The sequence below is a fragment of the Erwinia amylovora genome (assembly GCF_017161565.1).
GTDB lineage: Bacteria > Pseudomonadota > Gammaproteobacteria > Enterobacterales > Enterobacteriaceae > Erwinia > Erwinia amylovora.
The window spans coordinates 1434084-1491754 of the sequence record NZ_CP066796.1 but is presented as its reverse complement, the minus strand read 5'-3'; the positions used below and the strand labels follow the sequence as shown (position 1 = coordinate 1491754).

At 53.8% G+C, this 57671-nt stretch carries 47 protein-coding genes and 2 tRNA genes (1 of these 49 only partly in view); 25 read left to right on the top strand and 24 right to left on the bottom strand.

The genetic code is table 11. From position 1 onward, the window contains the following. Nucleotides 1-428 precede the first annotated feature (428 nt). Nucleotides 429-1823, top strand: a complete 1395-nt coding sequence (gene cycA / locus JGC47_RS06915; protein ID WP_004157019.1) for a D-serine/D-alanine/glycine transporter — start codon at nt 429-431, stop codon at nt 1821-1823. Nucleotides 1824-1896: 73 nt separating this feature from the next. Here the strand turns inward: cycA and JGC47_RS06910 are convergent, their stop codons facing one another. From JGC47_RS06910 to JGC47_RS06900, 3 genes are all read right to left on the bottom strand, one after another. Then, nucleotides 1897-2877, bottom strand: a complete 981-nt coding sequence (locus JGC47_RS06910; RefSeq protein WP_004157016.1) for a metal-dependent hydrolase — start codon at nt 2875-2877, stop codon at nt 1897-1899. A 24-nt stretch (nt 2878-2901) separates the two neighbouring features. Next, nucleotides 2902-3567 (bottom strand): HTH-type transcriptional regulator RutR, encoded by a 666-nt coding sequence (gene rutR / locus JGC47_RS06905; protein WP_033477104.1) that lies wholly within the window; start codon nt 3565-3567, stop codon nt 2902-2904. A 427-nt stretch (nt 3568-3994) separates the two neighbouring features. Further along, nucleotides 3995-4906 carry a DMT family transporter gene (locus JGC47_RS06900; RefSeq protein WP_004157014.1) on the bottom strand — a complete coding sequence of 304 codons (912 nt, stop codon included), beginning with the start codon at nt 4904-4906 and terminating at the stop codon, nt 3995-3997. 381 nt (nt 4907-5287) lie between these two features. On the opposite strand from JGC47_RS06900, the gene JGC47_RS06895 reads away from it, so the two are divergent. Beyond that, entirely contained in the window at nt 5288-5518 is a 231-nt protein-coding gene (locus tag JGC47_RS06895; protein ID WP_004157012.1) for a YccJ family protein, read from the top strand. 148 nt (nt 5519-5666) lie between these two features. Continuing rightward, nucleotides 5667-7040, top strand: coding sequence for an NAD-dependent succinate-semialdehyde dehydrogenase (locus JGC47_RS06890; RefSeq protein WP_004157010.1), 1374 nt, complete (start codon nt 5667-5669; stop codon nt 7038-7040). Between the two features lie 98 nt (nt 7041-7138). Here JGC47_RS06890 and agp read toward each other — a convergent pair whose 3' ends face one another. From agp to JGC47_RS06870, 4 genes are all read right to left on the bottom strand, one after another. Further along, entirely contained in the window at nt 7139-8977 is a 1839-nt protein-coding gene (agp, locus tag JGC47_RS06885) for a bifunctional glucose-1-phosphatase/inositol phosphatase (protein WP_013035978.1), read from the bottom strand. Nucleotides 8978-9352: 375 nt separating this feature from the next. Beyond that, nucleotides 9353-9440, bottom strand: a tRNA-Ser gene (locus JGC47_RS06880). Nucleotides 9441-9681: 241 nt separating this feature from the next. Beyond that, nucleotides 9682-9769 (bottom strand) — tRNA-Ser (locus JGC47_RS06875). 28 nt (nt 9770-9797) lie between these two features. Then, nucleotides 9798-9974: a hypothetical protein gene (locus tag JGC47_RS06870; protein ID WP_004157007.1), complete on the bottom strand. Its 177-nt coding sequence runs from the start codon at nt 9972-9974 to the stop codon at nt 9798-9800. Between the two features lie 23 nt (nt 9975-9997). Here JGC47_RS06870 and yccA point away from each other — a divergent pair, with 23 nt between their 5' ends. Both yccA and JGC47_RS06860 read left to right on the top strand, forming a co-directional pair. Next, entirely contained in the window at nt 9998-10654 is a 657-nt protein-coding gene (yccA, locus tag JGC47_RS06865; protein WP_004157006.1) for an FtsH protease modulator YccA, read from the top strand. A 100-nt stretch (nt 10655-10754) separates the two neighbouring features. Further along, nucleotides 10755-11081 (top strand): TusE/DsrC/DsvC family sulfur relay protein, encoded by a 327-nt coding sequence (locus JGC47_RS06860; protein ID WP_004157004.1) that lies wholly within the window; start codon nt 10755-10757, stop codon nt 11079-11081. A gap of 3 nt (nt 11082-11084) precedes the next feature. Here JGC47_RS06860 and yccX read toward each other — a convergent pair whose 3' ends face one another. After that, a complete protein-coding gene (gene yccX, locus JGC47_RS06855) occupies nt 11085-11363 on the bottom strand; it encodes an acylphosphatase (protein WP_013035977.1) in 279 nt (92 codons plus the stop codon). A gap of 89 nt (nt 11364-11452) precedes the next feature. Here yccX and rlmI point away from each other — a divergent pair, with 89 nt between their 5' ends. The 4 genes from rlmI (at nt 11453) to JGC47_RS06835 (ending at nt 14827) form a co-directional block, all read left to right on the top strand. Further along, entirely contained in the window at nt 11453-12643 is a 1191-nt protein-coding gene (rlmI, locus tag JGC47_RS06850; protein WP_004157003.1) for a 23S rRNA (cytosine(1962)-C(5))-methyltransferase RlmI, read from the top strand. Between the two features lie 62 nt (nt 12644-12705). After that, nucleotides 12706-13023, top strand: a complete 318-nt coding sequence (hspQ, locus tag JGC47_RS06845) for a heat shock protein HspQ (RefSeq protein ID WP_004156999.1) — start codon at nt 12706-12708, stop codon at nt 13021-13023. A gap of 628 nt (nt 13024-13651) precedes the next feature. Then, nucleotides 13652-14290, top strand: coding sequence for a YccT family protein (locus JGC47_RS06840; protein WP_004156996.1), 639 nt, complete (start codon nt 13652-13654; stop codon nt 14288-14290). A gap of 78 nt (nt 14291-14368) precedes the next feature. After that, nucleotides 14369-14827: a methylglyoxal synthase gene (locus tag JGC47_RS06835; protein WP_004156995.1), complete on the top strand. Its 459-nt coding sequence runs from the start codon at nt 14369-14371 to the stop codon at nt 14825-14827. Nucleotides 14828-14847: 20 nt separating this feature from the next. Here JGC47_RS06835 and helD read toward each other — a convergent pair whose 3' ends face one another. After that, nucleotides 14848-16902 carry a DNA helicase IV gene (gene helD / locus JGC47_RS06830; RefSeq protein WP_004156994.1) on the bottom strand — a complete coding sequence of 685 codons (2055 nt, stop codon included), beginning with the start codon at nt 16900-16902 and terminating at the stop codon, nt 14848-14850. A gap of 134 nt (nt 16903-17036) precedes the next feature. Between helD and JGC47_RS06825 the strand changes: the two genes are divergently transcribed. Both JGC47_RS06825 and yccS read left to right on the top strand, forming a co-directional pair. Next, entirely contained in the window at nt 17037-17483 is a 447-nt protein-coding gene (locus tag JGC47_RS06825; protein WP_004156993.1) for a YccF domain-containing protein, read from the top strand. Nucleotides 17484-17492: 9 nt separating this feature from the next. After that, nucleotides 17493-19631, top strand: coding sequence for a YccS family putative transporter (gene yccS, locus JGC47_RS06820; protein ID WP_004156990.1), 2139 nt, complete (start codon nt 17493-17495; stop codon nt 19629-19631). On the opposite strand, the gene JGC47_RS06815 is transcribed toward yccS, so the two are convergent. Continuing rightward, entirely contained in the window at nt 19628-20257 is a 630-nt protein-coding gene (locus tag JGC47_RS06815; protein ID WP_004156989.1) for a TfoX/Sxy family DNA transformation protein, read from the bottom strand. The two genes, yccS and JGC47_RS06815, sit on opposite strands and share 4 nt — an antisense overlap. A gap of 591 nt (nt 20258-20848) precedes the next feature. Here JGC47_RS06815 and sulA point away from each other — a divergent pair. Continuing rightward, a complete protein-coding gene (gene sulA, locus JGC47_RS06810; protein WP_004156988.1) occupies nt 20849-21355 on the top strand; it encodes an SOS-induced cell division inhibitor SulA in 507 nt (168 codons plus the stop codon). Nucleotides 21356-21704: 349 nt separating this feature from the next. After that, nucleotides 21705-22772, top strand: a complete 1068-nt coding sequence (ompA, locus tag JGC47_RS06805) for a porin OmpA (RefSeq protein ID WP_004156983.1) — start codon at nt 21705-21707, stop codon at nt 22770-22772. A gap of 89 nt (nt 22773-22861) precedes the next feature. Here the strand turns inward: ompA and matP are convergent, their stop codons facing one another. Further along, the gene (gene matP / locus JGC47_RS06800) at nt 22862-23314 is read right to left on the bottom strand and encodes a macrodomain Ter protein MatP (protein ID WP_004156982.1); all 453 of its coding nucleotides are present in this window, start codon (nt 23312-23314) and stop codon (nt 22862-22864) included. A 112-nt stretch (nt 23315-23426) separates the two neighbouring features. Here matP and JGC47_RS06795 point away from each other — a divergent pair, with 112 nt between their 5' ends. Together JGC47_RS06795 and fabA are read left to right on the top strand one after the other, a co-directional pair. Then, a complete protein-coding gene (locus tag JGC47_RS06795; RefSeq protein WP_004156981.1) occupies nt 23427-25262 on the top strand; it encodes an AAA family ATPase in 1836 nt (611 codons plus the stop codon). Nucleotides 25263-25331: 69 nt separating this feature from the next. Next, nucleotides 25332-25850 carry a bifunctional 3-hydroxydecanoyl-ACP dehydratase/trans-2-decenoyl-ACP isomerase gene (gene fabA, locus JGC47_RS06790; protein ID WP_004156980.1) on the top strand — a complete coding sequence of 173 codons (519 nt, stop codon included), beginning with the start codon at nt 25332-25334 and terminating at the stop codon, nt 25848-25850. Nucleotides 25851-25925: 75 nt separating this feature from the next. Here the strand turns inward: fabA and rmf are convergent, their stop codons facing one another. The 6 genes from rmf to rlmKL form a co-directional block, all read right to left on the bottom strand. Next, nucleotides 25926-26093, bottom strand: a complete 168-nt coding sequence (rmf, locus tag JGC47_RS06785) for a ribosome modulation factor (RefSeq protein ID WP_004156979.1) — start codon at nt 26091-26093, stop codon at nt 25926-25928. Between the two features lie 276 nt (nt 26094-26369). Beyond that, a complete protein-coding gene (gene pqiC / locus JGC47_RS06780) occupies nt 26370-26930 on the bottom strand; it encodes a membrane integrity-associated transporter subunit PqiC (RefSeq protein WP_004156978.1) in 561 nt (186 codons plus the stop codon). Next, the gene (gene pqiB, locus JGC47_RS06775) at nt 26930-28570 is read right to left on the bottom strand and encodes an intermembrane transport protein PqiB (protein WP_004156977.1); all 1641 of its coding nucleotides are present in this window, start codon (nt 28568-28570) and stop codon (nt 26930-26932) included. Before pqiB ends, pqiC begins: the two co-directional genes overlap by 1 nt. Beyond that, nucleotides 28557-29831, bottom strand: a complete 1275-nt coding sequence (gene pqiA, locus JGC47_RS06770; protein ID WP_004156975.1) for a membrane integrity-associated transporter subunit PqiA — start codon at nt 29829-29831, stop codon at nt 28557-28559. Before pqiA ends, pqiB begins: the two co-directional genes overlap by 14 nt. 18 nt (nt 29832-29849) lie before the next feature. Then, complete coding sequence (locus JGC47_RS06765; protein WP_004156974.1) at nt 29850-31763, bottom strand: ABC transporter ATP-binding protein; 1914 nt, start codon at nt 31761-31763, stop codon at nt 29850-29852. 6 nt (nt 31764-31769) lie between these two features. Continuing rightward, entirely contained in the window at nt 31770-33887 is a 2118-nt protein-coding gene (gene rlmKL, locus JGC47_RS06760; protein ID WP_004156973.1) for a bifunctional 23S rRNA (guanine(2069)-N(7))-methyltransferase RlmK/23S rRNA (guanine(2445)-N(2))-methyltransferase RlmL, read from the bottom strand. Between the two features lie 133 nt (nt 33888-34020). Here rlmKL and JGC47_RS06755 point away from each other — a divergent pair, with 133 nt between their 5' ends. Then, nucleotides 34021-35130 carry a YcbX family protein gene (locus JGC47_RS06755; RefSeq protein WP_004156971.1) on the top strand — a complete coding sequence of 370 codons (1110 nt, stop codon included), beginning with the start codon at nt 34021-34023 and terminating at the stop codon, nt 35128-35130. A 15-nt stretch (nt 35131-35145) separates the two neighbouring features. Here the strand turns inward: JGC47_RS06755 and JGC47_RS06750 are convergent, their stop codons facing one another. Together JGC47_RS06750 and pyrD are read right to left on the bottom strand one after the other, a co-directional pair. Next, a complete protein-coding gene (locus JGC47_RS06750) occupies nt 35146-35691 on the bottom strand; it encodes a cell division protein ZapC (RefSeq protein ID WP_004156968.1) in 546 nt (181 codons plus the stop codon). A 184-nt stretch (nt 35692-35875) separates the two neighbouring features. Then, nucleotides 35876-36886 carry a quinone-dependent dihydroorotate dehydrogenase gene (gene pyrD, locus JGC47_RS06745; protein WP_004156966.1) on the bottom strand — a complete coding sequence of 337 codons (1011 nt, stop codon included), beginning with the start codon at nt 36884-36886 and terminating at the stop codon, nt 35876-35878. 254 nt (nt 36887-37140) lie between these two features. Between pyrD and ssuE the strand changes: the two genes are divergently transcribed. The 5 genes from ssuE to ssuB are packed head-to-tail and all read left to right on the top strand — an operon-like array spanning nt 37141 to nt 41413. Further along, a complete protein-coding gene (gene ssuE / locus JGC47_RS06740; RefSeq protein WP_004156963.1) occupies nt 37141-37692 on the top strand; it encodes an NADPH-dependent FMN reductase in 552 nt (183 codons plus the stop codon). Nucleotides 37693-37706: 14 nt separating this feature from the next. Continuing rightward, nucleotides 37707-38666 (top strand): sulfonate ABC transporter substrate-binding protein, encoded by a 960-nt coding sequence (locus JGC47_RS06735; RefSeq protein WP_004156962.1) that lies wholly within the window; start codon nt 37707-37709, stop codon nt 38664-38666. A 14-nt stretch (nt 38667-38680) separates the two neighbouring features. Then, nucleotides 38681-39826 carry an FMNH2-dependent alkanesulfonate monooxygenase gene (gene ssuD / locus JGC47_RS06730; RefSeq protein WP_004156957.1) on the top strand — a complete coding sequence of 382 codons (1146 nt, stop codon included), beginning with the start codon at nt 38681-38683 and terminating at the stop codon, nt 39824-39826. Between the two features lie 10 nt (nt 39827-39836). Continuing rightward, entirely contained in the window at nt 39837-40628 is a 792-nt protein-coding gene (ssuC, locus tag JGC47_RS06725; RefSeq protein ID WP_004156956.1) for an aliphatic sulfonate ABC transporter permease SsuC, read from the top strand. Then, a complete protein-coding gene (gene ssuB / locus JGC47_RS06720) occupies nt 40625-41413 on the top strand; it encodes an aliphatic sulfonates ABC transporter ATP-binding protein (protein ID WP_004156955.1) in 789 nt (262 codons plus the stop codon). Before ssuC ends, ssuB begins: the two co-directional genes overlap by 4 nt. 57 nt (nt 41414-41470) lie before the next feature. On the opposite strand, the gene pepN is transcribed toward ssuB, so the two are convergent. After that, a complete protein-coding gene (gene pepN, locus JGC47_RS06715) occupies nt 41471-44086 on the bottom strand; it encodes an aminopeptidase N (RefSeq protein WP_004156954.1) in 2616 nt (871 codons plus the stop codon). Between the two features lie 247 nt (nt 44087-44333). On the opposite strand from pepN, the gene pncB reads away from it, so the two are divergent. The 4 genes from pncB (at nt 44334) to JGC47_RS06695 (ending at nt 49948) form a co-directional block, all read left to right on the top strand. Continuing rightward, nucleotides 44334-45554, top strand: a complete 1221-nt coding sequence (pncB, locus tag JGC47_RS06710; RefSeq protein ID WP_004156952.1) for a nicotinate phosphoribosyltransferase — start codon at nt 44334-44336, stop codon at nt 45552-45554. 166 nt (nt 45555-45720) lie between these two features. After that, nucleotides 45721-47121, top strand: coding sequence for an asparagine--tRNA ligase (asnS, locus tag JGC47_RS06705; protein ID WP_004156951.1), 1401 nt, complete (start codon nt 45721-45723; stop codon nt 47119-47121). 301 nt (nt 47122-47422) lie between these two features. Then, a complete protein-coding gene (ompC, locus tag JGC47_RS06700; RefSeq protein ID WP_004156948.1) occupies nt 47423-48526 on the top strand; it encodes a porin OmpC in 1104 nt (367 codons plus the stop codon). A 231-nt stretch (nt 48527-48757) separates the two neighbouring features. Then, nucleotides 48758-49948: an amino acid aminotransferase gene (locus JGC47_RS06695; protein ID WP_004156945.1), complete on the top strand. Its 1191-nt coding sequence runs from the start codon at nt 48758-48760 to the stop codon at nt 49946-49948. Nucleotides 49949-50044: 96 nt separating this feature from the next. On the opposite strand, the gene JGC47_RS06690 is transcribed toward JGC47_RS06695, so the two are convergent. The 4 genes from JGC47_RS06690 to mukB all read right to left on the bottom strand — a co-directional run. After that, a complete protein-coding gene (locus tag JGC47_RS06690; protein ID WP_004156943.1) occupies nt 50045-50674 on the bottom strand; it encodes an MBL fold metallo-hydrolase in 630 nt (209 codons plus the stop codon). A 43-nt stretch (nt 50675-50717) separates the two neighbouring features. Next, a complete protein-coding gene (gene mepK / locus JGC47_RS06685) occupies nt 50718-51266 on the bottom strand; it encodes a peptidoglycan L,D-endopeptidase MepK (protein ID WP_004156941.1) in 549 nt (182 codons plus the stop codon). Between the two features lie 178 nt (nt 51267-51444). After that, a complete protein-coding gene (gene ldtD, locus JGC47_RS06680) occupies nt 51445-53292 on the bottom strand; it encodes a L,D-transpeptidase (protein WP_004156940.1) in 1848 nt (615 codons plus the stop codon). 175 nt (nt 53293-53467) lie between these two features. Next, nucleotides 53468-57671, bottom strand: partial view of a chromosome partition protein MukB gene (gene mukB, locus JGC47_RS06675; protein ID WP_004156939.1) — the 3' portion only. The gene runs 245 nt beyond the window's last position; the window shows 4204 of its 4449 coding nt (coding positions 246-4449); its start codon lies beyond the right edge, outside the window; it ends in the stop codon at nt 53468-53470.

Here is a 57671-nt window from a genome sequence, read left to right as displayed (position 1 = left end):
CCAGCTGGTGACTCTTTTTGCCTGCTGTAAGTTTAGCGGAATCGACAGCATTACTACAGCTTCACAAGCAGGTTTACGCCAACATCAGCAACAAAAAGTTCAGTTGAAGGTTACTTTTATTCAAATTTTGTCACCGTTTGGCTTAGGGATGATGGATCAGGCGTATCGCACAGGTTTCCTGACGATTGCCAATGAACGTTGCTCTCAGGAGTCATCTTTTCTTTTGTCACCCGGCGCCCGGTACCGCTTTGGCACGATCCGGTGGCGCGTTTTTAACCAGCCAATACGCCCTGTTAACAGTTTAGCCTCAATTTTGCTTTATAGCGGGAAGTTTTGCGTTAAGCTCTTGAACGCACAACGCTGACATCTTCTGATACGTTAAAAGCCAACAGAGCTTTATTTTCAATAAAACTGGACAGGAAACCCCAATGGTTGATCAAATAAAAGAGCCTATCTCCTGTGTAGAAGCACCCGACACGCTCCGGCGCAATCTGCACAATCGTCATATCCAGCTAATCGCCATCGGTGGCGCAATTGGCACTGGCCTGTTTATGGGTTCTGGCAAAACCATCAGCCTTGCCGGGCCGTCGATCATATTTGTTTACATGATCATCGGCTTTATGCTGTTCTTTGTCATGCGGGCAATGGGTGAACTGCTGCTATCCAATCTTGAGTACAAGTCCTTTAGCGACTTTGCCGCCGATCTGCTGGGGCCGTGGGCTGGTTACTTCACTGGCTGGACCTACTGGTTCTGCTGGGTGGTTACCGGTATTGCCGATGTTGTTGCCATCAGTTCCTATTTTCAACTCTGGTTGCCCAATTTCTCCATATGGATGAGCGCCCTTCTCTGCATTTTCGTGTTCTTGTCTCTGAACATAGCCACAGTAAAGCTGTTTGGCGAAATGGAGTTCTGGTTTGCAATCATTAAAATTGTCGCCATTGTGGCGCTGATCGTCTGTGGCATCGTGCTGGTGGCATTGCACTACCCTTCCCCGGGCGGCAGCCACGCTGCACTGAGCAATATCTGGGATCATGGTGGTTTGTTCCCTAAAGGCTTGAGTGGATTTTTTGCTGGTTTCCAGATTGCGGTATTCGCCTTTGTTGGCATCGAACTGGTTGGCACGGCGGCAGCGGAAACTCATAACCCAAAAACCGTGCTGCCGCGTGCGATTAATGCTATCCCATTGCGCATTATCATGTTCTATGTTCTGGCGCTAATAGTGATTATGGCCGTCACTCCATGGGATCACGTGGTAGCCGATCGCAGCCCGTTTGTAGAAATGTTTGTGCTGATTGGCTTGCCGGCAGCCGCTAGCATTGTCAACTTCGTGGTGCTGACGTCCGCAGCCTCGTCGGCAAATAGCGGCATCTTCTCTACCAGCCGTATGCTTTACGGCCTGTCACAGCAGGGTGTGGCACATCGCAGTTTTGGTATCCTTTCGAGTCGCGCAGCACCTACCATCGGTCTGCTTTTCTCCTGCCTGTGTCTGCTGGGAGGTGTCGCGCTAATTTATCTGATCCCGAACGTCATGACGGTGTTTACGCTGGTCACCACCGTATCAGCCATTTTGTTTATGTTTGTCTGGACCATTATCCTTTGCTCATATCTGGCATATCGCAAGAAGCATCCGCAGCTTCACGCTAAGTCGGATTATAAAATGCCGCTGGGTAAATTTATGTGCTGGGTATGCCTGGCATTCTTTGCCTTTGTATTGGTTCTGCTGACGCTGGAAGACGATACTCGCCACGCGCTGATGGTAACGCCACTGTGGTTTGTGATGCTGGCAGTGGGTTGGTTCTTGCGCAAGCGTAAAGCGGGGTAACCTGACAACGGACCAGCGCCAGGCAAAAGGCGGTAAAACCAAAAACCGCCTTATGCCACAGACGTCCATAGCTTTAAAATCGTGACCACAATTTATCCAGCGCCTTTCTTAACGGCAGGCGCTCAAAACCCACCCGCTCAGGTATTGCCGGAGTATCATCCAGCGGTTCGGGACCGAGATCGAAGGAAAATGGGTAGGCCGCTTCCTCCCCTATTCGCAAATCGGTGATTTCAACCCGGTTATTCACCCTTTTTATCGCAAAGAAACCACGGCTAAACCACGCTACGCGTTGTACGTACTGATTAGCACTGTACTGTTGATATAACTCCCATCCTCTGGCATGCGTACGTAATACCAGCGGCTTTAACGGGTTGAGTAATGAATAGAATCCTTCGAGATAGCTTTCAGGTGTCATCACCACAATGCGCCATTGCAGCGTGTTAAACGCGGTTGGGGTAACCAGTAATTGTCGTACGTCTCCATGATGCAGCAGCAGCTGGCGATGTGCGACCTGGATGACCCACGTTTGCGCCGCCATACTCCAGGCAAGGTACAGACAACTAAAAATCAGGCCAAATGAGTTACAGCGCCATCCGCTTCTGTTGCGCCATAACAGCGCGGCAACCAGGCCGACCAACAGCGGCAGAGTGTACAGCGGGTCTGTAACAGACATACAGCCAATGGCAAATGGGCGATCGGTAAAAGGAAGCGCCAGCTGCGTACCATATACCGTGGTGAGATCAAGCAAAGGATGGGTCATCAGCGCCAGCCAAACGGCTGTCCACCAGCGGGCGAACTCCGGTGGCTGACGGAATATGCGCCAGAGCAAACATGCCAGCAAAGGTGATATCAGTGTCAGCCAAAGCAGGGAATGGCTATCAGTCCGGTGCTGAGTCATATTGCGAATGGCATCACCCCGGTCGATAAACATGTCCAGATCGGGTAGCGTACCGCACACCACGCCAACTAATGCCGCCTGCCACACCTGCATCCTGCGCCCTAACAGGGCGACAGTGACTGCTGCGCCCAGTATTAACTGTGAAACGAAATCCATTGTCGCTCCCGGGAATCGGTCTGTTTAGCGTACGCGTATGCCCTCAACCACCATGCGCTGGACGTTTTCCACCGTCTGATTAAAGAAGTGTTCGTCCATAAGGGTCTGCCCGGTTATTGCCTGTACCTGGGTGGCAAAATCCGCATAGTGCTGGGTGGTGGCCCACAGCATAAAGATCAGATGTTGTGGCTGCACCGCCGACAGTTCGCCCTGTAACATCCAGGCTTCTATAACCGCTGTTTTTTCCTCCACAAGATCACGCAGTCCACCTGCCAGCTCTGCTTTTAACAGCGGCGCACCCTGCAGCATTTCCAGACAGAACAGCCTGGATGCCTGCGGATAGTCTCGCGATACTTCTAGCTTAAGGCGGATATAGTTGCGAATAGCATCAAGCGGCGGCTGGTCGGGGCGCAGCGCGCGCAGCGGGGTGAGCCAGACATCGAGCAAATCTTTCAAAACCGCAATATAGAGTTCTTCTTTTGACGGGAAATAATAGAGAAGATTAGTTTTTGAGACACCTGCGCGTTCAGCTACCTTATCCAGGGTAGTGCCATGAATGCCATACTGTGAGAAAAATTCCAGCGCGGCCGCCAGTATCGCCGAACGTTTCGCGGCTACCGCGCGCGAACGGCGCGTAGAGGCTTTTGCAGGTAAATGATTGACAGAATTCACCTTGACTCCATAATTCATCTGCGGTTGAGGGGTAACAGCCAATCGCACCAGACATACCCGTACACTTTATCTGCGCTACGCCACCCGTTAATTAAGCAGGCGCCACTGGCCGTAGTTCTGTTCGGGAGCAATAACGTAGATATTGATTTCCAAAACTCACAATCGGCTGTTTTATAATACTCTTTTTACAGTGGTATAGTCTTCGCGATTATATTATTTATATGAATAATAGCGTCATCAGGATATAGCTGAATCCTCAACGGCAGCGAAATTCGTTTTTTCACTTACCCAGAGGGCGTGATAATAAGAGTGGGCGGTACAGGTCGTTCAGCAATAATGGCTAATTAATCTCTGATAATGCCCTGCACCAGCCAGTGAGCCAAAACAGGCCTTAAATCCTGTGAATAACACATCATACTGAAAGCCACTCTTGCCGCGCTGGTGCTTAAGAAGCGGAAGCCCCCAACTTATCCTTATTTTTACGCTTGATTTTTAGTTCACCCACGAGCACTCCCAGTACGATCAGAGCGCCTCCCAGCAGAGCAATTCCCGGCAGTCGCTCCCCGGCTATGCGTCCAACTATCCCTGCCCAGACAGGCTCGCCGGCATAAATCACCGTAGCGCGCGTGGGCGAAACGCTGCACTGCGCCCAGTTCATCGTTACCTGGATCAGTGCGCTGGCAATACCCAGCCCGACGGCGCTGTACAGCAGATCAGGACTGAAAGGCGGCACCGATTCGCCGTTGGGCGCCATGACGATAAATCCGAATAATGAAGCCATCGCCAGCTGGATAATCGTCACACGCTGCACGTTGACCTTACCTGCACAGGCAGCAATCAGTATGATCTCTGCCGCGATCGCCAGGGTGCTGAGCAAAGTGGCCATCTCACCCTGGCTAAACGACATCGACCCGCTCCCCGGGCTTGCCACCAGCAGCAGGCCACAAAAAGCCATTGATACACCAATCCATGACATCAGGCCCGGCATACGCCCCAGAAAGATCCATTGCAACAGCGGCACCAATGGCACATAAAGCGCAGTAATAAACGCCGATTTACTGCCGGAAATAGTTTGCATGCCATAAGCCTGCAGACCATAGCCACCGCCGATTGCCAGCCCTATTAATGTACCCGCTTTGATTTCTTGCCAGGTGATCCCACGCAGAACCCGCCATGATATCAGCGCCAAAAGAACTGCCGCTGTCGCAAAGCGCACCCCGATAAACCAGAATGGCCCGCTAACGGTCATAGCATGATTAACGACCAGGAAAGTACCGCCCCAAAGCACAGTAATGAGGATTAACACCATTTCTTGCGGATTCACGACAAATTTATATCGCGATAAAAAAGTTAACATCGGCGTACTCTTAAAAAAATTTGGCGTAAGTTTGCGTGATTAATGCCGCTGGGGCAAGAACGAGAGGTGCTGCCCTGTTGCCCGATCTGAATCAATATTGAGTGATGGGGCGGACAGCGAGAGCCGCACGGCGGCGGCTTCCACGCGCTGAGTTGACCGCCTGCTGTTAAGCGCAATGTCTTTGAAGGCGTGGCGCGTGTCGGCAACATTTTGCCTCTGCTAAAGCGCGGGTTGGAATCGATCCTTAGCGGCTGTTTATCGCAACGTGCGGTAATTATTTCGTTTGAGCAAATATCCAGCGGCTGGCGGGCAGACCGCGCGCTATCTTCTATACTGAAAAGTCAGGTTCAAAACGGATAACATCAACTACCGGAGACCGTTATGGCAACGCAACAATCTAAAGCTCATCGCGTTGGGGAATGGGCAAACGTGCGCAGTACCTCAACAGAAATTGCCGAAGCGATTTTTGAAGTCGCTAATTACGATGAAAAGCTTGCTGAGAGTATCTGGGAACAACAGGGTAGTGATGAAGTCCTGTTACGTGCTTTTGATAAAACCGACCGGGACGTGCTGACCTGGGACAATAAAGTGGTTGAACGCAAAAACGTCTGACTCCTCGCCGGGCGTAGAGATCCGCCCGTCGCTCCCACCTTCAGATCGGTGCGATAAACAGTCCTGCTGCCGATCTGTCTGATACGTTAAATCCCCTCTTTTTTACTGATAGCCAGAATCAGGCTAATGACTCATCAAGGAGTGCGTTATGTCTTCTCAGACAATCAACCCCGCCAATAATAAGCTACTCAAATCCTGGCCAGAACACAGTGAAAGTCAGGTCGAACAGGCATTGGCCACGGCTGATGCGTTATACCATTCAAACTGGTCAAAAGGTGCTATTCAGCCCCGCATGCAGGTGCTGAAAAAAATGGCCGACCTGATAGACGGCCGTGTTGAAGAGCTGGCGAAGGTTGCCAGCGTGGAAATGGGTAAACTGATTGCGCAAAGCCGAAGTGAAGTCGGGCTTTGTGCGCAAATCGCGCGTTACTATGCCGAGAATGCCGAGCGTTTCCTTGCCCCAACCCGTTATCCCAGCGAGCTGGGTGAAGCCTGGGTTGAGCATCATCCGATAGGCGTGCTGGTTGCCGTGGAGCCCTGGAACTTTCCGTATTATCAGCTGATGCGCGTACTGGCCCCCAACCTTGCGGCCGGTAACCCGGTCCTGGTAAAACATGCCAGCAATGTTCCCCACTGCGCCACCTTGTTTGAGCAACTGGTCACTGAGGCCGGCGCCCCACAAGGCACCTGGACAAACCTGTTTGTGAGTAGCGAACAGATCTCAACTCTTATCGCCGATGATCGTGTCCAGGGCGCGGCTTTGACCGGTTCCGAGCCTGCAGGTAGCGCCGTTGCGCAGCAAGCCGGCAAATATCTGAAGAAAACGACCCTTGAGCTGGGCGGCAACGATGTTTTTGTGGTGCTGGATGACGCTGACCTGGATAAAGCCGTTGCGGCGGGCGCTGAAGCGCGTCTGAGTAACTGCGGACAAGTTTGTACCGCAGCTAAACGCTTTCTGGTGCATGAAAAGGTTGCCGATCAATTCCTCAAGAAATTCACCGCTGCTTTTGAGGCGGTAAAGATCGGCGACCCGCTTGATGAATCCACCACGCTTGGCCCCCTCTCTTCCGCCGAGGCACGCGAGGGGCTGGATAAGCAGGTACAGCAGGCCATTGCTAAAGGTGCAAAACGGGTGCTGGGCGGTGCCCCGGTTGCTGGAGAAGGGTGTTTTTATCAGCCAACCATCCTCACCGACATCAAGCGCAGCAATCCGGCCTATTTCGAAGAGTTCTTTGGCCCGGTAGCTCAGGTTTATGTCGTAAAAGATGATGATGAAGTCGTGCAGCTGGCCAATGATTCTCATTATGGTTTAGGCGGTTCTGTGTTTACCCGAGACATTGCGCGTGGTAAGGCGCTGGCATCACGAATTGAAACCGGCATGGTCTACATCAATTCTGCCACTAATACTTCGGCTGAACTGCCGTTTGGCGGGGTTAAGCGTTCCGGTTTTGGTCGCGAGCTATCTGACCTGGGGATCAAGGAGTTTGTTAACCAGAAACTGGTGGTGGTAAGTAAGGACTGAACGACCCGGGCGCCGCGCGTAACGGCGCGCCCGGGTAACGGTTTATCTCAGGCTTCAAGTCGGGGCGGGTCGTGCGCAGTCTCGCCCCCTTATACTGGTCACTGTGCCGACGTCGCCGCGCTGACATCGGCTGCGCTGTCTGCCTGCTGCTTCTCCGCTTTCCCTTTATCAGCTTCGGCTTTATCTTGTGCAGCCCGCCCTGGCAATGCCGTCCCGGCAGCGGCTTTTTCGAGAGCGGCTTTCTCTGCGGCAGTCTTTTCTGCTTCGGCTTTATCTTGCGGCCGCTGTCTTGGCACTACCGTCCCTGCTGCGGCTCTTTCCAGTGCGGTTTTCGCGGCGGCAGCTTTGTCTGTAGCGGCTTTCTCTACAGCGGCTTTATCAGCAGCCGCTTTTTCGGCCGCGGCTTTCTCTAAAGCGGCTTTATCAGCAGCCGCTTTTTCGGCCGCGGCTTTCTCTGCAGCGGCTTTATCAGCTGCCTCCTTTTCTGCGGTAGCCTTCTCTGCGGCAGCCTGGGCTTCAGCAGCGTTTTCTGCAGCGGCTTTATCGGCAATGGCTTTCTCAGTGGCGACTCTGTCTTCAGCAGCCTTTGCAGCCAGCGCTTTATTGACCGCTGTGTCACTATCGGCTGAATTGGTATCATGGCCAGATGCAGCAGGTTCTGCACGCGCAGATTCAGACACCTGAAGCGGCGTTCCCTGCAATGACTCATTGAGCACCCGAGTGAACCGCTCCCACGAGCAGAAACCGTTGGCATCGGTCGGGCAACCCGCCATATGCAGCGTGACGCGCTGCGGCGGATTACTCAGGGATAGCGGCTGTTCATCGCGCAGTTGCCAGGAGGTTTGATATACATATTCCACTTTGACCAGTTCCCGGTCATTTTTCTTGTCATGCCAACGCTGGAACTGCACCATACCGCCAATTGGCGTCTGCTCATTCTGTCCTGGCAGCTTGTAAGGTTTAAAATCTAACGCACCAAGCAGTGAGGCGATATTCGAATCATGGCCAACCATCAGCGTCACTTTTGGCGCAGTTGCTTTATCCTGGTCGACCAGAACGCTGCGGATGTAATCCACTAGCGGAGCAGCAACTTCACGCGCCACCACGGGCGAAGCGAACAGCGTATCCTGATAGCCATTTTTGATCGCCGCCAGCTCTTGCCACTGGTCGGGCGTTTTGACCAGTCCCCAGGCGACCTGCTCCACCGGCAAGCCTTGGTAATATTGCAGGGTGAATGCGTCCACCAGCGCATTTCCCACCTTCAGAGGGCCTGAAACGCCGGGTTCTTTGCCATTATCTGCCGTGAAGATATTTTGATTGTCACTTGTCAGGTCACACGACTTTTTACCGCTACACGCCGGGGAGTTTTTATAGTTGATGATTTTCTCCAGGCGCTGAAAGGCGGGCTTAAGCGCCAGTTTTTCGCTCTTGCTGTTGATAGCGGTCAACGCCTGTTTGTTGAACTCTTCGCTGCCGTTAGTGATCGCCGGACTGAATATCGGGTCCATGCTACCCATGGCGTCCTGATGCGAAACGGAAATATCGCATCCCGGGAAAGCGCCGGTGATAAAGAACTGTGCGGTAGCAACGGTGCGCTGCAGGCTGTTGGCATAGGCGTGGATGGCGTCAGAACCTGGGCATTCACCCTGTTTCGTTAACCCCTGCTGCTCCAGCCACTCGCGGGTATAACGCCCCATATAGACTTCCAGCACGCCGCCCTTGGTGGTCAGCTGCCCTCCTGGTACATCCCATTTTGGCCAGGCTTTTTGAGTCGCCTGATCCAGCAAGCTGCCATTATCCGCTAATGGCGCTCGCAGATTGTGGCGGCTCATCATCAGCACTTGTTCCAGCTGATAATCACTTTCCGCTGCACGGGCAGAAATGCCTGAAAATGCAGAGAAAACTGCCAACGCGCAAAGACTGAACTTTTTAATCATGTGTGTGTGTTCCATTGATGCGAAGGAAAGAATCTGCTGGCCAGCAAAGCTTGACGCCCGGACAGCCACCCGCAGCTTAATGCCGACCGGGGTTAGCCGCCTCTCCAGAGATAAGACCAGAGGCTCATATCAATCATAAATTAATGAGAATATAGCAGATTCTAAACCGGCGGTTGAGTGGCTTAAAAGGGATAAAAGCAACAAGATGTTTTAAACCCGCTTCTTTTAGCATCAGCGATAAATGTCGGTAGACAGCGTTTAAGCGGCGGGGAATGCGCGTCGTAAGCGCTGTTTTGTTCGCAGCACCAGCAGCGTTGATCCTTAGAAGGGCAAAAGCAAACCCCCAAGCTTTTGCAAGCTCAGGGGCAAATTTGATGGTGGAGGAGTAGAGATTCGAACTCTAGAACGGTTTCCCGTCGCCGGTTTTCAAGACCGGTGCCTTCAGCCACTCGGCCACTCCTCCACAGGGTTACCCGTTAACGGCGTGCTTTCCGCTAACTGACGGGGCGCAGTATAGGGGATGTTTTTGCCTTTGCCAACACTAATTTTAGCTACTTTGTTGATTTTATGAGCATTTGCATCTGAGTGGCAAAAAAATCAGCCCTGGCGAAGGCCGGGATAGTTTTGGACCAGTCCGGGCGGCGGAACGGTTTATTCCGCATAAAGCAAAACGGGCCAGCTTTACGCTGACCCGTTAAATTTGATGGTGGAGGAGTAGAGATTCGAACTCTAGAACGGTTTCCCGTCGCCGGTTTTCAAGACCGGTGCCTTCAGCCACTCGGCCACTCCTCCACGATGGGCGGCACTATAAACATCCGCGCTATGCTTGTAAAGCAGCTTTTGTTTCAGTCGCGCAAATAAAAGCCATTTGGCCCGCATGTGCTGCTTTTATCACCAGACTGATGATAAAAGCAGCAGCAGTGCGCGTAAAGAAGGGTAAAGCGTCTTCCCCCGCCTGGTTGCTCTCCTTATGCTCGCTGGCAGACTTTTCCCTCATTTCGTCATCCTGAGAGGTGCTTTATGGATCACATCGTTTCCTCCACGCGCGCCAGTTCATTACTAAGCACGCACAAAGTTCTGCGTAATACCTATTTCCTTCTCGGCCTGACGCTGGCATTTTCCGCGGTGACCGCCACACTAAGCACCCTTTTTGCCTTACCGGCTCCGGGTTTTATTCTGATGCTGGCCGGTTTTTATGGCCTGATGTTTTTAACCTACCGTCTGGCCAATAGCCCGGGCGGTATTCTCGCGGCATTTGCCTTCACCGGCTTCCTTGGCTACTGTCTCGGCCCGGTTCTGAACAGTTTCCTTTCTGCCGGAATGGGCGACGTCATCGGCCTGGCGTTAGGCGGTACTGCCCTCGTTTTCTTCTGCTGCTCGGCTTATGTTCTGACAACCCGCAAGGATATGTCTTTCCTGTCCGGCATGTTGATGGCTGGCTTTGTCGTCTTGCTCATCGCCGTGGTAGCCAACCTGTTCCTGAATATTCCCGCCCTGCATATGGCGATTAGCGTGCTGTTCGTGCTGTTCTCCACCGGAGCAATCCTGTGGGAAACCAGCAATATCATCCACGGCGGCGAAACCAACTATATTCGTGCCACCGTCAGTCTGTACGTATCAATTTATAACCTGTTCGTCAGCCTTCTTAGCCTGCTGGGGATGTCGCGCAGCAGCTAAACCTAATCCGCTGTCACTCTGGCCCCGTCATTGCGGGGCTTTATTTTTGCTGGAGCAAAAAGGTAAACTTGGCGCGGGCCAACAAGGGTGAGGCAAGAAAGTGCGGTTTAATGGCAAAGAAATAGCGCGCGATGCGCAAGGCTACCTGAAGTCGATCACGGACTGGAGCGAGGATCTGGCGCGGGAACTGGCGGCAGAGGAAAAAATTGAACTGAGTGAAGCTCACTGGGAAGTGGTGCACTTTGTCCGCGCGTTCTATCTGGAGTTTAATACTTCCCCTGCGGTGCGAATGTTGGTCAAAGCGATGGCACAGAAGTATGGTGAAGACAAAGGCAACAGCCGCTACCTTTTCCGCCTCTTTCCCAAAGGCCCGGCTAAACAGGCGACGAAAATTGCCGGGTTGCCAAAACCGGCTAAGTGTCTGTAGGTATTAACCCGTGATGAATCCTTGAGGTAAATCAATGGGATGCCAGGGTTCAGCCAACACTTTATCTACACGGGCACTGCGGGGACCTCCGGCTTTTAGCCACGCCAGCAGCGCCTCAACCCGCGGTGCCTCGCCACAGGCGACGATCTCTACGCTGCCATCATCCCTGTTTTTGGCGTAACCACACAGATCGTTTTTTTGTGCCTCTACCCGGGTGCTGTAACGAAACCCAACGCCCTGCACCCTGCCATGGACCCCTACGCGGATACAGATGATTGTCATTTCCCCCTCCACTGACCAACACTGATTGCTTTTTACCGAATGGCACCGGACAATATCGCCTGATTCTCTGACACTAAGCATAGCAAAATATGACTGTTCGTTTAATTCTTGCCAAAGGGCGTGAAAAGTCCTTACTTCGTCGTCATCCGTGGGTATTCTCCGGTGCCGTAGCCCGTATGGAGGGTAAAGCCCAGCCAGGAGAAACGATTGATGTCTGTGACAGCCAGGGTAAATGGCTGGCGCGGGCTGCATGGTCACCATCGTCCCAGATACGCGCACGCGTCTGGAGTTGGCAGCAGGATGAGTCGATTGATATCGACTTTTTCGTACGCCGACTCAATACCGCACAGCAGCTGCGCGACTGGCTGGCGCAGCGCGATAATCTCGATAGCTACCGCCTGATCGCCGGTGAATCTGACGGATTACCGGGGATCACCATCGACCGTTTCTACCATTTTCTTGTGCTGCAACTGTTATCCGCCGGTGCCGAGTACCAGCGCGCTGCGCTGATTACTGCGCTGCAACGCTGCTACCCGGAATGCGCAATCTACGACCGGTCCGATGTCAGCGTGCGTAAGAAAGAGGGGCTGGAGCTTACACAAGGCGTGGTGCTCGGCGATGCGCCGCCAGCGCTGCTTACTATCACCGAGCACGGTATGAAACTGCTGGTGGATATTCAGACCGGGCACAAAACGGGCTATTATCTCGACCAGCGCGACAGCCGTCTGGCAACCCGGCGCTACGCTGAGGGCCGCCGCGTGCTGAACTGCTTTTCCTATACCGGCGGCTTTGCCGTTTCTGCCCTGATGGGCAACTGTACCGAAGTGATCAGTGTTGATACGTCGCAAACGGCGCTGGACGTGGCGCGTCAAAACGTTGAGTTAAACGGGCTGAACGTTAGCAAAGCTCAGTTTCTGCGCGATGACGTTTTCAAGCTGCTGCGACGCTATCGTGACGAAGGCGAGAAGTTCGATCTTATTATCATGGACCCGCCAAAATTCGTTGAAAACAAAAATCAGCTAATGGGAGCGTGCCGGGGATATAAAGATATTAATATGCTGGCCATGCAGCTGCTTAACCCGGGCGGGATGCTAATGACTTTCTCATGCTCCGGCCTGATGGCAACCGATCTGTTTCAGAAAATCCTTGCGGATGCGGCCACGGATGCCCAGCGTGACGTGCAGTTCATCGAACAGTTTCGCCAGGCCGCCGATCACCCGGTGATCAGCAGCTACCCCGAAGGAATGTATCTGAAAGGTTTTGCCTGCCGCGTCATCTGACTTGAAAATTTTGCTGCCGCCTCCATATAGTGAGTAAATGCAATGTTCCTCAGGAGGTTATGATGATTGCCAGCAAATTTGGTCTTGGACAGCAGGTGCGCCATCAGTTACTCGGTTTTCTTGGTGTCATCGTTGATGTCGATCCGGAATATTCATTAGATGAGATGGATACAGATGATATTGCCGCCAGTGAAGCGTTACGTAGCGCCCCCTGGTATCATGTTGTTATGGAAAATGATGACGGGCAGACGATTCAAACTTACCTGGCCGAAGCTCAGTTATCCTGGGAAGTTCCCGGCGATCACCCGGAACAACCGTCTATGGATGAACTTGCAGCCTCCGTCCGCCGACAGTTACAGGCACCTCGCCTGAGAAACTGATTAAACCCCGCCCTGCGCGGGGTTTTTACCGCCTTTTGTCAGCCCCGGTCGCGGGATCTCGATTTTGGACAGCGATCCATCGCCGCCTGTCATCCCGACTCTTTTACCAGCGCCGCCGCCAGCGCGTTTATCACCGCGACCTGCCGCCATAACGTTTTGCCCTCAATCGCTGTCGTATCCTGCGCCACTTACCGGGTCGTCACCGGTTAACGAAACGCCGACCCTGGCAACGTGCACGGAAATATCCGCCAGTGCGGCATTAACTGCCAGTCCCTGTCGCTTTTGCCCGGCCGCCTGAGCACTAACCGGTATAACCTGATTCCCCGATGCAACAGGAATGGCATTACGCCATAGCCCGGTGGGGCCGGAATATCACTGACCCCTTGCCAGTCAATCGGTATTTGTTGCCAGCAGAATTTCAGCGATCGCCTGGTCACTGATTTTAGCTTTTTTATTAATCCCCTTATCTGCGCTAATTTTGGGTCTTATATCGCGAATAAAAATATAACAAATTTGCATCTCGCGATATTTAGCACAAATAAATATGTTTAAATGTTAATATGCTGCCATACTGAAAGACTTTGATACACTCGTATCTCATATATCGCCGTTCCACTCTGGAGTAACAATGAAGCTGCATATGGCCATCACCGGGTTACTGGCATTGCTGGTGGCTGCAAATTTACAGGCGACAACGTTGAAATTGTCTGCAGATATTGACCTTCTGGTTTTGGACGGACGCAAAATTTCGGGTTCGTTACTCAAAGGGGCAGACGGGCTGGAGCTGGAGCGTGGTGAGCATCAGTTATTGTTTCGAGTGGAAAAAACGGTTAACAATTACCCGGGCGCCCCCGTGAGCTGGACATCCGCTCCCCAGGTCGCCACCTTTGCTGCCGGCACAACATCCGTGTATATCAAGCTGCCGGTACTGCAAACCCTGCGCGAGGCTAAACGTTTCGATCATATGCCGCAGTTTACCCTGAACGATGAGCATGGCGCAGAGGTTGTGACAAAACGTGACCATTTAAGGCTAAAAGAGCACGACAGTTGTGAGCAGGCGATGCGGATATATAATCTGGCGAACAAAGTGGCATCAGTACCCCGCTTTGCCACGCCTTTACCTGTCGGCGCGCAGACTGGCCGCCTGCCTGATATGGCCAGCAGTTTCCAGCCTGCACAACCGGTGCTGCGCAAATGGTTTCTTCAGGTCGATAGCGCCACGCGCCAACATCTTATTATGCTGATGGATGCCCTGCATACCAGTTGATAGCCGTTTAGTTCAGCAGCGACACTCACCACTCTGATTGCTTATTTATTTCCCCCGCCAGCCAACCAGGATAACTGAATGGACCAGACTACCCGCACCATCCAGGCGCAAAAGCATATTGCGCTGGTGGCTCACGACCACTGTAAAAGCTCTCTGATGCAGTGGGTTGGTGTTCATAAAGAGAAGTTACAGCATCATACGTTATACGCCACCGGCACTACCGGCAATCTGGTTCAGCGAGCCACCGGGCTGCCCGTTACCGCCATGCTGAGTGGCCCGATGGGCGGTGACCAGCAGGTGGGCGCGCTCATTTCAGAAGGGCGCATTGACCTGCTCATTTTCTTTTGGGACCCGCTCAACGCCGTACCGCACGATCCGGATGTCAAAGCGCTTCTGCGCCTCGCCACCGTGTGGAACATTCCGGTCGCGACCAATCGCGCCACCGCCGACTTTATCATCCATTCACCGCTATTTGCCCGGCAGCTTGAGATCCAGATCCCGGATTATCAGCGCTACCTGCAACAACGGCTAGAATAATCCCGGGCGTGCAGAGCCTGTCAGGGTTTGCGCAGTGCCGGCACGCCCTGCCTGCTTAATTCATCAACAAATACCGAAGGCGCATTACGCTGGTAGAGTAACCACACCTGCTGCCGGGCACGAGTCATCGCGACGTAGGCCAGCCTGCGCTCTTCTGCGTGCGGGAAGTCTTCAGGAACCGGTAACAGCGCAGCTTCCATTACGGACTCTCTTGCCGCAGCGGGGAAGCCGTCTTTACCCTCCGACAGCCCCAGCACAACCACATAATCAGCCTGTTGCCCCTTACTGGCATGGATTGTCATAAAATCAATATGAAGATTCGGCCAGCGCGTTGCCGCTTTATCCAGCACGTCCGGGCGCAGATGGTGATAACGAGCCAGCAGCAAAATTCGTTCAGTAGGTTTGGCGTACCCACTGATTTTATTCAGCAGCGGCTCCAGCTGCTCTTCGGGCAGCAGCGAGATCGCTTTTTTGTTGCCCTTGCTCAGGCTATTGAGCGGCTTTTTCAGCTGAAAGGGATTGCTTTGTACAAATTTATTGGCCACTTCGCCAATACGTTGATTAAATCGGTAGGTGGTATCCAGCACGCAACGATCGCCGGCACCAAAGTAGTGGTGGAAAGCGGTGGTTAACGTCATTTCAGCACCGCTGAATCGATAGATTGCCTGCCAGTCATCGCCCACCGCAAACAGCGAGGTTTGCGTATTTTGTCGACGTAACGCGGCAAGAAGTGCCGCACGCTGTGGCGAGATATCCTGAAACTCATCGACCAGAATGTGCTTCCACGGGCTGATAAAGCGCCCCTTATCAAGAAGGTTTACCGCCTGATGAATAAGCCCGGCGAAATCGACAGCGCCCTCTTCTTTCAGCGCGCCTTTCCAGGCCTTTATTAAGGGAGCCATTAATTTTACGCGCTTAATAAAAAGTAACCGTACCTCTTCCGGGGCTGTTTCAATCATCGCCGCCTGAGCCCCGCCGTGCATGCGCATCAGTCCCAGCCAGCTTTCCAGCCGGACAGCAAGCCGCCGCGCCAGGCGCTCGTCCTGCCAGAAACGCCCGTCGGACAGATCCCATTTAAGTTCATCAGTCAGCCACTGACGCCAACCATTGGCCTGGGCTTTTTTCTCATCACATTGCTGGCGCCAGGCGTTAATGAGCAGCGACTGCCGCTTGTCAGTATCGGTTTCCAGCCTGCTGATAGTTGGAGACTTATTGCTGCCCTGGCGAATGATATGCAGCGCCAGCGCATGAAACGTGCGCGCCTGCAAGTCCTCCGCCCCCAGACGCGCCCGAATGCGGTCGTCCATCTCTTCCGCTGCCTGACGGCCAAAGGCCAGCAGCAGGATCTGCCCGGCGCTGGCCTGCCTGCGCATCATCAACCAGCCTGCACGCGCTACCAGCACCGAAGTTTTCCCACTGCCTGCCCCTGCCAACACCAGCACCGCGTCTTCACCGTTGACCACTGAGCGCGCCTGCGAGGCATTAAGCGGGGACGTCTCTACCTGATTAAAGAAACCGGCATACTGCTCCAGCATACGCTCCGTCCAGTCGTCGTTACGCTGTTTGCGCTGGCATTCCCCCTCGTTAAGCCACTTCTGGCAGAAGTGGTAAGTGCTGCGGCAGTTGTCAAATTCCTCCAGCCGCTCAACCGGCAGCGGGATCGATGCGAAGGCTTGATGTATGGCCTGCTGCCAGCCAGTTATGTCGCTGCGCGTCAGCCACTTGTCCTGACGTTCCGCCTGTTGAATCTGGTGCTGCTGCGCGGCGAGCACCGTGGCGGAAACGTCACTCATTTCCCTGCTCCACTGCTGCCATAACTGGTTAAGATGATGATAGAAGCGTTGAGTCTCACTCCATTCGGTGCCGTGCAGTCGCACGACCTTACCGTCCGGCAGCGTGAACTCCAGCTCGCCCCAAACCAGTCCGCGTTTGCATTTTATCGCCAACAGCTGATTGAAAGGGATCACATATTCATGCTTTTCACCGCTGACCTCGACGCCCGCGGTTAGCAGCCGCACCCGGTTATAAGGGTGTTGCGCCAGATGTTTACCCAACGATGTTGCTTTAAGTTCCATTCAGTTGCCCTGGCCGCGTTTATTTAAATCATCCAACAGTTTAACTGGCTGGAGTATACCTCTCCAGCACCTGAACGCGGTACAATCAATGCATTGTCGCTAAATAACCATTGATTACAGAGAGGTAACCTGCCATGCGTACGGTATTGAATGTTCTGAATTTTGTGCTGGGTGGTTTCCTTACTACCCTCTCCTGGCTGATAGCAACGGTGGTCAGTATTATCTGCATTTTCACGCTGCCACTGACGCGTTCATGTTGGGAAATCACCAAACTGTCGCTGCTGCCTTATGGCAATGAAGCGATACACGTTGATGAGTTAAATCCCGCCAGCAAAAGTGCGCTACTGAACTCGGGTGGTACACTGCTGAATATACTCTGGCTGCTGTTTTTTGGCTGGTGGTTGTGCGTAATGCACATCATGGCGGGTATCGCACAGTGCCTGACCATTATTGGTATTCCGGTGGGGATAGCCAATTTCAAAATTGCCACTATTGCTCTGTGGCCGGTGGGCCGTCGGGTGGTTTCAGTCGAAGTGGCTCGGGCAGCACGAGAAGCTAATGCCCGTGCCCGCTTCCGCTAAGAGAGCAATATGTTCATGGTGATCGACAACTTGCGCCGCCGCGCTTACAACAGTGCCTGGCTATACCCTATTCGAATTACCCTGGCACTGGCCGGAACCGCTTTTCTACCCTGGTGGCTGGATCAGGTAATCTGGACCATTCCGCTGACGCTGGGCGCAGTGGCAGCAGCGCTGACCGATCTTGACGACCGTCTGAGTGGCAGATTGCGCAACCTCATCATCACGCTGATCTGTTTTTGTATTGCTTCCGTTTCGGTCGAACTGTTATTCCCCTATCCCTGGCTGTTTATTATTGGCCTTGCTATGTCTGGTTGGGGATTTATTTTGCTGGGGGCCCTGGGCCCGCGCTATGCGACCATCGCCTTCGGGGCGCTACTGATCGCTATCTATACCATGCTGGGGATTGATCTGTTTCCACAGTGGTATGTGCAACCTGCCCTGCTGCTATTGGGCGCGGTCTGGTACAACCTGCTGACGCTGGCAGGGCATCTGTTGTTTCCCATTCGCCCGTTGCAGGAGAGCATCTCGCGCTGCTTTTACCTGTTGGCCGGTTACCTTGAAGCTAAGGCCAGCCTGTTTGACCCCGACCTTGGAGACGACGATCGTCAGACGCTGGTCGATATGGCAATGGCTAACAGCCAGCTGGTGATGCAGCTGAATCAGGCTAAAGCTTCAATTCAGTCGCGGCTGCGCGGTGACCGCGGGCAACGGGGCACGCGGCGCACCCTGCATTACTATTTCGTCGCGCAAGACATCCATGAACGCGCCAGCTCATCCCATGTCCAGTATCACGCGCTGCGTGAAGCATGGGGGGACAGCGATATCCTGTTCCGCTTTCAGCGCCTGTTGACGCTCCAGGCTCAGGCATGCCAGCAGCTTTCGCGCACTATCCTGCTGCGTGAGCCCTGGCATCACAATCCCCATTTTGATCGGGTCTTTGCCCGTCTTTACGCCGCCATGCAGCGTCTGGCAAGCCAACAGCCCGGCAGCAGCGAAGTTAAAGCGATGAACTACCTGCTTAACAATCTAAAAGCGATTGATGCCCAGCTGGCAACCATAGAATCTGAACAAATTCTGGCTGAAGGGAGCGCACAGCATAATCATACGCTTTCAAGCGAAGGTCTGACTGGCTGGAGCGATATTCGCTTACGTCTGAGCCGTCATCTCAGCCCGGAGTCGCCGTTGTTTCGTCATGCGGTTCGCCTTTCGCTTTTATTGTGTACCGGGTACGGCCTGATCCAAATTATCGATCTTAATCACGGGTATTGGATATTGTTGACCAGTTTGTTTGTCTGCCAGCCAAACTATAACGCCACGCGTCGTCGCCTGGCGCTACGCATTATCGGCACGCTGGCGGGGATAGTGCTTGGGTTGCCGCTATTATGGCTGGTGCCTTCAACTGAGGGGCAACTCATACTGATCGTCGTCTCCGGGGTGCTTTTCTTTGTTTTCCGCCATGTCCAGTATGCTCATGCAACAACGTTTATCACCCTGCTGGTATTATTTTGTTTTAACCTGTTGGGTGAAGGCTTTGAAGTAGCGATACCGCGTATTGTTGACACGCTTATCGGCTGCGGCATCGCCTGGCTGGCTGTGGCCTTTATCTGGCCTGACTGGCATTTTCGTCGGCTTCCTGCCGTGGCCGGACATTCGTTATATGCAAACTGCCGTTATCTGGACGCGATTATGTTGCAGTACCAGCAAGGCAAGGATAATGGTCTGGATTATCGTATTGCACGGCGCGATGCCCACAATGGCGATGCTGAACTGGCCTCAGTAGTGTCTAACTTGTCAGTTGAAAATAAAGCGGGCCTCGCCCTCCGTGAAACGGCTTTCAGGCTGTTATGCCTCAATCATTCATTTCTCAGCTATATTTCTGCCCTGGGAGCACACCGTGAAAAGCTGGAAAATGCCGCCCTGCTCCAGCTGATGGATGACACCGTAAGCTACGTTAATGATGTTCTGCATACTGAAACAGTGGACGCGAACAAGACGAAACAGATGATGGACAGCCTGGCCGCGCGTATTCAGCAAAGCGAGACTGATACGGAAACGAAAGAGCCACTGGTGTTGCAGCAGCTGGGCCTGCTGGTGGCTCTTTTACCGGAGATTGCAAAGCTAAAAAACGATCTCTCACTGCGCGGCTAATTTCCTGAATGCTGCTTATTTGCTTCCCACTGCGCATGTTGGTGAAACCAGCTGCGCAGCTCTTCTTTCACCGCCAGCGGCAGCGCTTCGTAATGCCGTCCGACTATGGCACCTTGCAGTGCCAGAAGTACGGTTAGCCCCAAATTTTTGTTACATGCGTGAAGTCGGAGCCAGCTGCGCTTCGCACCCTGCTGTACCAACATTTCAATACTGGAAATACCGACCTGACGCAGAAGCATCTCCATACGAATGCCCATATTGGGTAAATCCTTGAGTCTGCGGTTGTTTTGCCGGTCCTCCTGCTGCCTGCGCGCGCCCAGCAGACAGAGCTGCGAGAATGCCAGCAGCAGGTCATTGTCGGACCATAGCGCCCGGTCAACACGATAATAGTTCAGCTCTACCGGCACGCCGCGCTTGTTCAGGCTTAGGGCTTCCATCCTGCGCTCGGTTATGTAGGGCTGCACCTGCTCACAGGCGCGCAAATACAATTCCCCCTCTGCCACCACCGCAAAAACAGTTTTCTCCACTGACAGGCAATATCCGCCAAACTGTGTACGTGACTTGACTTCACCAAGCCCGGCCAACCGCTGTTTAGCCTCTTCCGTCTTACGCCTTGAACAATCCATGATCTCTCCCTGTATCGAATAGAAAATGCGTATATCCCTCTCCAATTTGCGTTTTAGAAAGTATGCAATCTTCATTACGGGTTCAATCAATAAATCGCCTCCGGCTGGTTTACATTGTGATTTTGCGAGACGTTACGAAAAAACGTCTGGCAACAGTGAAATGCGCTGGTAACTGCCGAATTTTGTACAGAGCGCCACCGTTTACTTCTGCCATGCAGGGCTGTAGAAAAATTGTAGGTACGCGCGTTTATGACATCCGCCTTAAGGCTAAACGGTGATGATTAGCAATACCTTGCTTTGGGATCGCATACGGCGTGGACGGTGATATTTAATAATACATCTGAAGTTGTTTATAGCGATGTCGCGCATACACAGAGGTAAGGCAAATGATGTCCGCATGGGTTTGTTAATCCAGCACTATCGATTATTGCTCACCGCGTGAACAAGATAGCGCCGCCTTAACAGGCACAGGGGACAATGGATCGACTGAATCAACCCGGTTTGGCGCTTTAAAACCTGAGATTAAGGTTGATCTTTACTCAACCGCACTATACTGTATATCCATACAGTCAACTGGTGAGCGAAGACCTTATGCGTACTCATTTCATTAAAAATCAATCCGTCAAATGCAATCAGCACGTTTCAACATCGGTGATCCCTACATCGGTCTGTGCCAACGGCCTGATCAGCGAACTAATTTATAATGAGGATCACCCTGGTATGACGCAGTTATTGCTGCTGCCGCTGTTGCAGCAACTGGGTACGCAATCTCGCTGGCAATTATGGCTAACGTCACAACAGAAACTCAGTCGCGACTGGTTACTGCGTTCCGGGCTTCCTTTGGACAAAGTGATGCAGTCACCCTATTGCGGTGCCATTACTACCGTAGAGGCGATGATCCGAGCCTTACAAACGGGGAACTATAGTGTTGTTTTGGGCTGGCTGGCGGAAGAAATATCTGAGACTGAGCGTAAGCGTTTGCAGCAAGCAGCTAAGTCTGGCCAGGCGTTGGGGCTGATTATGAGATCGGAATGCAATGATTCGCCGTCAGTCGGACCTTTAAATGGCTTAAGAATTCAATCAAGTTTGTATCATTAAGTAAAAACGAAAGTTTTCTAATAAATTTTTTTCAACAAACCTCTACCGTGTGACGGATTTAGTCAGGGCGCGGCGGGACAATGGTTTAGCTGTTATTCGTGACCCTTTTTTTAGCAAAAAATTCACTCTTAAATGTTAAAATTTGTGTATGAAGCCCTTTTTTTTTGCTGAGCATCATCACATCGTACTTGTAAGTTTGCTGGTACGTTGTAGACTTTAGCTCGCCAGGGTGCTCAATAACCTCCATTTTTTGGAAGAGTCATAATCGAGCTCAACAACCCGGCGAAGGATTAAACCAAAGAGCTAATTTTAAGCTCATTGCCTATTTGGATGATAACGAGGCGCAAAAATGAAAAAGACAGCTATCGCAATTGCAGTGGCACTGGCTGGCTTCGCTACCGTAGCGCAGGCCGCCCCTAAAGATGACACCTGGTACACCGGTGGTAAGCTGGGCTGGTCTCAGTACCATGATACTGGTTACTACGGTAACGGTTACGAAAACAACGATGGCCCAACTCACGAAAGCCAACTGGGTGCTGGTGCATTCCTTGGCTATCAGGCTAACCAGTACCTTGGTTTCGAGCTGGGCTATGACTGGCTGGGCCGTATGCCTAACAAAGGCGACGTCACCAACGGTGCCTTCAAAGCTCAGGGCATTCAGATGGCAGCCAAGTTAAGCTACCCAATAGCTGACGATCTGGACGTGTACACCCGTCTGGGTGGTATGGTATGGCGCGCTGACGCAACTCAGACTAACCCAACCTATGGTCGCATCAGCAACCACGATACCGGTGTTTCTCCACTGGCAGCCGTTGGTGTTGAATATGCAGTGACCAAAAACTGGGCAACCCGTCTGGACTACCAGTGGGTTAACAACATTGGTGATGCAGGTACCGTTGGTGCGCGTCCTGACAACTCTATGCTGAGCGTTGGTGTTTCCTACCGTTTCGGCCAGGATGAAGCAGCGCCAGTTGTTGCTCCAGCGCCAGCTCCGGCTCCAGTTGTAGAAACCAAGCGTTTCACCCTGAAGTCTGACGTGCTGTTCACTTTCAACAAATCTACTCTGAAACCAGAAGGTCAGCAGGCTCTGGATCAGCTGTATACTCAGTTGAGCAATCTGGATCCTAAAGATGGTTCTGTTGTTGTACTGGGCTACACTGACCGTATCGGTTCAGAGCAGTACAACCAGAAACTGTCTGAGAAACGTGCTCAGTCTGTAGTGGACTACCTCGTCTCTAAAGGCATCCCTTCTAACAAGATCTCTGCACGTGGCGAGGGTAAATCTAACCCTGTTACTGGCAACACCTGTGACAGCGTGAAAGGCCGTAAAGCCCTGATCGACTGCCTGGCGCCAGACCGTCGCGTAGAGATTCAGGTTAAAGGCATCAAAGACGTTGTGACCCAGCCACAGGCTTAAGTCGCTTCGTTTTGAAAAAACCCCGCAGCGGCGGGGTTTTTTTTTGTTTGAATAAGTGCACTAAAGGGCAAGGCCAGGCCGTTTTCGCTTCAGGGTTTACCGAGGATTGCCTGCAAATCTTGCTTCAGCGAAGACATTTGACTGGCATATTGCTCTTTGCGCTCGGCATCTTCTATTAACTGCACGATGGTTTCAGATAACGTACTGTCCCGACGTTGAGCCAGCGCGGCCAGACGTTGCCACACCAGATATTCCAGATCTATCGACTTCTTGCGGGTATGCTGATGTTCTGCGTTGAAATGACGCTTACGCCGTGCACGGATAGTCTGTTTCATCCGGTTTTCCAGCGCCGGACTCATATGCAGGGTTATCCACTGCAACACATCAATCGGCCGGTTCTCCATTTGCAACAGTTCGTCGACGGCTTCCTGCGCCGCGCTTGATTCGATATAGCGCGTAATCAATTCACCTTCACGATGTTTTTTGACCAGGTATTTCCATTTCCACCCGCTTTCAAGATTTTCCAGCTGTTGATATTTCATCGGGATCTCATGCTGACTATATAACCGTTTAAGAATAACAGTTTTTTTTCATGTGGCCTCAAAGAAAACAGAGTCAGGCTCAGGATTATGACATCAGCCCGCAGCAAAGCACATGTCTTCGGTGCTTAACGGGACTGAATCAAGTATAATGCCGCTTTTATTCTTTTCAGAAAAAACGATAACTTTGACCAACTACCGATTAGAGTGGCGCGCCCTACAGCCCAATACCGAACGCTTCCAGCACCTGTCTTTGCAAAACCAGGCCACCGACGCCGCTTGCTTTGACGCCGTTCAGCCAAGGCTGTGTAATGGCCTGAATCTGTTACTGCAAACCCGGGCAAAAGTGCCGTTAATGCTGGTCAAAAGTCCCGAAAGCGCTGTCTACCTGACGTTACTGCAGAATATGTTGTCTTCGATGGCAGAGAGTAATGAAGACGCTTCGCCGACGATCTGGGGTGGACGTTATGAAGTCTCGTCACGCCAGGTCAGCTTTCATAAGGCGCAAGCAGTCAGTGATAATTTCGCCAGCGAAGGGGGCATCTGTCAGGCTGACTGGATCGAACCCGAGCAGCTTTTTGGTTGCGTGCGCGTCCATCAGTCCACCATTTCCCTGACGCCTGGCGTCATTCACCGCGTCAACGGCGGCGTACTGATCCTGTCTCTGCGTACCCTGCTTGCACAGCCGTTAATGTGGCTGCGTCTGAAACGGATCCTCGTCAATCAACGATATGACTGGCTTTCCCAGGACGAAACCCGTCCTCTTCCGCTGGATATTCCATCAATGCCTGTGCAGTTCCGCCTGGTACTTATCGGTGAGCGCGATGCTCTGGCCGACTTCCAGGATATGGAGCCTGAGCTGGCCAGCATGTCACTATACAGTGAGTTCGAGGATAATATTCAACTGGCAGATGATGAAGATTTCAATCATTGGCTGATGTGGGTACAAAGCGTTGCAGAAAGTCTTGATTGCCCTGCTCCTGCCGCTGATTTGTGGCCGGTTTTGATCCGTGAAGCTGCACGTTACACCGGCGACCAGGATACGCTCCCGCTGGACCCGGAGTGGTTAGGACGTCAGCTTCAGGAGGCCGCGCTGTACAGTAACGGCGTTACCCTGAATGCGGAAAACCTGCAGGATGCCCTGAACACCCGCGAATGGCGGGAGGGCTTCCTGGCCGAACGGATGCGCGATGAAATCCTGCAGGAACAAATTCTGATCGAAACTGAAGGCGAGATGATTGGTCAGATTAATGCCCTGTCAGTGATGGAGTTTCCCGGGCATCCGCGTGCGTTTGGTGAACCATCGCGCATCAGCTGCGTGGTGCACGTTGGCGATGGCGAGTTCACTGACGTGGAGCGTAAGGCCGAGCTTGGCGGCAATATTCATGCTAAAGGCATGATGATCATGCAGTCCTGGCTGATCGCAGAGCTGGAGCTTGAGCAGCAGCTGCCGTTTTCAGCATCACTGGTATTTGAACAGTCCTATTCAGAAGTCGATGGCGACAGCGCTTCGCTTGCTGAACTCTGTGCACTTATCAGCGCCCTTGCGCTACAACCAATTAACCAGCAGATTGCGGTGACAGGTTCCGTCGACCAGTTCGGTCGCGTGCAGCCCGTAGGCGGAGTGAATGAAAAAATTGAAGGTTTTTTCCACATCTGCAATCAACGTACGCTTAGCGGCAATCAGGGTGTCATCATCCCTGCCGCCAACATTCGTCATCTTTCGCTACAGCAGGAAGTGGTTGATGCTGTGCGTGAGGGTAAATTCCATCTGTGGGCGGTATCAAGTGTTGATGAAGCCCTGCCGTTGTTGACCGGCAAAGAATGGGATAAGGAGCAGGGTCCCTGCCTGCTCCAGTCTATACAGGAGCGCATCGCACAAATTACCTTGCAGGATGCCCGGCACCGTCCGTGGCCCCAGCGCTGGTTTAACTGGTTCAATCGAAGTTGATCGGACTTGTTCTGCTTACAACTGTAAGCTCAGATGCAAAAAATTACTTAAATAAGGCATAGTTAGAATATGGTTGATAAACGCGATTCCTATACAAAAGAAGACCTGATTGCTTCAGGTCGCAGTGAACTTTTTGGCGCAGGTGGCCCGCCATTGCCATCTGGTAATATGTTGATGATGGACCGCGTGGTTAAAATGACCGAAGACGGCGGCAACTATGACAAGGGCTTTGTTGAAGCAGAACTGGATATCAACCCGGACCTGTGGTTCTTCGGCTGCCATTTCATCGGCGACCCGGTAATGCCTGGCTGCCTGGGTCTTGATGCCATGTGGCAGCTGGTTGGTTTCTACCTTGGCTGGTTAGGTGGTGAAGGGAAAGGCCGCGCGCTGGGCGTGGGTGAAGTGAAGTTCACAGGCCAGGTGTTGCCAACGGCAAAGACAGTTTCCTACCGCATTCATTTCAAGCGCGTAATCAACCGCAAGCTGGTAATGGGCGTGGCTGACGGTGAAGTGCTGGTTGATGGCGAAGTGATTTACACCGCCAGCGATCTGAAAGTTGGCCTGTTTAAAGATACCGCCGCCTTTTGACAGGACGTTATCCTGCACAACAGGCAAACGAAAACCTCCGCAGCAGCGGAGGTTCTTCCTTTTCGATAACAGGCGTTACGCGGTAACCGTCCTGTCCTCCATGGCCTGTCGCCAGCCTCCCAACCAATGAGATCGAGCATCCAGCAATTGATAAGGACACATCTCCTTTGAGCGCCCGGTAATCCCTGCGTGATAACCTCGAGAATGTGCCCGATCAAGACGGTCTCGTTTCTGTCTCTTCATGCCGCGTTTCCCTCATTTTAGTCTGGTGGAATCAGGTGGAAAGAAAACAGTGGTTACTTAACGAGCAACCACGCTTAATTTCTACCTCGACTGACCACAAAAATCAACGCACAAATTTCACTCCAGTGTCATTTTTGTGAAACGCGCTTAGATTTTTTCTGGCCGGTTAAAGGGTGTAATAAAAATGCAGCACTTTGATTAGAAACAAAAAAACCTTTGATTGTGCAGCCATATCAATGCGCAACAATCAAAGGTTTAGCCTGGTTAATTAACTGGCTATTGTTGGCGAATTATCTCATTAGCCACCTGCACCGCTACCCGTTGCCAGCCTGCGGCAAGCGTTCTGACCAGATCGTCATAACCATCTTCTTTCTGCGGCAGCGTCATATTAAATGGCTGTTTAAACAGTTTGCCGTTGTGTTCGAGGATCCATTCACCTCTGACTACCGCGTGACCATCATAACGGCCGTGAAAATCATGGACGGAAACGGTCAGCGTGTCATGCTGCTGGCCAGGTTGCGCAGAGGAGATCAACGCCCCCGGCAATGCGGCACTGAGATTGCCGATCAGCGTTTGTTGTAACTGCTGGTCCAGCGGACTGGCCCACTGATTATTCGCAGCAATAACGTACTGCACATCATTGCTTTGGTAAACCACACCATTACCTGCCAGATAATCAGGTACCGTTACCCGCTCGACCCAAAGCGGTTGTGTAACCGAGGGACTGCTGACGGCAGCGCGGGTCGCCGCCATCGGTAGCTGGTAATAAACCGTTTTCGGGGTTTCGCTACAGGCACTTAGCAGCAGGGCCAGAGCTAAGGGGATCCATTTCATCATTATTTCGCTCTCTTCGGCTGTGGGTCCCGGCCAGGTTCAGCTTCAAACACCAGCGCGTTACTTTTGTTGTTCAGCGTCTTCAGTACCGGCTGTAACTCGCGCAGTACCTGATCGAGGCGCTGCATATCGCCCACCATTTTGTTATAGGCTGGCGAACCAGGCTGGAAGCCCTTCATACTTCGATTCAGCTCACGCAAGGTGCTCTGCATATCTGCAGGTAGCTCTTTCATCGACTGGCTGGAAGTAAGCTGGTTAAGATTATCCAGCGTTTTTTGCAGCTCTTTAAGCGTACGCTGGCTCTCTTTCAGCGTGCCTGCGGCTTCATTCAACAGTGGGTTCAACGGAAGGTGGTTAATCTTGTCCAGTGATTCCATCAACTTCTGCTGAATTTGCGCCAGACCGCCACTCGCCGTGGGGATCACACTATATTGGGCAAAGGTCGCCGGACTGGAGACCGGTTTAGCGTTATTATAGAAATCCAGGTCAATATATAGCGCCCCGGTTAGCAGGTTAGCAGACTTTAGCGAAGCGCGCAGACCGGCAGCGACGCCATCTTTCAGATGCTGCTCAAAGTTGAAATCTGTACCAAGCTGAGTCTTGAAACGATCTGGCTCAATGCGGATCAGAACCGGAATGCGGAAATCATTATTCAGACGCTGGGCGATGCCCGGCATGGTGAAGGGGACTTCTGCCACTGTTCCGAGGCGAATGCCACGGAATTCAACCGGCGCACCTTTCTGCAGGCCACGAACTGAATCATTAAAGAACAGCAGGAAATCTTTATGTACGCTGTACAGCGAGTCCTGAATGCTGCGCTGGTCATTGAACAGACGGTATTCCGCTTTGTTTTCTGCCGAGGTGCCGGACTCCCATCCATCGGGGATATCGAAGCTGACCCCACCGCTGAACAGCGTGGTCAGCGATCCCATTTCGACGCGCATTCCGGAAGCAGACATATCCACCGCAATGCCGCTGTCTTTCCAGAAACGGACATTGGTAGTCACCAGCCGATCGTAGGGTGCCGCAATAAACAGCTGATAGGTCATCATGCGCTTATCAGCATCAAAAGCGCTGGTCTCTACCGACCCCACTCGATAACCACGGAAAAGCACCGGATCGCCAGCTTTCAGCTGCCCGGCTTTCTCGCTGTCCAGGGTAATACGAATGCCTTTGGCATCCGGGGGTGCCAGCGGCGGCGTGTCTAACAAGGCATATTGCTCCGCTTTCTCTTCTTTCGCGCCTGGCTGTAGCTCAATATACACACCGGATAGCAGCGTACCCAGCCCGGTAACCCCTTCGCTGCCTATCGCCGGTTTCACCACCCAAAAAGCACTGTCCGAGCGCAAAAGTTTTTCCATGCCGGAATTGAGCCGTGCCTTTATTTCCACATGATGCAAATCGTCAGTCAGAACGGCGCTTTCAACCACTCCGACATCAACGCTGCGACTTTTGATCTTAGTTTTCCCGCCTTCGATACCTTCGGCATTGGTGGTGATTAAAGTCACCTCCGGCCCCTGATGGCTGAAATGGTAAAAAATGATCCATGCCCCGATCAGCACGGTAACAAGGGGGATGATCCACACCGGTGACCAGCGTTTGATCTGATCCACCCTGGCGGTCGCGTGGTTATTGTCCGTCACTTGCAGGCTCCTCAGCACTCTTTTCTCTAACCCGGTCCCAGGTGAGACGGGGATCAAACGTAATTGCGGCAAACATTGTCAGGATCACCACCAGCGCGAATAACAGCGCACCGATAGCGGGATAGATATTCATTAATCGTCCAATGCGAACCAGGGCTGACAGCACGGCGATAACAAAGACATCAATCATCGACCAGCGCCCGACAAACTCCACCACTTCGTAAATTTTGTGCATACGTTCGCTGTCCTGGCCATTACTGCTCTGCCCGTTGGCATCCCAGCATAACCAGCCAATGGCGATCATTTTTAACGACGGCACCATGATGCTGGCGATGAAAATCACCAGCGCCACCGGATAGGAGCCTTCGCTCCACAGCAGAATGACGCCAGCCATAATGGTTGAAGTGATTTTATTGCCAAGCGCTTCAGTGATCATTATTGGCATCAGGTTGGCCGGGATATAGAGCAGCATCGAGGTCAACAGTAACGCCAGCGTCCACTGCAGGCTGTGTTTGCGCCGGGGATGACCGCGGGTTTCACAACGCGGACAGGCTAACGTGTCCCCCGGCAGCACTGCGGTACAGCAGCGGCAGGAGCGCAACCCCTGACGCAAGCCGCTTACCCCTGGCTGCGGCTTAACGGGCAGCGATGGCAAAGGGCCAATCCGCAACCACAGGTTGCGGCGGTCGATACACTGAAATGCCCGGAGTTGCAGCAGGCAAAACAGGCACCAGGGAATAAAGCTGGTGCCAATGCCAATATCGCCGTAGGCCATCAGCTTAACAAAGCTCACCAGTACCCCGGCGAGGAAAATCTCGGCCATGCCCCAGTTTTTGAGATGAAACAGCACTCGCGCCATCGCACGTTTCAGCGCCAACGGTATACGCGCTGAATTTACCAGCAGCAGGATCGTCAACATACAGAAGGCAGGAACCCCCTGAACAAAAAGCAGAAACATCGTGGCCAGACTGCTGTAGCTGTCGCTCACCATTACCTGAGGTATGCGGACCAGCGTGATCTCGCTGCTCAGTCCCGCAACCTGCATATTAATGAAAGGAAACAGATTTGCCAGCACTAACATAATCAGCGCTGCCAGTGCGTAGGCAGTAGGCCGCTTACGCGGCTCAACCCAGTTAGACTGAAGTGTGGTATGACAACGCGGGCAGCTCGCCTTGCTGCCCGGCCGGATGTCGGGCAACTGTGTCATCAGGTCACACTGCGGACAAAGCATCCATTGATGCGTATGGTGCGACGAACACATATTTCACCCTCTGTCTTGCTAGCCGCCGTTTTGTAACGACTCCAGATATTCCCAACGTTCGAAAGCGACTTCCAACTCCTGCTCACAGCTCGCCAGCGCATCCAGCACCGGTTGAGTGAGGTCACGAGGCTGATTGAAAAAGTTCGCATCTGCAACCTGAGCTTGATAAGCGTGCAGTTTCGCTTCCAGCTCTTCCATCTTCTTCGGCAGCTGCTCCAGCTCCCGTTGCAGGTTGTAGCTTAACTTAGCTGACGGTTTTTTTACCGTCTCCTGTTTCGCACTGGTCTGTGGCGTGGCGACATTGCTGACATTGGCCGCAGCGCGATTCTCCTTCCAGGCACGGCGTTGCAGCTGCGCATCATGATAACCACCGACAAAGGCTCCGATATCGCCGTTTCCTTCGAAGATCCAGCATTCGGTTACGGTATTATCAACAAACTGGCGGTCGTGGCTCACCAGCAGAACCGTGCCCTGATAGCCATCAATTAATTCTTCCAGCAACTCAAGCGTTTCCACGTCGAGATCGTTGGTGGGTTCATCGAGGATCAGCAGGTTGCTCGGCTTCAGAAACAGTCGCGCCAGCAGCAGGCGGTTACGCTCCCCGCCTGATAACGCACGCACCGGCGTCATGGCGCGTTTGGGATGGAACAGGAACTCCTGCAGGTAACCCAGAACGTGGCGCGGCTTGCCGTTGACCATCACTTCCTGTTTACCTTCCGCCAGGTTGTCCATCACGGTGCGATCCGGATCCAGTTCGGCGCGGTGCTGGTCGAAATAAGCCACTTCCAGTTTGGTACCAATGTGTACCCGTCCGCTGTCCGCTTTTAGCTGATCGAGCATCAGTTTCAGCAGCGTGGTTTTACCGCAGCCGTTAGCGCCAATCAGGGCAATTTTATCCCCACGCTGCACCTGACGTGAGAAATCACGCACCAGCTGCTTCCCGGCAATGGCGTAACTGACGTTTTCCAGTTCGAAGACAATCTTGCCGGAGCGGCTCGCTTCTTCTACCTGCATGTTGGCTTTACCCATCACTTCGCGGCGCTCAGAACGTTCACGACGTAATGCCTTCAATGCGCGCACGCGTCCTTCATTACGCGTGCGACGCGCCTTAATGCCCTGACGGATCCACACTTCTTCCTGAGCCAGCTTGCGGTCAAATTCGGCGTTTTGCATCTCTTCAACGCGCAGCGCTTCTTCTTTGCTGGTCAGGTAGAGGTCATAATCGCCCGGCCATGAAACCAGTTTTCCGCGATCGAGATCGACAATGCGCGTTGCCATGTTGCGGATAAACGAGCGGTCATGCGAGATAAAAATGATGCTACCCTGGAAGGTTTTCAGGAAGGTTTCCAGCCAGTCGATGGTTTCAATGTCGAGGTGGTTGGTTGGCTCATCGAGCATCAGCACTTTTGGATTGCTCACCAGCGCGCGCCCGAGCGCCGCCTTACGCAGCCAGCCACCAGAGAGCGACGACAGCTGTGCGTCGCCATCAAGACCAATCTGTTTCAGCACATCATCAATACGGCTTTCCAGCTGCCACAGATTCTGATGATCCAAAATTGCCTGTAGCCGGGACATCTCATTGAGATTTTTGTCGCTTGGATCTTCCATCACCAGGTGGGAAATAGCGTGATAGGCTTTCAGGTGCTCTGCCTGTTCCTCAACGCCTTCGGCAACAAAGTCATACACCGAACCCTGTACGTTACGTGGCGGATCCTGCTGCAAACGCGCAACAACCAGATCCTGCTCGTAAATAATGCGCCCGTCATCCAGCGGCTGTTCGCGGTTGATGATTTTCATCAGGGTGGATTTGCCCGCCCCGTTGCGCCCGACCAGACATACGCGCTCATTTTCTTCGATATGCAGTTCTGTGTTGTCCAATAGCGGTGCGTCGCTGAATGAGAGGTAAGCGCCGTGAATACTGATAAGTGACATAAAAGCTTATTCCTTACCGGCGTGAGTAATCAGCCAGCAGTTATGAATTTGACGGTTGCGGGCAAAATCCTGCGACTGCGTTTTGGCGGTGATCTCGTTAGCCACGAGGCCCAAAGCTGCCAGCCCGGCGAAGTCCATTTTGAAACCGCGTTTATTGTTAGAGAACATCACGGTGCCATTTTTGCGCAGCAGACGTTTTAAGTCCTTCATCAACTCCAGGTGATCGCGCTGAACATCAAAGCTTTCTTCCATCCGTTTGGAGTTAGAGAAAGTGGGTGGGTCGATGAAAATCAGGTCAAACTGCTCGTCGGCCTCGCGCAGCCAGCTCAGGCAGTCAGCCTGCATCAGACGATGCTGACGCCCGGAGAGGCCGTTCAGGCGCATATTGCGTTCTGCCCACTCCAGATAGGTGCGCGACATATCAATGGTGGTGGTACTGCGTGCACCGCCGAGGCCAGCATGCACGCTGGCGCTGCCGGTATAAGCAAACAGATTGAGGAAATCTTTGCCCTTGCTCATCTGCCCCAGCATTTTACGTGCGATACGGTGGTCAAGGAAGACGCCGGTATCGAGATAATCAGTCAGATTAACCCACAATTTCGCGTTGAACTCTGCCACCTCAAAGAAATCGCCCTTCTCGCCCAGCTTCTGATACTGATTTTTTCCTTTCTGTTTTTCACGGGTTTTCAGTACCAGCTTATTCGCCGGCAAATCCAGCACGCTGAGCGTGGCGGAAATCACATCAAACAGACGCTGGCGTGCTTTAGCCGGATCGATAGTCTTCGGCGGTGCATACTCCTGAATTACCACCCAGTCGCCATAACGATCGACCGCGACATTATAATCCGGCAAATCGGCGTCATAGACACGATAACACTCAATGCCTTGCTGACGCGCCCACTTATCCAGTTTTTTGACGTTTTTGCGCAGCCGGTTAGCATAATCTTCCGCAAGCTGTCCTGCGGGTGCTCCCGTCGGATTTTCCGCCAGCCGGTAATTTTTCTGTACGCAGTCCAGCGGGCCATTTTTGGCTTTGAACTGCCGATCGGCGCGCAGTTGCAGGCAGCTCAACAGTTCCGGCGATGCGCTGAACAAAGAGAGATCCCAGCCACCAAAATGGGTTTTCATTATGCGCCCCAGCTGGCCATGCAAAGCAATGAGCGCCGGCTCGCTGTCCAGACGTTCACCGTAAGGGGGGTTGCTCAGGACGGTGCCGCCCGGGCCTTGCGGCAGAGGGTTGGTCAGCTTTAACACATCCTGGCAGGTAAAGCGGATAAGTTCACTCAGTCCGGCGTTACGGGCATTGATGCGTGCGCGATCGATGATACGGCCATCGTTATCATAGCCAAAGAAGCGCGAGGTTGTATTCTCCATGCCCTGGCGTGCACGTTCCTGGGCTTCACGGGTGACGTCGCTCCATAACGAGGAGTCGAACTTGTTCCAGCCGGTGAATCCCCAGTGTTTACGCTGTAGCCCTGGTGCGCGATCGCTGGCAATCATCGCCGCCTCAATCAGCAGCGTACCCGAGCCACACATCGGATCGACCAGCGGCGTGCCGGACTGCCAGCCGGAACGTAAGACGATAGCGGCAGCCAGATTCTCTTTCAGCGGCGCCTGCCCGGTCTGCTGGCGATAGCCGCGCTGATGCAGGCCATCTCCGCTCAGATCCAGTGCAATGCTGGCGGTATCTTTATTCAGCCAGACGTTGACGCGGATGTCCGGCTGGTCGCGATCAACATTCGGGCGCGGCAAGTTTTTACGCGTGAAGCTATCGACAATCGCATCTTTCACTTTCAATGCGCCGTACTGGCTGTTGCGGATCACCTCATTCAGCCCGCTGAAATGCACGGCGAAGGTTTTGTCGCTGCCAAATATCGCCGGCCAGTCTGTCGCCTGCACGCCAAGATAGAGATCGAGGTCGCTGTAAACCGCGCATTCGGTCAGCGGCAACAGGATGCGTGACGCCAGACGGCTCCACATCAAACTCTGATACATCAGACGATCGCTCACCTGATAATGTACGCCGCCCTGAACGATCTGGCAGCCTTCGGCCCCCAGCGCTTCCAGTTCACTTTTTAACAGCTCTTCAAGCCCACGCGCCGTGCTGGCAAACAGAGAATTCATAGCTTCACTTATCGTCATCATAAAATTGCTGCGCATTATAGCTAATCATGGCTTCATGTCATAAAGTTAGCGTCTTTATAGTGCAGAAAGCCTGCTAAAAGTCTGGTCGGGCGTTGAACAGCAAGGAAATCAGATGGTCAGTTTGACACGTTTATTCGTGCATCCGGTCAAATCAATGCGCGGCATGCAGGTTTCACATGCCCGGGCATTAGCCAGCGGGCTGGCGTTTGACCGCATATGTATGCTGACTGAAGCGGATGGGACTTTTCTCACTGCGCGCCAGCACCCGGAAATGGTGCTGTTCACTCCGGCAATGATCGTCGACGGCCTGCATCTTAGCGCCCCTGATGGCAGTAGCGCTACCGTGCGCTTTGCTGACTTCCAGCCCACTCCGGCCGCCACCCGGGTATGGGGCAGCGCGTTTACCGCCCTGATTGCGCCTGACAGCATAAATCAGTGGCTGAGCGGTTTTTTCCCCCGTCCGGTGCAACTGCGCTGGGTGGGGCCTGAAATGACACGCCGGGTGAAGCGGTTCACTCAGGTTCCACTGGGTTTTGCCGATGGCTATCCTTACCTGCTGATTAACGAGGCTTCGCTGCGCGATGTCCAGCAGCGCTGCCCGGCCGGCATCAAAATCGAGCAGTTTCGCCCTAATCTGGTCGTTAGCGGGGCAACCGCATGGGCGGAGGATAGTTGGGCATCGCTGAAGATCGGCAACGTTATTTTCGATGTGGCTAAACCGTGCAGCCGCTGCATATTGACCACGGTCAGCACCCGACACGGGCGCAGACATCCGGGCGGTGAACCGCTGAACACCCTGCAAGGCTTTCGTAGCGCGCTGGACGGCAGTGGCGATATTGATTTTGGTCTCAATCTGCTGGCACGTAACAGCGGCGTGCTACGCGTTGGCGATCGGTGTGAGGTCTTAGCCACTCGCGCGGCGCGCGCTTACGGAGGCGGTCCGATCGACGAAGCACTTGATGTCGCCAGCGATGCGCCAGGTGAAGTAAGCATAAACTGGCAGGGGCAGCATTTCACCGGCAATAACCAGCAGGTGTTACTCGAACAGCTTGAAATGCGCGGAATAAGGGTTCCCTATTCCTGTCGGGCTGGCATCTGCGGCAGCTGCGCGATAACGCTGGTCAGCGGAGAGGTCAAGCCAATGAAAAAGGATGCACTGCGCAAGGACGGAACGTTACTGAGCTGTAGCTGCATTCCGGCAAGCGACCTGGTGCTGCGTTAGAGGCAGCGCGGCTGGTCAAACCGCGTGTGCAAAACGCAAGTCTTCAGATCTGGCCTGAGGTAACAGGCGGTCATGCATGATTTTAATCGCATCACCCAGCCACATTGTCCGTTCTGCCATGTTCAGCTGCGGCTGTGCCAGCAAACAGAGTGAAGCGCTCTCACCGGACTCCACCACCAGCATACTGGCCAGTTCACCACTTTCAGAGACCTTAACGCACACCAGTTGCCCCTGTCCCGGAGACCAGTTCCCCTTATGATGGATGTCAAAATGCCAGCTTTTAGGCATCAGGGGTTTCAGAAAGCGCATCGCCACCAGCGCGTTCAGCACCAGTTCAGCACGCTGGTCGACGTTAAGTTGCACCTGACGGCAGCATTCATCAAAGGTGAAGAACAGTGCGGCGTCATCAACGCTGAAACCCGTAGCACTAAAGGCGTCAGGCGTTAACATCTTGCGCGAAAAGCGCGAACGAAACAGCATGCCGCTGGCAAGGTCAAGCATCATGCGATCGCGCTCTGCGTCAAAAAACCAACGCCATTTATCGTCTGGTTTAATCCTCATGAAAACTTCCTGTATTCATACTAAGTTACAAACAGCCGAAAGGAGTTAGATGCTTTCAGCAGACAGAGAACATTTCCTGCAGGCCAGCACACTTTTTTATACTGATTTTTGCCATTAACTCGAGAAAATATAAACGAGCCAGCGGCGAAAATAAAGCCCCTGGCTTATTTAAGCGGTGATTTGGTTACAGATGGGTCACAATTTCTTTTATCAACGCCGGTCCTTTGTAAATAAAACCGGAATATATTTGTACCAGCGAAGCACCTGCTGCCATTTTCTCGCGGGCTGAAATTAGCGAATCAATTCCCCCAACGCCAATTATCGGAAGGCGGCCCTGTAATTCAGCCGACAGTCGACGAATGATTTCCGTGCTGCGCGACTGCACCGGTCGGCCACTCAACCCCCCGGCTTCTTCGGCATGCTTCAATCCCTTAACCAGATCGCGTTCAAGAGTGGTATTTGTGGCTATCACGCCATCAATATGATGGCGGACTAAACTGTCAGCAACCTTTACCAACTCGTCTTCGGACAGATCGGGGGCAATCTTCACCGCTACCGGCACATATTTATGATGAATTTTTTGTAAATCACCCTGCCGGGTTTTAATTGCTGTTAACAAATCATCCAGCGCTTCACCGTATTGCAGAGTACGTAAGCCAGGGGTATTGGGCGATGAGATATTGACAGTGATATAGCCGGCGTACGGATAGATTTTATCCATACAAACCAAATAATCCTCTTTGCCCTGCTCCACCGGGGTGTCTTTGTTTTTGCCAATATTAATGCCAAGTATGCCGTCGAAATGGGCTTTTTTGACGTTTTCAACCAGATTATCCACGCCGAGATTATTGAATCCCATGCGGTTGATGATGCCTTCTGCTTCCACAATGCGGAACATGCGCGGTTTGTCATTACCCGGCTGCGGGCGCGGGGTGACGGTGCCGATCTCTATAAAGCCAAAGCCCATTGCGGCGAACGCTTCGATACATTCGCCGTTTTTGTCCAAACCTGCTGCCAGTCCAAGCGGATTTTTGAAGGTTAGCCCCATGCAGGTCACCGGCTTAAACGGCAGCGACTGCTGGATCAGCCTGCTCAGGGGGGTGCCTGACAGGCGTTTTAGCTGCTGCAAGGTCAATTCATGCGCACGCTCGGCGTCGAGCTGAAAAAGCGCCTTACGAACAAAAGGGTAATACATGGTCACTCCCGGGGTCCCGATGGAAATCGGAGAAGGATTATCCGGGTTTCTACGCTAAAGGGAAATGACCAGGCGCAAAAGCGGCTAAAAAACGTTTATTTTGCGTCTGAACGCTGCCCCATCAGGTGCCATATGTGAAAAGCGGCTTAAATTTGCCGAATAAATCATTTAAGCGCTGCGACCCGCTCTGTCAGGATATGACCGTTAATCCCTGAATTCATTTAATCAATAATTTTTGGTTATAAGGAGCAGTTATGCGCGTTATTACTCTGGCAGGCAGTCCCCGCTTTCCTTCGCGCTCTACCGCATTACTGACACTGTGCCAACAGGCGCTTGAAAAGCGCGGCGTCGAGGTTATTCCGTGGAATTTGCATAACTTTCATCCTGAAGACCTGTTATATGCCCGCTTCGATTCCCCCGCCCTGCAGGCATTAACGGAAGATTTGCAGTCTGCGGACGGTTTGATTATTGCCACGCCGGTGTATAAGGCATCGTTTGCCGGGGCGTTGAAGACGCTGCTCGACCTGCTGCCCGAGCGCGCGCTGGAACACAAAGTGGTGCTACCGCTGGCAACCGGCGGTACCGTTGCCCATATGCTGGCGGTCGATTACGCGCTAAAACCGGTGCTGAATGCACTGAAAGCACAGGAAGTCTTGCATGGCGTGTTCGCTGACGACAGCCAGATCGCTCATTACGACCGCCAGCCTGAACTGTCGCCGCTGTTAGCAGATCGTTTAGCTGCGGCGGTAGATACCTTGTGGCATGCGCTTGCACGCCGTCGTCAGCCGTTGGCCACGGCCATATAACAGGGAAATTGAGCATGGTATTGTTGTCTAAAGTCATCACCCGCGTGTTGCTCACCGGCCTGCTGGCCGCTGGTTTGGCCACGGCAGCAACGCCGGATGCGCCAAAGCAGATCCGCATCGGCTATCAAAAAGGCTCAGTCAGCATGGTGCTGGCAAAGTCCCATCGTCTGCTGGAAAAGCGCTTTCCTGATACGCAAATTAAGTGGGTGGAGTTCCCGGCCGGACCACAGATGCTGGAGGCGCTCAACGTCAACAGTATCGATCTGGGCAGTACCGGTGATATCCCGCCCATTTTCGCTCAGGCTGCCGGGGCTGATATGCTGTATGTCGGAGCCGAACCGCCTAAACCACTGGCTGAAGTGATTCTTGTCGCTGAAAACAGCCCGATCAAAACCGTCGCGGAGCTTAAGGGACATAAGATCGCGTTTCAGAAGGGATCCAGTTCGCATAATCTGTTACTACGGGCGCTGCGCGAGGCGGGACTGAGTTTCAACGATATCACACCGGCATTTCTGACGCCCGCCGATGCGCGCGCCGCTTTCCAGCAGGGTGACGTGGATGCCTGGACAATCTGGGATCCGTATTACTCCGCAGCCATCCAGCAAGGGGGCGCGCGCGTGCTGAAAGATGGCAGCACTTTAGACCTTACCGGTTCGTTCTATCTTGCCACTCGCCCGTTTACGCAGAAAAATGGCCTGTTCTTACAGCAGGTGCTCGATACCTTCAGCCAGGCGGATGCTCTGACGCGCAGCCAGCGTGAACAGAGCGTGAAGCTGCTCGCCACGGCGATGGGGCTACCCGAAACCGTCATCGCCAGCTACCTCGATCACCGCCCTGACAGCACGATAAGCCTGGTAAGTGAAAAAACGGCACGGGCTCAACAGCAAACCGCAGATCTGTTTTATGCCAGCCATTTAATGCCGGTAAAAGTCGATATCTCCAGCCGCATCTGGCATGGCCCTTCATCTGATTGATTGAGGAATAGAAAATGAGTCTTTCCGTCTTCTGGTTTCTGCCGACTCACGGCGATGGGCGATATCTGGGCACCCGTCAGGGGGCGCGGCCGGTGGATCACGCCTATCTGCAACAGATTGCCCAGGCCGCCGATCGCCTCGGCTTTGGCGGCGTGCTGATCCCGACGGGCCGCTCCTGTGAAGATGCCTGGCTGGTTGCTGCCTCGCTGGTCCCGGTTACCCAGCGCCTGCGTTTTCTGGTGGCGCTGCGACCCGGCGTGATTTCACCGACTCAGGCGGCGCGACAGGCGGCCACGCTGGACCGTTTGTCCAACGGCAGAGCTTTGTTTAACCTGGTAACCGGCGGTGACGCCGGGGAGCTGGCCGGCGACGGCGTGTTCCTCGATCATCGCCAACGCTATGCTGAATCCGCCGAATTCACCCGCGTCTGGCGACGAGTGCTTGAAGGGGAAACGGTGGATTACGAAGGAAAATATGTGCATGTTCGCGGTGCAAGGCTGATGTTTAAGCCGGTTCAGCAACCGCGTCCTCCGCTGTGGTTCGGCGGCTCCTCTGAGGTGGCACAGGATCTGGCTGCGGAGCAGGTTGATGTCTATCTGACCTGGGGAGAACCGCCAGCCCAGGTGAAAGAGAAAATTGACCGGGTGCAGGCGAAAGCAGCAGCACAGGGCCGCAAAGTTCGCTTCGGCATCCGCCTGCATGTCATCGTGCGTGAGACCAATGAGGAAGCCTGGCAGGCCGCCGACCACCTGATCTCACATCTGGACGATGAGACGATTGCTCACGCTCAGTCGGCGCTGGCACGTACCGACTCCGTGGGCCAGCAGCGTATGGCAGCCCTGCACGGCGGCAAGCGCGATCGCCTGGAGATCAGCCCGAACCTGTGGGCCGGGGTTGGCCTGGTACGTGGCGGAGCGGGCACCGCGTTAGTCGGCGATGGCCCAACGGTGGCGGCTCGTATGCAGGAATATGCCGATCTCGGCATTGAAACCTTTATTCTTTCCGGCTACCCGCACCTTGAGGAGGCGTATCGCGTTGGCGAGCTGCTGTTCCCGCACCTCGATCTCAACATACCGGAAGTACCAAAGCCCGCAGACATTCAGGCCCACGGCGAGCATGTTGCTCATGATTTCGCACCGCAAAAGGTGTCACAGAGTTAGAGGTAAGCAGATGAGCAGGATCCTGAAACGCATTGCAGATGCTTTATTGCCCTGGGCCATGCCGATTGTGCTGGTGGCGCTGTGGCAGCTGGCATCATGGTCCGGCTGGCTTTCGACGCGCATTCTGCCCTCGCCCGCAGCAATTGTCGCCGCCTTCTGCAAACTGTCAGCCAGCGGTGAGCTATGGCAACATCTGGCGATCAGCAGCTGGCGGGCGGCCATCGGTTTCAGCATCGGCGGCGCTATTGGCCTTTTGCTGGGTTTGATCACCGGCATGTCCAGGCTCGGCGAACGCCTGCTGGATACTTCGGTGCAGATGCTGCGCAACGTGCCACATCTGGCGCTGATCCCTCTGGTTATCCTGTGGTTTGGCATTGATGAGACCGCCAAGATCTTCCTGGTGGCGCTGGGTACTCTGTTCCCAATCTATATCAACACCTGGCATGGCATCCGCAATATTGACCACGGCCTGCTTGAGATGGCGCGCAGTTACGGTCTGTCCGGCTGGAGTCTGTTTATGCAGGTGGTGCTGCCGGGCGCGCTGCCCTCGATGATGGTCGGCGTGCGTTTCGCGCTCGGCCTGATGTGGCTAACGCTTATCGTGGCGGAAACCATTTCGGCCAACTCCGGCATCGGCTATCTGGCGATGAACGCGCGCGAGTTCTTACAAACCGATGTGGTGGTGGTGGCGATCATTCTTTATGCCCTGCTGGGTAAACTGGCCGACGCCAGCGCACAGCTGCTGGAGCGCACGTGGCTGCGCTGGCACCCGGCGTATCAACTGAAAGAGGAAAACCCATGAGTGAGTTAACCCCCTCTCCGGCACGTCTGAATCCCGGTACGCCACTGGTTATCAAGGGCGTCAGCAAGCAGTATCACGGCCGCACGGTGCTGAACGCGCTCGACCTGCATATCCCTTCCGGCCAGTTTGTTGCCGTGGTTGGCCGCAGCGGCTGCGGCAAAAGTACCCTGCTGCGACTGCTGGCCGGTCTGGAAACATCAAGCAGCGGGCATCTGCTGGCCGGAAGCGCCCCGCTCGGCGATGCACGCGAAGATATTCGTCTGATGTTTCAGGACGCGCGCCTGCTGCCGTGGAAAAGCGTGATTAATAATGTTGGCCTTGGATTGAAAGGCAAAAGCTGGAAGGATAACGCCCTCAGGGCGCTTGAGGCGGTCGGCCTTGCCGAGCGGGCGACTGACTGGCCCGCAGCCCTGTCCGGCGGTCAGAAACAGCGCGTTGCGCTGGCGCGGGCGTTGATCCATCGTCCCGGTTTGCTGCTACTGGACGAACCACTGGGCGCTCTGGATGCGCTAACCCGCATTGAGATGCAGGATCTGATTGAATCGCTCTGGCAACAGCACCACTTTACCGTGCTGCTGGTCACGCATGACGTCAGCGAGGCGGTGGCGCTGGCCGACCGGGTGCTGTTGATTGAAGATGGAGAGATTGGCCTCGATCTGCCCGTCGATCTGCCACGTCCTCGTCGTAAAGGATCGTTAAGACTGGCCGAGCTGGAGGCACAGGTATTGGATCGCGTGATGAAGCGCACGGTTCCCACGCATGAAAAACGTTACGCACAACGTTGACCGCCTAATAGCGATAAAATGGGCGATCCGGTCGCCCATTTTATCCGGGATCCCCTATCAGGCGCTCAGGGCCTTAGTGATTTTCTCAAACAGATCGCCCGAAAGCTTATCCAGTCCTTTCAACTGTTCCAGAGCCTGACGCATCAGCCCCTGGCGGGTTTTGTCATAGCGTTTCAGTCGAATCAGTGGCTCTATCATGCGTGCCGCCACCTGCGGGTTACGCGTATTCAGATCGGTGAGGATATCCACCAGCAACTGATAGCCGCTGCCGTCAATGGCATGGAACGCCGAAGGGTTTAACTGCGTAAAGGCCCCGATCAGCGAGCGAACGCGGTTAGGATTACCGAGGGTAAAGGAGCGGTGATGCAGCAGCGCCCGCACCTGCGTCTGGACGTCCTCCGCCGGGCTGGTGGCCTGCAGGGTAAACCATTTATCCATCACTAAACCATCCTGATGCCAGCGGTCGTCGAACTCTGCCAGCAGTTGGTCACGGCACGGTAACTGAGCCGCCACCGCCGCTGACAGCGCGGCAACCGTATCAGTCATATTGTTGGCATGACCGTATTGCGCCCTGACCAGCTTATCCGCCAACGCCACATCGCCAAAGGCCAGATAGCTCAGACAAACATTTTTCAGCGCTCGCTTACCGATATCCGCCTGTTCTGTGCGGTACTCTGCCGTCAGGCTGGCGTGATAAACCGCCAGCAGCTCATCGGCCAGTTCACTGGCCAGGGTACGCACCAGCGCCTCGCGTACCACAGAGTTTGCCTGCGGGTCGATAATGTCAAACAGCTCGGCTATCTCGTTTTCTGCCGGCAATGTCAGGATCAGGGCGGTCAATGCCGGATCGCTGTTTTCCTCTAACAGGACGGCGCGGAAAGCATCTGCCACATGCAGCGGTAGCGACAGCGGCTGTCCCTGCTGCTGGCGGAAAACGTTCAGCTTAATGTAACTGGCCATCAGGCTTTGCGCCGCATCCCAACGCGCAAAATCGTTGCTGGCGTGGCGCATCAGGAAAGTCAGCTGGGCATCGCTCCAGTGGTAGTCCAACTTCACCGGCGCGGAGAACTCGCGCAGTAACGATGGAACCGGCTGGAAGTAAACGTTATCAAAGACAAAGGTCTGGAAGCTTTCCGTGACGTTAAGCACATGGTGCACCGGGCGACCGTTATGCTGTAACGGGATCACTTTCCCCTCCGCATCGTACAATTCAATATCCAGCGGAATATGCAGCGGCAGCTTCTGTTGCTGGTCGGCAGTCGGCGGCGTCATCTGGGTGACATGCAGCGTGTATTGCTCCAGCTCCGGGTTGTAGTCGTCGCGGATTGACAGCACCGGCGTACCGGACTGGCTGTACCAGCGACGGAACTGGGACAGGTCAACGTGAGAGGCGTCTTCCATCGCCAGGACAAAATCATCACAGGTGGCGGCACTGCCGTCGTGGCGTTCGAAATAGAGCTGCATCCCTTTCTGGAAATTCTCTTCGCCCAGCAAGGTATGCATCATGCGGATCACTTCTGCCCCCTTTTCATACACCGTCAGCGTATAGAAATTATTCATTTCTATCACCTGCTCCGGGCGAATGGGGTGCGCCATCGGGCTGGCATCTTCGGCAAACTGTAAACCGCGCATCTTGCGCACGTTATCGATGCGGTTTACCGCCCGGGAACCGAGGTCGGAGCTAAACTCCTGATCGCGGAATACCGTCAATCCCTCTTTCAAACTGAGCTGGAACCAGTCGCGACAGGTGACGCGGTTACCGGTCCAGTTGTGGAAGTATTCATGGCCGATCACCGCCTCAATGCCAAGGTAATCTTTGTCGGTAGCGGTTTCAGCTTTAGCCAGCACAAACTTAGAATTGAAGACGTTCAGCCCTTTGTTTTCCATCGCACCCATGTTGAAGAAATCGACGGCGACGATCATGAAGATATCGAGATCGTATTCCAGCCCGAAACGTTCCTCATCCCACTTCATGCTGTTCTTCAGCGAGGTCATTGCCCAGTCAGCGCGATCGAGGTTGCCCCGGTCAACAAAAATTTCCAGCGCCACGTCGCGACCGGAGCGGGTGGTAAAGCTGTCGCGCAGCACATCGAAGTCACCCGCAACCAGAGCAAACAGGTAGCAAGGCTTCGGGAAAGGATCGTGCCACTTCACCCAGTGACGCCCGTCTTCAAGCTGCCCGGCATCAACGCGGTTACCGTTAGATAGCAGATAAGGATAAGGAGCCTGAGCGGCGATGACGGTGGTGGTAAAGCGCGCCAGCACGTCCGGGCGGTCAAGGTACCAGGTGATATGGCGGAAGCCTTCTGCTTCGCACTGGGTGCAAAGCGCCTCGCCGGACTTATACAGCCCTTCCAGCGCGGTGTTTTTATCAGGATGAATGTCATTCACAATTTTCAGGGTGAAGTTTTCCGGCAGCTGTTGTAATACCAGCGCGCCCTCTTCCTGGTGGTAATGCGGCCAGGCGCAGTCGTCAACATGCAGCGATACCAGCGTCAGATCTTCACCATCAAGACGAAGATCGGCTCCGCTGGCACCCAGCCGCTTTATCTGGCTGACGGCCGTTACCTGCGTGGTGCCGGCATCCAGGTTGAAGGTCAGGTCGATATCGGTGATCGTATAATCCGGGGCGCGGTAGTCATGGCGATTTTTAGCTAACGGCAATTGCGTCATAAGTCCTTCTCACATCAGTAATAAGTATGGGTTAAAGTCTATTCCTGTTATTGCTATGTTGCCACGTTGAATCGCGCTCAATCGTTGTTGTTGTCTATAAAGAGGGCAATTTCTCGTATAAACACTGTGGTTACAGGTAAACAGACTGTTTTAATTGTGCTGCAATCAGGTTCAATAAATGCATATTCAGGTTATACTCCTGCGACTTTATATTCTTTGAACCAGGGATAACGCTCTTCGCCAGAGGATGCTGAAACGCACCATGACACGACACGCTGCCCCGATCCTGACCACGCTTCTCGACACCGATGCCTATAAACTTCATATGCAGCAGGCGGTTTTCCATCGTTATTACGATGTGACGGTAACGGCTGAATTCCGTTGCCGCGGCGACGACATGCTTGGCATCTACGCGGATGAAATAGTCCGGCAGATAGCGGCAATGGCCTCGCTGACGCTCACTGAGGACGAGTTTGCTTATCTCTCCAGCCTGCCGTTTTTTAAACCGGATTACCTGAACTGGCTGCGCACTTTCCGCTACAACCCCGCACAGGTGGCAGTGCGCAACCTGCAGGGAAAGCTGGATATCCGCATCAGCGGCCCCTGGCACGAAGTGATTATGTGGGAAGTGCCACTGCTGGCATTGATCAGTGAGGTGGTTCACCGTCATCGCTCACCGCTGGTCACGGCTGAAATGGCCGTCAGCCAGCTGAAGAGTAAGCTGGTGAAGTTTACGCAGCTGACCGCTGGCCTCGATATGTCATGTTTCCGTTTGATGGATTTCGGTACCCGTCGCCGTTTCTCACACGACGTGCAGCTGGCAATTGTCAGCACCCTCCAGCAGGAATTTCCATGGCTGGTGGGTTCCAGCAATTATGATATCGCCCGCCGGTTGAATCTGACTCCGGTCGGCACCCAGGCGCATGAGTGGTTCCAGGCTCATCAGCAAATCAGCCCAACCTTGGCTAACTGCCAGCGCGCTGCGTTACAGGCATGGTTGGACGAATATCCCGACCGACTGGGTATCGCCCTTACCGACTGTATTACCATGGATGCCTTCCTGCGCGATTTCGGCGGTGAGTTTGCTCATGCTTATCAGGGACTGCGCCATGATTCTGGCGACCCGGTGGAATGGGGTGAAAAAGCCATAGCCCACTATCAGCAGTTGGGCATCGACCCACTGAGTAAAACGCTGGTGTTCTCTGACAATCTCGATTTGGATAAAGCCGTGGCGCTATATCGTCATTTTGCACAGCGCATCAATGTTATCTTCGGCATTGGTACCCGACTCACCTGTGATATACCCCAGGTCAAACCGCTCAATATCGTGATAAAACTGGTGGAATGCAATGGTAAGCCGGTTGCCAAACTCTCGGACAGCCCCGGTAAAACCATTTGCCACGACAAAGCCTTTGTGCGCGCCCTGCGTAAAGCCTTTGATTTGCCGCTGGTGAAGAAAGCCAGCTAGGCCTGCTTCATGGGGGCAGATCGCATCTGCCCCCGGCTTTAACCTTGCCGAATAAATCTCTCTGTGTACCAGAATTTCTCTTGTTTCTCCTCCGCTGACAAGTAACATAGCGATACCCTGAATTGGGGTATTCCATTCCGATTAAGACTAATAGTGAGAAACGAATATGAGCGTTGTGCCTGTAGCGGATGTACTGCACGGCCGGGTCACGGTAGACAGTGAAGTCACCGTACGTGGCTGGGTGCGTACCCGAAGAGATTCGAAAGCCGGTATTTCCTTTATCGCCGTTTATGACGGTTCCTGCTTTGATCCGGTTCAGGCTGTCGTCAATAATTCTCTGAATAACTATCAGAATGAGGTATTACGTCTGACGACCGGCTGCTCGGTTGTGATTACGGGGAAAGTCGTTGCATCGCCGGGTCAGGGACAAAGCTTTGAAATTCAGGCAACCGAGGTTGAAGTGGTGGGCTGGGTTGATGACCCGGATACCTATCCGATGGCGGCGAAGCGCCACAGCATCGAATATCTGCGTGAAGTTGCGCACCTGCGCCCACGCACTAACCTGATTGGCGCGGTGGCGCGCGTTCGCCATACTCTGGCACAGGCGCTGCATCGTTTCTTCGACGAACAGGGTTTCTTCTGGGTTTCCACCCCGCTGATCACCGCTTCTGATACCGAAGGCGCCGGCGAAATGTTTCGCGTCTCAACGCTGGATATGGAAAACCTGCCGCGTACGCCAGAAGGCAAAGTCAATTACGATGAAGACTTCTTCGGTAAGGAAGCGTTCCTGACCGTATCCGGCCAGCTGAACGGCGAAACCTACGCCAGCGCTGTCTCGAAAATCTATACCTTCGGGCCAACTTTCCGCGCGGAAAACTCGCATACCAGCCGCCATCTGGCAGAGTTCTGGATGCTGGAGCCGGAAATGGCCTTTGCCGACCTGGAAGACAATGCTGCCCTGGCGGAAGCGATGCTTAAGTACGCTTTTAAAGCGGTGCTTACCGAACGCGCCGATGATATGGCTTTCTTCGCGGAACGCGTAGACAAAGATGCCGTTTCACGCCTTGAACGTTTTGTAACGACCGATTTCGCACAGGTCAATTACACCGAAGCCATTGAGATCCTGCTGGCATCTGGGCAGAAATTTGACAACCCGGTTGCCTGGGGTATCGATCTCTCTTCGGAGCATGAGCGCTACCTGGCGGAAAAACACTTCAAAGCCCCGGTAGTGGTCAAAAATTACCCGAAAGATATCAAAGCATTCTATATGCGCCTGAATGACGACGGTAAAACCGTTGCGGCTATGGACGTGCTGGCTCCGGGCATTGGCGAAATTATCGGTGGCTCCCAGCGTGAAGAGCGCCTTGAGGTGTTAGATGCACGTCTGGCCGAGATGGGGCTGAATAAAGAAGATTACTGGTGGTATCGCGATCTGCGCCGTTACGGCACCGTACCGCATTCCGGTTTCGGACTGGGTTTCGAACGATTAATCGCTTATGTCACTGGCGTGCAAAATGTAAGGGATGTTATCGCCTTCCCACGAACTCCACGTAACGCGACTTTCTGATTTCTGCATTAAATATAAGAAAATTAAAATAAATATTAAGGCCGACATCGTCGGCCTTTTTTTTATTTTTGTAAATTTAGAGTTGACTCACAAACTCCCTTATTTATTACATTTTGAAATACAATTTTTCATATTGTTACCAGAATAAGAGATTAGTAGCATTTTCGGGCTAGATTAACCGGGCTACCAATGGAAAGATGCCTGAAGACACAGGAAGACACCAAACTCTCTTCAAGGTTCTGTAAAGAATTGTTGTCGGCAGTGGCAGGTGTTCAAATAACTCCAACGAGGGTAATAATTAATGATGAAGCGCAACATTCTTGCAGTATTGATCCCAGCTCTGTTGGCAGCGGGTGCCGCTAACGCTGCAGAAATCTATAACAAAGATGGCAACAAACTGGACCTGTACGGTAAAGTTGATGCGCGTCACCAATTTTCAGATAACTCCGGTGAAGACGGAGATGAGTCTTACGTTCGTTTCGGTTTCAAAGGTGAAACTCAAATCAGCGATCGGCTGACCGGTTACGGCCAGTGGGAATACAACGTACAGGCAAACGTGGCTGAAGCAGAAGGTACTTCTGGTTCTAAAACCCGCGTTGGCTTTGCCGGCCTGAAGTTTGCTGATTACGGCGCGTTCGATTACGGTCGTAACTATGGCGTCGGCTATGATCCGCTGGCATGGACCGATATCCTGCCGGTATTCGGCGGTGACTCTGGTTATTCCGATAACGGCATGGTCGGTCGTTCTAACGGTCTGGCCACCTACCGTAACAGCAACTTCTTCGGTCTGGTTGATGGTCTTGACTTCGCGCTGCAGTACCAGGGCAAAAACGAAGAAAGCGATAACGGTCGTAAAATTGAAAAAGCGAACGGCGACGGTTGGGGCAGCTCCGTTACCTATACTACTCCGGTTGGCGTGGCGGTATCTGCTGCTTACACCAGGTCAGATCGCACCAACGCTCAGCAGAACGCCTACTTCGCGAACGGCAGTAAAACCGCTGAAACCTGGTCTACCGCCGTTAAGTATGACGCAAAAAGTGTTTACCTCGCGGCGATGTACGGTGAAACCCGTAACAACACCTTTATCAGCGGTAATTTCGACGGCGTAGATCGTAGCGGCATGGTCAACAAAGAGCAGAAATTCGAAGCGGTGGCACAATACCAGTTCGACTTCGGCCTGCGTCCATCCCTGGCTTACGTGCAGTCTGTCGGTAAGAAGATCGAAAACGTTGGCAAACAGGATCTGTATAAGTACATCGACGTGGCCACCTACTACTACTTCAACAAAAATATGTCCACCTACGTTGATTACAAAATCAACCTGCTGGATGAAAACGAATTCACCCGTAATGCCGGTATTTCTACCGACAACACCGTTGGCGTTGGCCTGGTATACCAGTTCTAATTATCACTCTGCCGCGGTTTATCCGCGGCGATGTGTGCGTCAGACGGGGCTTCGGCCCCGCTTTTTTTTGGCCTTCTGCAGGGAGTTTCGGTTGTGGCGACCGGGACGCTATTCTCATTCCTTGTCTTCATTGCCGGGGCTTTTTTTCGCCGCAAACGATTGGCAATTCTCCCTGTATGACGGTAACCTGAGCCAACAATTCGCTTTAGATTAAGCTAACGGACTCCCACTATGTTTGAACGTATTGCAGCTGCCCCCGCCGACCCTATTCTTGGCTTAGCCGATCTGTTTCGAACGGATAAGCGCCTGAACAAAATTAACCTCGGTATTGGCGTGTATAAAGATGAAACCGGCAAAACGCCGGTACTGTCCAGCGTTAAAAAAGCTGAACGGTATCTGCTGGAAAACGAAACAACCAAAAACTATCTGAGCATCGACGGGATTGCCGACTTCGCCCGCTGTACTCAGGAACTGTTGTTTGGCGCCGCCAGCCCTCTGATTGCCAGCCAACGAGCACGCACTGCGCAGACTCCAGGAGGCACTGGCGCACTGCGGGTCGCTGCGGATTTTATCGCCACACAAACCAGTGCAAAACGCGTCTGGGTCAGCAATCCCAGCTGGCCAAATCATCAGAACGTGTTTACTGCCGCCGGTCTGGAAGTTTGTCAATACGACTATTATGATGCTGCCAGCCACAATCTGGATTTCGACGGCATGCTGCAAAGTCTTAATGCTGCCGTGGCCGGTGATATTGTCCTGTTCCACGGCTGCTGCCACAATCCCACCGGCATTGACCCGACTGCCGAACAGTGGGCGCAGCTTGCCGATCTGTCGCTGACTAAGGGCTGGCTGCCGCTGTTTGACTTTGCCTACCAGGGCTTCGCCCGCGGTCTGGAGCAGGATGCCGAAGGTTTGCGTACTTTCGCAGCCAGCCATCAGGAGCTGATCGTGTGCAGCTCATACTCGAAGAATTTTGGCCTGTACAATGAGCGTGTGGGTGCATTTACCCTGGTTGCCAGCGACGCTGCGGTGGTTGATACCGCCTTCAGCCAGGTGAAAGCGACCATTCGGGCTAACTACTCCAATCCTCCGGCACACGGGGCGGCAGTGGTTGCCACCATCCTTAGCAACAGCGATCTGCGTGCGCAATGGGAGCAGGAGCTGACCAGCATGCGCGATCGTATACAGCTTATGCGCCAGCTATTTGTCAAGACGCTTGAAGAAAAAGGGGCGAAAGGCGACTTCGGCTTTATTATTGCGCAAAACGGCATGTTTTCCTTCAGCGGCCTGACAAAAGATCAGGTCGTCAGGCTGCGCGATGAGTTTGGCGTGTATGCGGTGAACTCCGGGCGCGTTAACGTAGCGGGTATGACGACAGATAATATAGCCCCGCTGTGTGAGGCTATCGCCGCTGTGCTGTAGTTCGGTGCCGGGCCGCCATAGCAGCCCCCCCGTGATTGGCTAACGCTGTAAACGGAAAAAGCCTGCAATAGCAGGCTTTTTCCGTGGTGAAGGCGGTTATTGCAGGAACGGATTGCTGATACGCTCGCGTCCCAGCGTTGACATTGGTCCATGACCTGCGATAAAGGTCACGTCGTCACCCAGCGGCAGTAACTTGTTCAGGATGGAAGCGATCAGGTCCTGGTGGCTGCCCTGCGGGAAGTCTGAGCGCCCTACGCCACCGCTGAAAATCACATCGCCGGAAACCAGCAGACGGGCTTTACGCTCGAAGAACACAATATGACCCGGCGTATGTCCGGGGCACAGCAGCACTTCCAGCACGGTGTTGCCAACAAGTACGACTTCCCCCTCTTGCAGCCAGCGGTCCGGGGTCAGTGGCGCGCATTCGTCGAAGCCGAACATCTGGCTTTGCTGCGGTAAACCGTCCAGCCAGAATTTGTCCGCCTTATGCGGCCCGACAATCGGGACATCGTAATGTTCGGCCAGCTCGGCCGCAGCGCCAACATGGTCGAGGTGGCCATGAGTCAACAGGATTTGCTTAACCGTTAAGCCGAGGGCAGCGATCTCATGTTTGATCTTCTGTGCATCGCCGCCCGGATCAACCAGTGCAGCTTCACCGGTTTCAGGGCACCAAATGACCGAACAGTTCTGCGCGAACGCGGTGACCGGGATAATGTGATAATTCATAATACTCCATGGCCGGCCGCCACAGGGCAGCAGGAATTTCGCCTTACCAGCGCCGAACCGGCCCGGTATCAATGTGCACAAAGTTACTGCGAGGATAGTACCCTACACCGCCCGCCCGTAGCGAAAGTGCAGCTTTGCGGATATTGCTTAATGAGATCCCTTCAATATGGAAATCCATCGCCTGTCCCAGCGTGTGGTAGCTGTGCTTAGCCACGCCGTCACTGCGCTCACGCAGCATGTTGTTGGTTGCCAGCGAACGGTAGCCGGAAATCAGCTGAACCGGTTTACGGGTATTCAGCAGGGTTTGCAAACGGAACAACTGATCGAACAGGTGGGGATCGATACTCTTACTTTTATTGGCCCGATAATCCCGGAAAAAGTGGTTAAGACGCGTCAGTTCTGACTTATCGTAGGTTTTACCGTTAAAAAACTCGGTTTTAAGACTTTCACCGGTGTGCAGATTATTAAGAGTGAGCATCCGGGGACGAGCGGTAGAAAGCGAGGCAAAAGCCTGGCTCGGAAGTAGTGCGACACCCAGGGCGGCTCCGCCCAGAGTCAACCACTTACGGCGATGAGAGTCGATCTTATCCATAAAGCTGTATTACCTGGCTATAAAATTCGGGATTGTGCATATAATGCGCTGGCTGGAACCTTACCGGGCGCGAATTCATCCGTCAACCCGGCGAAGTACGAAAATAACGCATTGGTCCGGGAGTGGAACCCATCAGCCCTTACGCTCAACACCCGGTGAACTGCTGATTAATCAGAGATTAGAGCAACAATTGCCCAGCCCGCGCCAGCACCTGAGTACCTGAACGCGCGGTGTAGTCATAATTGTAAATATCTGTACGAAACTGCGGCAGCCCATCTTCCGCTACCCAGGCGGTCAAATAATAGAGGTTGACCGGGATACGATGGCGGATCGGCACGAAGCGAGTATTCCCCTCCTTCAGCGTGCCGGAGATGCGCGCGTCGTCCCAGCCCACATCATGCAGCAGCAAATTAGCCAGATCGGAAGCGCGATTCACCCTTACGCAGCCGGAACTCAGAGCGCGAATATCCTTCTGAAACAGGCCATGATTTGGCGTGTCATGCAGGTAGATAGCGTCAGAGCTTGGCATATTGAACTTGTAGCGCCCCAGCGAGTTGGTGGGGCCAGGCGCCTGGCGGATGCGGTACGGGAAAGAAGCAGCAGAAACCATACTCCAGTTAATCATTGAAGGGTCAACCACTTCTGCTTCGTTACTCCAGCCTGCAAGCAAGGTATAACCGTGTTTATACAGATACATCGGGTCCTGTTTCACCTTCGGCACAATATCTTTGCGAACCAGCGTGGTTGGCACGTTCCACGGTGGGTTAAGCACGACATTATTCAACGCGCTACGCATCAATGGCGTTTTACGGTCCGGGCGGCCGACGATGACGCGGGAAGACAGTATTTCACGGCCATTGACGTAGTAAGCCAGCGAATAATTTGGGATGTTAACCATTATGCCGTTGTGCATATCATCGGGCAGCAGGCGCAGACGCTGAATATTTAACGCCAGCAGTGTCGCCCGCTGCGGCGGCGAGACGTTCAGCCATTGGCGGGTGCGCAGCCCTATCGCGCCATCGGCCTCCAGCCCTTGCCAACGCTGGAACCGTTTTAGCGCCTCCACCAGCTGCGGCGTATAGGTATTCGTCGGGCTGCCCAACGCCGCCTGCCCGGTAAAGACATTTGGCTCTGCGGCTGCGTTGGAGGCATCGCCTGATATCTTCGCCGACGGGCTGACAACGGCGCTGTTTTCCCCCTGACCACCTAAGCCTGTGTCCGGTTGCGCATTATCATCGTCATGCACCAGGGGGGCATTCACCGCACCTACCACTTCCACCGGTGGCCTGGCAGGCTCATTTGCCGCTGACATCATTCCGTTTCGTTGCAGGATATCACGCAAGGCCGGTACGTCATTGCTGATCTGGCCCGGTCGCAGCGTCTGCTTATCGACAATTTGCGGCCACGGCCGGGTATCCGCCAGCAGGGATTTCAGCGCCTGATGCATGCGCACATACTGCGGATGCCGGGGAGCCAGAGAGCGCACAAAGCTATCGAGGTTGCCCTGGGCAAGGGCTTGCTGCCACTGGTTTATCACCGTCGTTGACGGGGCTTCCAGCCGGTACGGCACCGTGCTGTAAAGCCAGGCTTCGCCTTTAGCGGGCACGCTGGAGGTGAACTGCAGATAACCCAACATCGCATCAGATAGCACCACATCCCGCGCCAACCCTTTAATGGCGGGATCCGTCAGCTGTTTTACCCATTGGGAAAACTGCGGTTGTACGCCAGAAAGGGCAACTTCAGCCAGCTGTTGCTCAAACAGCCTGAGCGCCTGAGGATCCTGCCACATCAGCTGCATATGATTGCTGGCATACAGCGGCACAAGGTTTTTGAGATAAAACGGCATTATACCGTGAGGTAAAGCGGCCGTAATTTGCTGCTGGCTCTGCGTGACGCTGACAGCCGGCACCACCGCAGTGAAAACCGGTGGTGTACCTGCTACCGCGCCGGGTAAAACTGCCAGCCCGGAAAGCAGGCTGCACCCGACGGCAAGCGCTTGAATGAGTGATGATTTCTGCAGCAACATCCCTTGCTCCCTGTTAAGTCAGCTAATTTGGAAAACAATAACGATGAGTCGTTGTTATAAGTATACGAACAGAAAACGGCATTCGCCTGTCAGGTGACAAATGCCGCTATTCAGATTAATGCCACCTTAGTTGATTTACCACTGAGAAAGCACTATTTTTTGCGCTTTTCCAACACTATACACTGACTTCTTCACTGCCGGTGACAGCGGCAGGATCGGCGGAAAAACCGCGAAGGCCAACCACATGCACATGTTCAGTATTGTTGAACACTTTACGCACCAGTTTATAAGTGGTGCCTTTTTCGGGACTGATATTTTCCGGAGCGGCAATAATCAGCTGCATTTCCAGGCGGTCGCAAAGTTCGAAAAGCGTGGCAATGGATTTCGCATCCAGACGCGCTGCTTCATCAAGAAACAGCAGTCGACACGGCGAAATGTCCTTGCCACGCAGCCGGCGCGACTCATCTTCCCAGCTTTGCACCACCATCACCAGGATTGACATTCCGGTACCGATCGCCTCGCCGGTTGACAGCGCGCCACTTTCAGCACGTAGCCAGCCGTCAGAACCCCGGCAGACTTCCACTTCCATCTCCAGGTAGTTGCGGTAATCGAGCAGTTCTTCACCAATGGTTTGCGGGGTACGTTGCCCCATATCAATCTGCGGGTTCAAACGCTGATAAAGCTTCGCCAGCGCCTCTGAAAAGGTCAGGCGGTTGCTTTTGAACAGATCCTGATGCTGCTCGTGCTGTTCAGACAGCACGTCCAGCAGCGTTGAATGCGCTTCACGCACGTTAACATTCAGACGCACGCTCTTCACCTGGCCAAAACTAACGGCCTGCAGGCCCTGATTAAGCTGGCGAATGCGGTTCTGCTCACGTTGTATGGTTTTGCGAATAATATTCGACACGCTGCGTGAGCTGATAGCCAGCGTTTGCTCACGGGCGGTCAGCTCTTCAGTCAGCCGGTTCAGCTCAATTTCCATCTGTTCGATGGCTTCAACCGGGTCATCGGTACGGATGATATCCTGACGAATGCGTTCACGCAGATGTTGGTAAACGGCAATGTAGAACTGAATTTTGCGCTCAGGTCGTTTTGGATCTTCCGACAGCCGCAGCACATCTCGCAGATGTTCGTTATCCGCCACCGCCAGACGCAACGCCCCCAGTGCTTTATCCGACATTGATCGCAGCTCGTCACCGCCCAGATAAGCCAGCTCGCGACGGTGCAGACGGCGTTCAACGCCGTTATCCTTCACCATGCGCAGCACCGCCACCCAGCCGGCCTTGGCACTGACAACCTGTTCGCGCTTCTGCTGGTACTCGCGTTCAAGGCGGCGCAGTTTTTTCTGCAGCGCGTCCATTTCGGCTTCACAGAATGTCAGCTGTTTTTCCAGCTGATTACGGCGCGTACGGTTGTTGCTCAATGCACTGTAGAGCTGATCGCGGCGCTGACGCGCCCGCTGTTCGGCGCTGGCATCGGCCTGCACGCCGATATCCTGCATCTCCTGCTGTAGCTCTTTCAACATATCGCGCTTGGCATCATACGAACTTTTTAACGAGGCCAGTATCTGGGAATACTGGGTCAGCTGCGATTGATGCTGGCGCAGCCGTTCACGAGCACTGGCGCGTTCGCTTTCAGCCTGTTCCAGGCGCTGGCGCAGTTTTTCATTCAGATCGCTGGTGCCGTTGAGCATGCCCGCCGAATCGGTGTAACCAAAGTGCGCCCGGCGCTGCACCACTTCGGTCAGGGCAAATGCCTGCTGGCGCGCATCGCGCTGCTGCTGCTGCGCCTGCTGATAGTCCAGCTTTAACTGTTCATGCTGTTGCGGATCGCTTTGCAGCACCGACAGGACAGGCTCCAGCCTGGCGAGCTGTGCTCCGTGCTGCTGCACAAAGCGCGCGGCTTGCTGCGCTTCTGCCAGTTTTTCCTGAATCTCTTCGTGACGATCCTGTAGCCTGTCATCCAGCAACAGGCTGACGCGGGGCAGCAGGCGGTTAAGCTGCGCTACGCCTTCTTTTGCCTGATCAAACTGCTGACGCTGATGCTGATTTTCGCTTTCATCATTGCTAAGCTCACGCTCAACTTCATTACGGCGAGCGTTGAGCAGACGTATTGCCGCTTCCGGATCAGGCTCAAACGCCACGCCGATATGGCCGCCGATAAAGCGGCTGAACGACTGATGCAGCCGCTGGATTTTCTGCACGTCAAATGACAGGGTGGCGAAGCGCTCCGCCAGCTTTTCACGCTCGGTGCGCAGCACGTCCAGCTGGTTTTCCCTCGCCGCACGGCCAAAGAGCGGCACTTTTGGAAAACGTGAATAGCGCCACTGGCGGTCACCCGCCTTGACAACAACCGCTTTTGCCAGCTCATCGACGTCAAATACGCTGTCATCAAACGACTGCGGGTCACCTTCAATCAGGTAGAGATCTTCCGGGCAGTCGTCCAGGCCTGCAAGCTGTTCACGGATGAGCGACAGGTCAGGCACCACGATGGCATGCCGCGCCGGGCCATACAGCGCCGAAAAGTAGGGCGCATCATCAAGGGTGACATCGTCATAGATTTCCGATAGCAGCACGCCACCAAAACGTTCAGCAAGGTGATTAAGACGCGCATCTTCTGAGCCTCCGGGCTGGCTGAGACGCTCAATCTGCTTTTCGATCTCGCGCTTGCGCGCCGCGATTTCGTCACGTTCTACCGTCGTTTCACGCTCACGCTCCAGCAGTTGCTGCATAAACTCGGTGACCTGCTGACTGTTTTCCAGCGTCTGCCCGGTCTGTTCGCCCAGCTGTGAGAGGATCTCCTGCGCTGCCAGCCACTGCGGTGCCTGTTTCGTCAGCCGCGCAGTGCGTTCACGCAACTGTTCCAGCTCCTGACGCAACGTCATGCGCCGTTCACCGGCATCCGCCACGCTTTCATTAAGCCGTTCAATTTGCGCTTCAAGCCCGGCCTGCACATTTTCCAGATCGGCGGCGTCCACCTGCTGACCGTAACGCTTGCAGAAATCGCTAAGCAGTCGTTCAGCATCCTGTTGTTCACGCAGCCGCTGCCCCAGCTCGCTGACGCGGCTTTGCAGCGGCTGTAGTTGTTCAGCGTGGTAACGCTGATTGCTGGCATCGCGCAGTAAATCGCGCCCCACCTGCCAGGCATCGCTGCGGCTGACCGGGCCGGCAATTCGGTTTACCAGCTCATATGCCTGCTCGAACTGGCTGTGCGCGGCCTGCGCCACGCTCATTTTCTGTTCCAGCATCAGGAGTTTGTCGGTGGCTTCCTGCTCTTTTGCCTGGAAGGTTTCCTGCCACTCTTCGGCATTGTCGACGTTAAGGTCACGCAGCTGACAGATGTCCTGAGCGCGCTGTAACGCCTGTAACGCCTGCTGATATTGAATAGCGCGGGTTTGCTGCACGTCCAGCGCCTGCTGATAGTCAGCCAACTGGCTTTTCAGCTCGTCGACTTCCAGCTCGGCGGCTTCACTGCGTGCTTCGTTTTCTTCCTGCACTTCACGCGCTTCGGCCACGACCTCATTCTGTTCTTCAAGGCGGAATGTCAGCTCTTCGAGGTCGGCATCATAACGATCGATTTTTTCCTGCTGGCGCAGAGCGGTTTGTACCAGATTAAGGTGATCGCTGGCCCCCTGATAATCGGTCTCCAGATCGCTCTCGGCCGCATTGTGTTCTGCCAGTTCACGCGCCATTTCAATATGACGATACTGCTCGCTGGCGCGCTGCTTGCGGCTGGTAAACAGCTCGTTACGCAGCAGCAGCGCACCGTCGAGGTGGATGCGCCGCTCGTTGGCGTGACGCATGTAGTCCGCCGACACATAGCTGGTTGCTTCTGAAATCAGATGTTTAAACAGATCGCGATCTGACTGTGTGACGCGGATTGCTTCCAGCGTCATGCGGTTTTCACGCAGCGCCGCTTCCATATCCTGGAACGCTTTACGCACCCCGCTGTTTTCCGGCAGCAAATAGTCCCGCAGCGAGCGGGTGATCGCGCTGGAGATCCCGCCGTACAGCGAAGCTTCAATCAGGCGATAATACTTGCTGCGATCGGCGGCGGTCCGCAGACGGCGCGCCACAATGCCGAGGTCGAACATCACCGAGTGATAATCCGTAATGGAGTTGTACTGTTTAAACTGCACGCTCTCCATCGCTTCAAACTTTTCTTTTAGCTCACTAAGCGGCAGCACGCGTGCCTGGCGGGCGTTGACCGCTTCGGTCAGTATTTCCGTCGGATTGATTGCCGTTGGCAAGCCGTGAATACTGAACGGTTTAATGTCCACTTTGCGGTCACGACCCGCAACCTGCTGCAGGCGCACACCAACAATAACGCGCTGATGCAGTGAGTTAACCACGTCCAGCGCCGCGTAACAGACGCCGGGC

Coding starts and splice junctions, on each gene's coding strand:
- cycA (WP_004157019.1), top strand. CDS start 429: ATGGTTGATCAAATAAAAGAGCCTATCTCCTGTGTAGAAGCACCCGAC.
- JGC47_RS06910 (WP_004157016.1), bottom strand. CDS start 2,877: ATGGATTTCGTTTCACAGTTAATACTGGGCGCAGCAGTCACTGTCGCC.
- rutR (WP_033477104.1), bottom strand. CDS start 3,567: ATGAATTATGGAGTCAAGGTGAATTCTGTCAATCATTTACCTGCAAAA.
- JGC47_RS06900 (WP_004157014.1), bottom strand. CDS start 4,906: ATGTTAACTTTTTTATCGCGATATAAATTTGTCGTGAATCCGCAAGAA.
- JGC47_RS06895 (WP_004157012.1), top strand. CDS start 5,288: ATGGCAACGCAACAATCTAAAGCTCATCGCGTTGGGGAATGGGCAAAC.
- JGC47_RS06890 (WP_004157010.1), top strand. CDS start 5,667: ATGTCTTCTCAGACAATCAACCCCGCCAATAATAAGCTACTCAAATCC.
- agp (WP_013035978.1), bottom strand. CDS start 8,977: ATGATTAAAAAGTTCAGTCTTTGCGCGTTGGCAGTTTTCTCTGCATTT.
- JGC47_RS06870 (WP_004157007.1), bottom strand. CDS start 9,974: ATGAGGGAAAAGTCTGCCAGCGAGCATAAGGAGAGCAACCAGGCGGGG.
- yccA (WP_004157006.1), top strand. CDS start 9,998: ATGGATCACATCGTTTCCTCCACGCGCGCCAGTTCATTACTAAGCACG.
- yccX (WP_013035977.1), bottom strand. CDS start 11,363: ATGACAATCATCTGTATCCGCGTAGGGGTCCATGGCAGGGTGCAGGGC.
- rlmI (WP_004157003.1), top strand. CDS start 11,453: ATGACTGTTCGTTTAATTCTTGCCAAAGGGCGTGAAAAGTCCTTACTT.
- hspQ (WP_004156999.1), top strand. CDS start 12,706: ATGATTGCCAGCAAATTTGGTCTTGGACAGCAGGTGCGCCATCAGTTA.
- JGC47_RS06840 (WP_004156996.1), top strand. CDS start 13,652: ATGAAGCTGCATATGGCCATCACCGGGTTACTGGCATTGCTGGTGGCT.
- JGC47_RS06835 (WP_004156995.1), top strand. CDS start 14,369: ATGGACCAGACTACCCGCACCATCCAGGCGCAAAAGCATATTGCGCTG.
- helD (WP_004156994.1), bottom strand. CDS start 16,902: ATGGAACTTAAAGCAACATCGTTGGGTAAACATCTGGCGCAACACCCT.
- JGC47_RS06825 (WP_004156993.1), top strand. CDS start 17,037: ATGCGTACGGTATTGAATGTTCTGAATTTTGTGCTGGGTGGTTTCCTT.
- yccS (WP_004156990.1), top strand. CDS start 17,493: ATGTTCATGGTGATCGACAACTTGCGCCGCCGCGCTTACAACAGTGCC.
- JGC47_RS06815 (WP_004156989.1), bottom strand. CDS start 20,257: ATGGATTGTTCAAGGCGTAAGACGGAAGAGGCTAAACAGCGGTTGGCC.
- sulA (WP_004156988.1), top strand. CDS start 20,849: ATGCGTACTCATTTCATTAAAAATCAATCCGTCAAATGCAATCAGCAC.
- ompA (WP_004156983.1), top strand. CDS start 21,705: ATGAAAAAGACAGCTATCGCAATTGCAGTGGCACTGGCTGGCTTCGCT.
- matP (WP_004156982.1), bottom strand. CDS start 23,314: ATGAAATATCAACAGCTGGAAAATCTTGAAAGCGGGTGGAAATGGAAA.
- JGC47_RS06795 (WP_004156981.1), top strand. CDS start 23,427: ATGTCTTCGGTGCTTAACGGGACTGAATCAAGTATAATGCCGCTTTTA.
- fabA (WP_004156980.1), top strand. CDS start 25,332: ATGGTTGATAAACGCGATTCCTATACAAAAGAAGACCTGATTGCTTCA.
- rmf (WP_004156979.1), bottom strand. CDS start 26,093: ATGAAGAGACAGAAACGAGACCGTCTTGATCGGGCACATTCTCGAGGT.
- pqiC (WP_004156978.1), bottom strand. CDS start 26,930: ATGATGAAATGGATCCCCTTAGCTCTGGCCCTGCTGCTAAGTGCCTGT.
- pqiA (WP_004156975.1), bottom strand. CDS start 29,831: ATGTGTTCGTCGCACCATACGCATCAATGGATGCTTTGTCCGCAGTGT.
- JGC47_RS06765 (WP_004156974.1), bottom strand. CDS start 31,763: ATGTCACTTATCAGTATTCACGGCGCTTACCTCTCATTCAGCGACGCA.
- rlmKL (WP_004156973.1), bottom strand. CDS start 33,887: ATGAATTCTCTGTTTGCCAGCACGGCGCGTGGGCTTGAAGAGCTGTTA.
- JGC47_RS06755 (WP_004156971.1), top strand. CDS start 34,021: ATGGTCAGTTTGACACGTTTATTCGTGCATCCGGTCAAATCAATGCGC.
- JGC47_RS06750 (WP_004156968.1), bottom strand. CDS start 35,691: ATGAGGATTAAACCAGACGATAAATGGCGTTGGTTTTTTGACGCAGAG.
- pyrD (WP_004156966.1), bottom strand. CDS start 36,886: ATGTATTACCCTTTTGTTCGTAAGGCGCTTTTTCAGCTCGACGCCGAG.
- ssuE (WP_004156963.1), top strand. CDS start 37,141: ATGCGCGTTATTACTCTGGCAGGCAGTCCCCGCTTTCCTTCGCGCTCT.
- JGC47_RS06735 (WP_004156962.1), top strand. CDS start 37,707: ATGGTATTGTTGTCTAAAGTCATCACCCGCGTGTTGCTCACCGGCCTG.
- ssuD (WP_004156957.1), top strand. CDS start 38,681: ATGAGTCTTTCCGTCTTCTGGTTTCTGCCGACTCACGGCGATGGGCGA.
- ssuC (WP_004156956.1), top strand. CDS start 39,837: ATGAGCAGGATCCTGAAACGCATTGCAGATGCTTTATTGCCCTGGGCC.
- ssuB (WP_004156955.1), top strand. CDS start 40,625: ATGAGTGAGTTAACCCCCTCTCCGGCACGTCTGAATCCCGGTACGCCA.
- pepN (WP_004156954.1), bottom strand. CDS start 44,086: ATGACGCAATTGCCGTTAGCTAAAAATCGCCATGACTACCGCGCCCCG.
- pncB (WP_004156952.1), top strand. CDS start 44,334: ATGCTGAAACGCACCATGACACGACACGCTGCCCCGATCCTGACCACG.
- asnS (WP_004156951.1), top strand. CDS start 45,721: ATGAGCGTTGTGCCTGTAGCGGATGTACTGCACGGCCGGGTCACGGTA.
- ompC (WP_004156948.1), top strand. CDS start 47,423: ATGATGAAGCGCAACATTCTTGCAGTATTGATCCCAGCTCTGTTGGCA.
- JGC47_RS06695 (WP_004156945.1), top strand. CDS start 48,758: ATGTTTGAACGTATTGCAGCTGCCCCCGCCGACCCTATTCTTGGCTTA.
- JGC47_RS06690 (WP_004156943.1), bottom strand. CDS start 50,674: ATGAATTATCACATTATCCCGGTCACCGCGTTCGCGCAGAACTGTTCG.
- mepK (WP_004156941.1), bottom strand. CDS start 51,266: ATGGATAAGATCGACTCTCATCGCCGTAAGTGGTTGACTCTGGGCGGA.
- ldtD (WP_004156940.1), bottom strand. CDS start 53,292: ATGTTGCTGCAGAAATCATCACTCATTCAAGCGCTTGCCGTCGGGTGC.